Source organism: Dialister sp. (assembly GCF_047832375.1).
GTDB lineage: Bacteria > Bacillota > Negativicutes > Veillonellales > Dialisteraceae > Dialister.
Genome location: NZ_CP181256.1, coordinates 2,877,501 through 2,935,171 on the forward strand (window position 1 = coordinate 2,877,501; position 57,671 = coordinate 2,935,171).

At 51.9% G+C, this 57,671-nt stretch carries 42 protein-coding genes, 3 rRNA genes and 2 other annotated features (2 of these 47 cut by a window edge); of the genes, 26 read left to right on the forward strand and 19 right to left on the reverse strand.

Annotated elements, in window-relative coordinates; translation table 11 throughout:
* The 5 genes from ACFWUL_RS11340 to ACFWUL_RS11360 all read left to right on the forward strand — a co-directional run.
* Window positions 1–1,773: ribosomal RNA gene (locus tag ACFWUL_RS11340) — 23S ribosomal RNA — on the forward strand (it extends 1,154 nt beyond the left edge of the window).
* An 80-nt stretch (window positions 1,774–1,853) separates the two neighbouring features.
* Window positions 1,854–1,970: ribosomal RNA gene (gene rrf, locus ACFWUL_RS11345) — 5S ribosomal RNA — on the forward strand.
* An 835-nt stretch (window positions 1,971–2,805) separates the two neighbouring features.
* Window positions 2,806–7,128, forward strand: a complete 4,323-nt coding sequence (locus ACFWUL_RS11350) for an ESPR-type extended signal peptide-containing protein (RefSeq protein WP_416177371.1) — start codon at window positions 2,806–2,808, stop codon at window positions 7,126–7,128.
* A gap of 155 nt (window positions 7,129–7,283) precedes the next feature.
* Window positions 7,284–8,205 (forward strand) — a sequence feature (23S ribosomal RNA rRNA prediction is too short).
* A 77-nt stretch (window positions 8,206–8,282) separates the two neighbouring features.
* Window positions 8,283–8,397 (forward strand): 5S ribosomal RNA (gene rrf, locus ACFWUL_RS11355).
* A 914-nt stretch (window positions 8,398–9,311) separates the two neighbouring features.
* Window positions 9,312–10,958, forward strand: coding sequence for a YadA-like family protein (locus ACFWUL_RS11360; protein WP_416178127.1), 1,647 nt, complete (start codon window positions 9,312–9,314; stop codon window positions 10,956–10,958).
* A gap of 849 nt (window positions 10,959–11,807) precedes the next feature.
* On the opposite strand, the gene ACFWUL_RS11365 is transcribed toward ACFWUL_RS11360, so the two are convergent.
* From ACFWUL_RS11365 to ACFWUL_RS11415, 11 genes are all read right to left on the reverse strand, one after another.
* Window positions 11,808–13,259 carry a hypothetical protein gene (locus tag ACFWUL_RS11365; protein WP_416177372.1) on the reverse strand — a complete coding sequence of 484 codons (1,452 nt, stop codon included), beginning with the start codon at window positions 13,257–13,259 and terminating at the stop codon, window positions 11,808–11,810.
* A gap of 78 nt (window positions 13,260–13,337) precedes the next feature.
* Window positions 13,338–14,237 carry a M48 family metalloprotease gene (locus tag ACFWUL_RS11370; protein ID WP_416177373.1) on the reverse strand — a complete coding sequence of 300 codons (900 nt, stop codon included), beginning with the start codon at window positions 14,235–14,237 and terminating at the stop codon, window positions 13,338–13,340.
* 1,355 nt (window positions 14,238–15,592) lie between these two features.
* The gene (locus ACFWUL_RS11375; RefSeq protein WP_416177375.1) at window positions 15,593–16,873 is read right to left on the reverse strand and encodes a glutamate-5-semialdehyde dehydrogenase; all 1,281 of its coding nucleotides are present in this window, start codon (window positions 16,871–16,873) and stop codon (window positions 15,593–15,595) included.
* A 118-nt stretch (window positions 16,874–16,991) separates the two neighbouring features.
* Entirely contained in the window at window positions 16,992–17,687 is a 696-nt protein-coding gene (locus ACFWUL_RS11380; protein WP_297019674.1) for an amino acid ABC transporter permease, read from the reverse strand.
* 1 nt (window position 17,688) lies between these two features.
* Complete coding sequence (locus tag ACFWUL_RS11385) at window positions 17,689–18,384, reverse strand: amino acid ABC transporter permease (protein ID WP_416177376.1); 696 nt, start codon at window positions 18,382–18,384, stop codon at window positions 17,689–17,691.
* A 1-nt stretch (window position 18,385) separates the two neighbouring features.
* Window positions 18,386–19,141 (reverse strand): amino acid ABC transporter ATP-binding protein, encoded by a 756-nt coding sequence (locus ACFWUL_RS11390; protein WP_297019670.1) that lies wholly within the window; start codon window positions 19,139–19,141, stop codon window positions 18,386–18,388.
* A 48-nt stretch (window positions 19,142–19,189) separates the two neighbouring features.
* Window positions 19,190–19,416: a binding site (T-box leader), on the reverse strand.
* A 274-nt stretch (window positions 19,417–19,690) separates the two neighbouring features.
* Window positions 19,691–20,488: a helix-turn-helix domain-containing protein gene (locus ACFWUL_RS11395; RefSeq protein WP_297019668.1), complete on the reverse strand. Its 798-nt coding sequence runs from the start codon at window positions 20,486–20,488 to the stop codon at window positions 19,691–19,693.
* 354 nt (window positions 20,489–20,842) lie between these two features.
* Window positions 20,843–21,583, reverse strand: coding sequence for a hypothetical protein (locus tag ACFWUL_RS11400; RefSeq protein WP_416177377.1), 741 nt, complete (start codon window positions 21,581–21,583; stop codon window positions 20,843–20,845).
* Between the two features lie 44 nt (window positions 21,584–21,627).
* Entirely contained in the window at window positions 21,628–22,656 is a 1,029-nt protein-coding gene (locus tag ACFWUL_RS11405) for an NAD/NADP octopine/nopaline dehydrogenase family protein (protein ID WP_416177378.1), read from the reverse strand.
* A gap of 209 nt (window positions 22,657–22,865) precedes the next feature.
* Window positions 22,866–23,279 (reverse strand): peptide deformylase, encoded by a 414-nt coding sequence (locus tag ACFWUL_RS11410; RefSeq protein ID WP_297019658.1) that lies wholly within the window; start codon window positions 23,277–23,279, stop codon window positions 22,866–22,868.
* Window positions 23,280–23,774: 495 nt separating this feature from the next.
* Complete coding sequence (locus tag ACFWUL_RS11415; protein ID WP_416177379.1) at window positions 23,775–24,272, reverse strand: hypothetical protein; 498 nt, start codon at window positions 24,270–24,272, stop codon at window positions 23,775–23,777.
* A gap of 464 nt (window positions 24,273–24,736) precedes the next feature.
* On the opposite strand from ACFWUL_RS11415, the gene ACFWUL_RS11420 reads away from it, so the two are divergent.
* From ACFWUL_RS11420 to larC, 5 genes are all read left to right on the forward strand, one after another.
* On the forward strand, window positions 24,737–25,474 hold the full coding sequence (locus ACFWUL_RS11420; RefSeq protein ID WP_416177380.1) for a sulfite exporter TauE/SafE family protein: 738 nt from the start codon (window positions 24,737–24,739) through the stop codon (window positions 25,472–25,474).
* A 122-nt stretch (window positions 25,475–25,596) separates the two neighbouring features.
* The gene (locus ACFWUL_RS11425; RefSeq protein ID WP_416177381.1) at window positions 25,597–25,869 is read left to right on the forward strand and encodes a hypothetical protein; all 273 of its coding nucleotides are present in this window, start codon (window positions 25,597–25,599) and stop codon (window positions 25,867–25,869) included.
* Window positions 25,870–26,106: 237 nt separating this feature from the next.
* Window positions 26,107–26,922 (forward strand): ATP-dependent sacrificial sulfur transferase LarE, encoded by an 816-nt coding sequence (gene larE / locus ACFWUL_RS11430; RefSeq protein ID WP_416177382.1) that lies wholly within the window; start codon window positions 26,107–26,109, stop codon window positions 26,920–26,922.
* Window positions 26,923–27,235: 313 nt separating this feature from the next.
* Window positions 27,236–27,997 (forward strand): nickel pincer cofactor biosynthesis protein LarB, encoded by a 762-nt coding sequence (gene larB / locus ACFWUL_RS11435; protein WP_416177383.1) that lies wholly within the window; start codon window positions 27,236–27,238, stop codon window positions 27,995–27,997.
* Window positions 27,998–29,446 (forward strand): nickel pincer cofactor biosynthesis protein LarC, encoded by a 1,449-nt coding sequence (gene larC / locus ACFWUL_RS11440; protein WP_416177384.1) that lies wholly within the window; start codon window positions 27,998–28,000, stop codon window positions 29,444–29,446.
* 663 nt (window positions 29,447–30,109) lie between these two features.
* Here larC and ttdB read toward each other — a convergent pair.
* A complete protein-coding gene (ttdB, locus tag ACFWUL_RS11445) occupies window positions 30,110–30,739 on the reverse strand; it encodes a L(+)-tartrate dehydratase subunit beta (RefSeq protein WP_297019634.1) in 630 nt (209 codons plus the stop codon).
* A 35-nt stretch (window positions 30,740–30,774) separates the two neighbouring features.
* Complete coding sequence (ttdA, locus tag ACFWUL_RS11450; RefSeq protein WP_416177385.1) at window positions 30,775–31,680, reverse strand: L(+)-tartrate dehydratase subunit alpha; 906 nt, start codon at window positions 31,678–31,680, stop codon at window positions 30,775–30,777.
* A 939-nt stretch (window positions 31,681–32,619) separates the two neighbouring features.
* Here ttdA and ACFWUL_RS11455 point away from each other — a divergent pair.
* The gene (locus ACFWUL_RS11455) at window positions 32,620–33,510 is read left to right on the forward strand and encodes a LysR family transcriptional regulator (protein WP_416177386.1); all 891 of its coding nucleotides are present in this window, start codon (window positions 32,620–32,622) and stop codon (window positions 33,508–33,510) included.
* 29 nt (window positions 33,511–33,539) lie between these two features.
* The gene (locus tag ACFWUL_RS11460) at window positions 33,540–33,965 is read left to right on the forward strand and encodes a hypothetical protein (protein ID WP_416177387.1); all 426 of its coding nucleotides are present in this window, start codon (window positions 33,540–33,542) and stop codon (window positions 33,963–33,965) included.
* 64 nt (window positions 33,966–34,029) lie between these two features.
* Here ACFWUL_RS11460 and ACFWUL_RS11465 read toward each other — a convergent pair whose 3' ends face one another.
* Genes ACFWUL_RS11465 through ACFWUL_RS11475 form a run of 3 tightly spaced genes read right to left on the reverse strand, consistent with a single transcriptional unit; the run spans window position 34,030 to window position 36,425 of the window.
* The gene (locus ACFWUL_RS11465; RefSeq protein WP_416177388.1) at window positions 34,030–34,935 is read right to left on the reverse strand and encodes a metal ABC transporter solute-binding protein, Zn/Mn family; all 906 of its coding nucleotides are present in this window, start codon (window positions 34,933–34,935) and stop codon (window positions 34,030–34,032) included.
* Window positions 34,936–34,942: 7 nt separating this feature from the next.
* A complete protein-coding gene (locus tag ACFWUL_RS11470; protein WP_416177389.1) occupies window positions 34,943–35,731 on the reverse strand; it encodes a metal ABC transporter permease in 789 nt (262 codons plus the stop codon).
* On the reverse strand, window positions 35,718–36,425 hold the full coding sequence (locus ACFWUL_RS11475) for a metal ABC transporter ATP-binding protein (RefSeq protein WP_416177390.1): 708 nt from the start codon (window positions 36,423–36,425) through the stop codon (window positions 35,718–35,720). Before ACFWUL_RS11475 ends, ACFWUL_RS11470 begins: the two co-directional genes overlap by 14 nt.
* A gap of 734 nt (window positions 36,426–37,159) precedes the next feature.
* On the opposite strand from ACFWUL_RS11475, the gene ACFWUL_RS11480 reads away from it, so the two are divergent.
* The 4 genes from ACFWUL_RS11480 to bioB (ACFWUL_RS11495) all read left to right on the forward strand — a co-directional run bounded on the left by ACFWUL_RS11480 (window position 37,160) and on the right by bioB (ACFWUL_RS11495) (window position 41,225).
* Window positions 37,160–37,585 carry an Hsp20/alpha crystallin family protein gene (locus ACFWUL_RS11480; protein ID WP_297023812.1) on the forward strand — a complete coding sequence of 142 codons (426 nt, stop codon included), beginning with the start codon at window positions 37,160–37,162 and terminating at the stop codon, window positions 37,583–37,585.
* A 437-nt stretch (window positions 37,586–38,022) separates the two neighbouring features.
* Window positions 38,023–39,021: a biotin synthase BioB gene (gene bioB, locus ACFWUL_RS11485; protein WP_416178128.1), complete on the forward strand. Its 999-nt coding sequence runs from the start codon at window positions 38,023–38,025 to the stop codon at window positions 39,019–39,021.
* 147 nt (window positions 39,022–39,168) lie between these two features.
* A complete protein-coding gene (bioB, locus tag ACFWUL_RS11490; protein WP_416177391.1) occupies window positions 39,169–40,170 on the forward strand; it encodes a biotin synthase BioB in 1,002 nt (333 codons plus the stop codon).
* Window positions 40,171–40,241: 71 nt separating this feature from the next.
* A complete protein-coding gene (bioB, locus tag ACFWUL_RS11495; protein WP_416177392.1) occupies window positions 40,242–41,225 on the forward strand; it encodes a biotin synthase BioB in 984 nt (327 codons plus the stop codon).
* A gap of 245 nt (window positions 41,226–41,470) precedes the next feature.
* Here the strand turns inward: bioB (ACFWUL_RS11495) and ACFWUL_RS11500 are convergent, their stop codons facing one another.
* The 3 genes from ACFWUL_RS11500 to ACFWUL_RS11510 all read right to left on the reverse strand — a co-directional run bounded on the left by ACFWUL_RS11500 (window position 41,471) and on the right by ACFWUL_RS11510 (window position 44,462).
* Window positions 41,471–42,190, reverse strand: a complete 720-nt coding sequence (locus ACFWUL_RS11500) for a sodium/glutamate symporter (RefSeq protein WP_416177393.1) — start codon at window positions 42,188–42,190, stop codon at window positions 41,471–41,473.
* On the reverse strand, window positions 42,177–43,769 hold the full coding sequence (locus ACFWUL_RS11505) for an IS1634 family transposase (protein ID WP_416176808.1): 1,593 nt from the start codon (window positions 43,767–43,769) through the stop codon (window positions 42,177–42,179). The genes ACFWUL_RS11500 and ACFWUL_RS11505 overlap by 14 nt, the downstream gene beginning before the upstream one ends.
* Before the next feature lie 132 nt (window positions 43,770–43,901).
* Window positions 43,902–44,462, reverse strand: coding sequence for a sodium/glutamate symporter (locus ACFWUL_RS11510; RefSeq protein ID WP_416177394.1), 561 nt, complete (start codon window positions 44,460–44,462; stop codon window positions 43,902–43,904).
* A gap of 220 nt (window positions 44,463–44,682) precedes the next feature.
* Here ACFWUL_RS11510 and ACFWUL_RS11515 point away from each other — a divergent pair, with 220 nt between their 5' ends.
* The 10 genes from ACFWUL_RS11515 to aroC form a co-directional block, all read left to right on the forward strand.
* Window positions 44,683–45,312, forward strand: coding sequence for a site-2 protease family protein (locus ACFWUL_RS11515; protein ID WP_416177395.1), 630 nt, complete (start codon window positions 44,683–44,685; stop codon window positions 45,310–45,312).
* A 253-nt stretch (window positions 45,313–45,565) separates the two neighbouring features.
* Entirely contained in the window at window positions 45,566–46,210 is a 645-nt protein-coding gene (locus tag ACFWUL_RS11520; protein WP_416177396.1) for a trimeric intracellular cation channel family protein, read from the forward strand.
* Window positions 46,211–46,349: 139 nt separating this feature from the next.
* Window positions 46,350–48,983: a DEAD/DEAH box helicase gene (locus ACFWUL_RS11525; protein ID WP_416177397.1), complete on the forward strand. Its 2,634-nt coding sequence runs from the start codon at window positions 46,350–46,352 to the stop codon at window positions 48,981–48,983.
* Window positions 48,970–49,689 (forward strand): SWIM zinc finger family protein, encoded by a 720-nt coding sequence (locus tag ACFWUL_RS11530; protein WP_416177398.1) that lies wholly within the window; start codon window positions 48,970–48,972, stop codon window positions 49,687–49,689. The genes ACFWUL_RS11525 and ACFWUL_RS11530 overlap by 14 nt, the downstream gene beginning before the upstream one ends.
* 80 nt (window positions 49,690–49,769) lie before the next feature.
* Window positions 49,770–51,110, forward strand: coding sequence for an MATE family efflux transporter (locus ACFWUL_RS11535; RefSeq protein WP_416177399.1), 1,341 nt, complete (start codon window positions 49,770–49,772; stop codon window positions 51,108–51,110).
* A gap of 560 nt (window positions 51,111–51,670) precedes the next feature.
* Window positions 51,671–52,687, forward strand: coding sequence for a 3-deoxy-7-phosphoheptulonate synthase (gene aroF, locus ACFWUL_RS11540; RefSeq protein ID WP_416177400.1), 1,017 nt, complete (start codon window positions 51,671–51,673; stop codon window positions 52,685–52,687).
* Window positions 52,688–53,062: 375 nt separating this feature from the next.
* On the forward strand, window positions 53,063–53,923 hold the full coding sequence (locus tag ACFWUL_RS11545; protein WP_416177401.1) for a prephenate dehydrogenase: 861 nt from the start codon (window positions 53,063–53,065) through the stop codon (window positions 53,921–53,923).
* Window positions 53,910–54,977, forward strand: coding sequence for a 3-dehydroquinate synthase (gene aroB / locus ACFWUL_RS11550; RefSeq protein WP_297023476.1), 1,068 nt, complete (start codon window positions 53,910–53,912; stop codon window positions 54,975–54,977). Before ACFWUL_RS11545 ends, aroB begins: the two co-directional genes overlap by 14 nt.
* A 10-nt stretch (window positions 54,978–54,987) precedes the next feature.
* Window positions 54,988–56,262, forward strand: a complete 1,275-nt coding sequence (gene aroA / locus ACFWUL_RS11555; RefSeq protein WP_416177402.1) for a 3-phosphoshikimate 1-carboxyvinyltransferase — start codon at window positions 54,988–54,990, stop codon at window positions 56,260–56,262.
* 498 nt (window positions 56,263–56,760) lie between these two features.
* Window positions 56,761–57,671 carry the 5' portion of a chorismate synthase gene (gene aroC, locus ACFWUL_RS11560; RefSeq protein WP_416177403.1) on the forward strand. The gene runs 190 nt beyond the window's last position, so only the first 911 of its 1,101 coding nucleotides appear in the window; the start codon lies at window positions 56,761–56,763; the stop codon falls past the right edge of the window.

Sequence of the window (57,671 nt, forward strand, 5' to 3'; positions counted from 1 at the left end):
GAAAATGTCCGGGGCTCAAGCACGGAACCGAAGCTATGGCATGATAGCAATATCATGGGTAGGGGAGCGTTCTTATAAGGAAGAAGCATTACCGTAAGGAGATGTGGACATATAAGAAGTGAGAATGCCGGTATGAGTATCGAAAAGAAAGGTGAGAATCCTTTCCACCGAAAGCCCGAGGGTTCCTGAGCAACGATCGTCGACTCAGGGTAAGTCGGGACCTAAGCCGAGGCGGAGACGCATAGGCGATGGACAACAGGTTGAAATTCCTGTACCGGATGAAGTCGTTTGAGCGAAGGAGCGACGCAGGAGGGCACATGATCGCGCGGCTGGAAGAGCGCGTCCAAGTGCGTATGTTGGTAAGGAGGCAAATCCCCTTACCTGAAAGCAGAGACATGATGGGGAGTTAAAGGCGACTTTGACGAACTCATGGATCCCACACTGCCAAGAAAAACTTCTAGCGAGAATTCATCCGCCCGTACCGTAAACCGACACAGGTAGGCGGGGAGAGAATCCTAAGGTGCGCGGGAAAACCCTCGTTAAGGAACTCGGCAAATTGCATCCGTAACTTCGGGAGAAGGATGACCCTGAGTAGGCGAAAGGGAGAGACCCCCGGAACAGAAAAGGGTGGCAGAAAAGAGGCCCAAGCAACTGTTTACCAAAAACACAGGTGCCTGCGAAAGCGAAAGCTGAAGTATAGGTGCTGACGCCTGCCCGGTGCTGGAAGGTTAAGGAGAGAGGTCAGCTTAGGCGAAGCTTCGAACTGAAGCCCCAGTGAACGGCGGCCGTAACTATAACGGTCCTAAGGTAGCGAAATTCCTTGTCGGGTAAGTTCCGACCCGCATGAAAGGCGTAATGATTTGGGCACTGTCTCAACGAGGGGCCCGGTGAAATTGAAATACCTGTGAAGATGCAGGTTACCCGCGACTGGACAGAAAGACCCCATGGAGCTTCACTGCAGCTTGAGATTGAATCCCGGTGACATATGCACAGGATAGGTGGGAGGCGTTGAAGTAATGCCTTTGGGTGTTACAGAGCCGATGTTGGGATACCACCCTTATGTTGCTGAGATTCTAACACGGAGACTAACAACCTCGTGGACCATCTCAGGCAGGCGGTTTGACTGGGGCGGTCGCCTCCTAAAATGTAACGGAGGCGCCCAAAGGTTCCCTCAGGCCGGACAGAAACCGGCCGAAGAGTGCAAAGGCAGAAGGGAGCTTGACTGCGAGACAGACAAGTCGAGCAGAGACGAAAGTCGGGCTTAGTGATCCGGTGGTACTGAGTGGAAAGGCCATCGCTCAACGGATAAAAGCTACCCTGGGGATAACAGGCTAATCTCTCCCAAGAGTTCATATCGACGGGGAGGTTTGGCACCTCGATGTCGGCTCATCACATCCTGGAGCTGGAGTAGGTTCCAAGGGTTGGGCTGTTCGCCCATTAAAGTGGTACGCGAGCTGGGTTCAAAACGTCGTGAGACAGTTTGGTTCATATCCATCGCGGGCGCAAGAAGTTTGAGGGAGGCTGCTCCTAGTACGAGAGGACCGGAGTGGACGGATCAACGGTGTACCAGTTGTCACGCCAGTGGCACGGCTGGAAAGCCGCATCCGGAAAGGATAAACGCTGAAAGCATCTAAGCGTGAAGCCCGTCCCGAGATGAGACTTCTCATCAGCAATGAGTAAGACCCCTTAAAGACGATGAGGTTGATAGGCTGTGAGTGGAAGTGGCGCAAGTCATGGAGCGACGCAGTACTAATAGGTCGAGGTCTTAGCTTAGATTTCACGAAAAGCACGACCAGAGGCGAGAGCCTTCGGAACTTCTTCTATGCAGTTTTGAGAGAACAGACTCTCAAAGATTCAGTGGCGATAGCTGTGAGGATACACCCGTACCCATGCCGAACACGGTAGTTAAGCTCACAAACGCCGAAAGTACTTGGCTGGAAGCGGCCTGGGAGGATAGGAAGCTGCTGATTCAACGAAAAAGACGTACTGGAGATTTCCAGTGCGTCTTTTTTTGTGCTTTATTCCGGATATCTTGCCGTTCCTTCCATATTATGGTATAGTAAAATTATCATAAAACGTAAGTAGGTGAAAACCATGTATCCTGTCCAACTGATGATTTCTTACTTTACAACTAGTTTTACGGCCATCATGTATATCGGCAGAGAGGTGACGGCTAAACAATATACAGGAGAGGGGGATTTACAAGATAATAAAGATACATATATAAAAAAACAGGCCCAGGAATGGGTGCGCTTTGTTTCATATAGATATAAAGAAGGACAGTGTAGGCATATACTGTCCTTTTTGGCATGTTTGCATTCGTTTGTTATTTTCAATGATTGGTTACCACCTGTCTGCCATTCAGTATGGAATGACAGGAGCATGACCATGTTCGTATGAAATGTGCTGTTTGCGGCAAAGAATTTACCCCGACCCGTATTACCTAGCGATACTGCGGATATACCTGCAGGAGGTATGCCAATCACCATGGAATCAATGACAACCGTGTCGAAGGGGCTCTTTATGCTCCCGTTATACGGGAATTTACGTGTCTGCGGTGTGGTAAACACGTGCGGGTAACAGATGGCAGAGACTGCCGTACTAAATTCTGTTCACAGCATTGTGAAAAATTATATTGGAAACATTCCCAAAAAGTATCTTCGGTAGCAATGCATCGAGAATTTACCTGTCGGGAATGCGGTAAAGTCGTCATCGTGACAGAACCTAAAGACCGGCGTCGTTCTTTTTTTCGTATAACCGAAAATAGTGTGAGAAACGTATACCTACTGAAAGGAGATTATCTATATGAATAAAATATACAAAGTCGTGTGGAATAAAGCAAGAAATTGCTATGTTGTAGCTTCGGAATTTGCTAAAAATCATCAAACGGGTTCAAGCCGTATAAAAGCTGCATCTGTAGCGGCTGTTATGGCAGCAACTATGCTAACTATCGGGACAGGCGTTATATATGCTGCTGATGATGTAACAGATACAAGGGTAAAACCGATAAAAGAAACTATTTCATATGACAATACAACAGATAAAACCACGCAGTTAAATGATCCTAATTTAAAACATGTTAATCCTAATTATCCGGGTCATGGACATACAGATAAATGTGGTGAGTTGACGTATAATACAACATTGACCATTGGGGACATTAATAAAGTTGTCGATAGATTAGTTGAGAATGATAACGTGCTTTATGCTCAGGACATTAAAAATGTAACCATGGAGAATGGAAGCATTTCCTTGATACGTAATGATGGGAGTCCCGTTACAGATAAGATTGCTTTAACTGGAAACGATGGTACGAATGGTCAAGATACATCAGTAACTGTTAAAGTTGGAGACAAATCTCAAACATTTCAGACAGGCTCTGTTGTTACGGCAGAGACAGATGCTAACGGAAAAGCCACAGGATTAACTATTAATGGAACACCTTATGATATAAAAGATACTACATACAGTGCCGGAGATAATGTAACGATTGATAAAGATGGACATACCGATTATAAAGTCAATCTGAATAAGGATTTGACCGGTATTGAATCTATGACCAATGGTTCATCTTCTATCCGCATGGGAAATGGTGGCACTGTAACAATCAACAATAGGGTTACCATTGATCAGAGCGGCAAAATTAGCGGTGTAGCGGCAGGTCGAATTGCTGCCGACTCTACCGATGCCATCAATGGCAGCCAGTTAAAAGATGTAGAATCGGTCGCTAATAAGGGCTGGAACTTGTCAACTAACGGTAATGAAAAAGCTACGCAGGTCAAACCGGGAGATACGGTAGACTTTTCTGGCGATGATAATATTAGCGTTGCAAATGATGGTACTAAAGTCACGATGACCTTGAAGAAAGACTTGACAGGCTTGAATAGTGCGAAATTTGGAGATACGACCATCAATACTGACGGATTGACTGTTGGTAGTGGAACCAGTGTCTTAGCATTTAGTACAAAGAGAGTCAGTGTTGGCGGACAGCAAATTCATGATGTTGCAGACGGCGAAGCTGATATGGATGCAGTCAATATGAGACAGTTGAATAAACAGACGGCAGCATCCAAGACAACTGTTTCTGATGGGACCAATACCACTGTTACCTCTACGGCAGCGGAAGATGGACATACCGATTATAAAGTCAATCTGAATAAGGATTTGACCGGTATTGAATCTATGACCAATGGTTCATCTTCTATCCGCATGGGAAATGGTGGCACTGTAACAATCAACAAGGTTACCATTGATCAGAGCGGCAAAATTAGCGGTGTAGCGGCAGGTCGAATTGCTGCCGACTCTACCGATGCCATCAATGGCAGCCAGCTCCATGCGGTACAGCAGGAAGCCGGTAAACATACGAAAGTAGTCAAGGGCAGTAACATTACTGTAGAAGAAACCGATCAGGATGGTCAAAAGACATATAAAGTAGGCCTGAATAAGGATCTTCTTCTCGGCGATATCCCTGGCAAGAATGTTAGCATCAGCGGTACAAATGGCACCATCGAAACGACAGGATCTATTACCACAAAAGATAGAGTCTATGCCGATAAAGGCGCTAAATTAGCCGATGTAGACATTACAAAAGATACCCTGTCCAACGGTCCGTCCAAAGTTGTCCTGAATGAAGGCTATGCAGGTATGTCGTATGGAAATACGAATGTTGTATTAATGAATAATAGTGTATACTTGAACGGCAAAGTAAATGTTGATAAAGCCGGGCAGATTCATAATGTGACAGCAGGTACAGCCGATGAAGATGCAGTGAATGTCAGCCAGTTAAAAGGTGTAGAATCGGTCGCTAATAAGGGCTGGAACTTGTCAACTAACGGTAATGAAAAAGCTACGCAGGTCAAACCGGGAGATACGGTAGACTTTTCTGGCGATGATAATATTAGCGTTGCAAATGATGGTACTAAAGTCACGATGACCTTGAAGAAAGACTTGACAGGCTTGAATAGTGCGAAATTTGGAGATACGACCATCAATACTGACGGATTGACTGTTGGTAGTGGAACCAGTGTCTTAGCATTTAGTACAAAGAGAGTCAGTGTTGGCGGACAGCAAATTCATGATGTTGCAGACGGCGAAGCTGATATGGATGCAGTCAATATGAGACAGTTGAATAAACAGACGGCAGCATCCAAGACAACTGTTTCTGATGGGACCAATACCACTGTTACCTCTACGGCAGCGGAAGATGGACATACCGATTATAAAGTCAATCTGAATAAGGATTTGACCGGTATTGAATCTATGACCAATGGTTCATCTTCTATCCACATGGGAAATGGTGGCACTGTAACAATCAACAATAGGGTTACCATTGATCAGAGCGGCAAAATTAGCGGTGTAGCGGCAGGTCGAATTGCTGCCGACTCTACCGATGCCATCAATGGCAGCCAGCTCCATGCGGTACAGCAGGAAGCCGGTAAACATACGAAAGTAGTCAAGGGCAGTAACATTACTGTAGAAGAAACCGATCAGGATGGTCAAAAGACATATAAAGTAGGCCTGAATAAGGATCTTCTTCTCGGCGATATCCCTGGCAAGAATGTTAGCATCAGCGGTACAAATGGCACCATCGAAACGACAGGATCTATTACCACAAAAGATAGAGTCTATGCCGATAAAGGCGCTAAATTAGCCGATGTAGATATCACTGGAGATACTATTTCCAATGATAAATCTTCTGTGAAGTTGGATAAAGAAGGCACCGTTACTGTCAATAATAAAGTAACTATTGATGGAAACGGAAAAGTTAGCGGTGTAGCTGCTGGAGAAATTTCTGATACTTCTACGGATGCAGTGAACGGTAGTCAACTCAAAGCGACCAACGATCGCGTATCTAAAGTAGAAGGTGACATCACGAATATTAAGGGCGATATCACAACTATTAAGGGTGATGTAACGAAGTTGGGAGATCGTGTCACAAAAGTAGAACAGACAGCAGGTAAACATAGCAGTGTTTCTACAACAGATAGCAATTTGAGTATTGATTCAACAGGAACAAATGACGCAGGCGGTATTGATTACAAAGTCAGCCTGAAGAATGATTTGAAACTGGATAGTGTTACTACTGGCAATACAGTGATGAATAAGGATGGCGTCACAGTAGGAAAAGATATTTCTCTTACGAAAGACGGCTTGACGGCAGGAGATACCAAGGTTACGAATGCTGGTTTGTCTATCAGCGATAAGACGTATGTCAGCAAAGATGGCCTCAATGCGAATAATCAGACGATTACCAATGTAGCAAACGGCAAAGTGGAAAAAGGCTCTACCGAGGCCGTTAATGGCGGTCAGCTCTATAACGAAACGAGAGTTGCAAAAGACGGCAACTTCGTCAAAAAGTCTAACACGGCTGGTGAAAACTTGTCGGCTTTGGATAACCAGGTAACGGCCAACACGGAATCTATTTACCATATGAATGGTCGTATTTCTGACCTCGATAACCGTGTCAACAAAGTCGGTGCCGGTGCTGCGGCTTTGGCAGCATTACATCCATTGGATTTTGATCCGGATGCGAAGTGGGACTTTGCGGCAGGCTATGGCAACTACCGCGGCGCTAATGCAGCTGCTGTTGGGGCATACTATCGTCCGAATGAAGACACGATGTTCTCTGTAGGCGGTACCTTTGGTAATGGCGAAAACATGGTTAATGCCGGCGTAAGCTTCAAACTAGGTTCCGGAAGCAGTCATGTATCGACTTCTCGTGTAGCGATGGCGAAGGAAATAAAAGAACTGCGCGGTGAATTGGAAGCTATGAAGTCAGCCATGCTCGATGCCAATGCAGGTAAGAAGATAGATACATCCAAACTGCAGCTCTTCCCGGATGTACCGCAGAATCACTGGGCTTACGAATACGTAGCACAGCTGGCCGGCAACGGCATGATCGAAGGCTATCCGGATGGCAACTTTGCCGGAGACCGCCCGATGACGCGGTATGAATTTGCAGCTATCTTGTATCGTGCCATGACAAAAGGCGCAGTCTTGTCCGACAAGATCCTCAGCGAATTCTCGCATGAATTAGAATACTTCACTGTCGATACGATAGCAAAAGACAAAGCAGGCAATCCGACGATTCAGCGTGTTCGCACAGTCAAAGAAAACAAAAATAAATAAGCTCAACGAACCATTGAATAACGGATAGGAAAAAGAACGATGCAAAGAGAACATGTTTCTCGATGCATCGTTCTTTTTTTGTTGGTTGCTTGTTGCCTGATTCTAATCTTTGATACATAGGATATAATACCAAGAGAAATACGAATTAACATGGAAGTGTAAGTGATGAGGTATTCTATAGATTTACTTGTTTTTTTAACCTAATCCGCCAGAGATGCAGGTTACCCGCGACTGGACAGAAAGACCCCATGGAGCTTTACTGTAACCTGAGATTGGATTCCGGTAAGAGATGTACAGGATAGTTGGGAGGCTGAGAAGTGAGTACGCCAGTATTCACGGAGCCATTGGTGGGATACCAACCTTGTTTTATTGGAATTCTAACGCGGAGAGTAACGACCTCGCGGACCATCTCAGGCAGGCGGTTTGACTGGGGCGGTCGCCTCCGAAAGAGTAACGGAGGCGCCCAAAGGTTCCCTCAGGCCGGACAGAAACCGGCCGAAGAGTGCAAAGGCAGAAGGGAGCTTGACTGCGAGACCCACAAGTCGAGCAGAGACGAAAGTCGGGCTTAGTGATCCGGTGGTTCTGAGTGGAAAGGCCATCGCTCAACGGATAAAAGCTACCCTGGGGATAACAGGCTAATCTCTCCCAAGAGTTCATATCGACGGGGAGGTTTGGCACCTCGATGTCGGCTCATCACATCCTGGAGCTGGAGTAGGTTCCAAGGGTTGGGCTGTTCGCCCATTAAAGTGGTACGCGAGCTGGGTTCAAAACGTCGTGAGACAGTTTGGTTCATATCCATCGCGGGCGCAAGAAGTTTGAGGGAGGCTGCTCCTAGTACGAGAGGACCGGAGTGGACGGATCAACGGTGTACCAGTTGTCACGCCAGTGGCACGGCTGGAAAGCCGCATCCGGAAAGGATAAACGCTGAAAGCATCTAAGCGTGAAGCCCGTCCCGAGATGAGACTTCTCATCAGCAATGAGTAAGACCCCTTAAAGACGATGAGGTTGATAGGCTGTGAGTGGAAGTGCCGCAAGGCATGGAGCGACGCAGTACTAATAGGTCGAGGGCTTGACTTAGATTTCACGAAACGCGACCGTGGCGAAAGCCTTCGGAGTTTCTTCTGTGCAGTTTTGAGGGAACAGGCCCTCAGAGATTCAGTGGCGACAGCTGTGAGGATACACCCGTACCCATGCCGAACACGGTAGTTAAGCTCACAAACGCCGAAAGTACTTGGCTGGAAGCGGCCTGGGAGGAACAAGCTGCTGATTAAGATAAAAGCCCTAACCGAAAGGTTGGGGCTTTTTACTTTATCCTCATTCCGATGCTATTGGCTGGAATGGCTGGGAGGAACAAGCTGCTGATTAAGAGAAAAGCTCCAATCGTAGGATTGGGGCTTTTTTCATATGTGTGAAAGTGAGGAGTTAGGAGTGAGGAGTGAGGAGTGGAGGTGCGGCGCACGAATTATATAGCGCCGCTTTTTTATATGTTTGCCCAATAGGTTGTAGACCTCCCCTCTTTAGAGGGGAAAAGTAAGCGAACTGATTTCGTAGGGAACCGAAGGTGACTGAGAAATCAGTGAGACACTTTCCTCGTGTAGACGAGCGGAGGCCCCGTCAGCGGTGGTGGGGTGCCTGATCGTATGGATGGAGCTAAGGGTGATGGGCTCTTTCGCTTTGCCCGCCAACGGGGTTGTGGTTGCTTCGCACTGGGGGCATAAGGAAGTTCCCCGTTCTTGGCTGCGAACATAACATGTACTCATTACGCTATATAAAATGCTTATAATTATAGAAAGAAACGATTTATAACTTTTTCTTTATTTCCTATGATATTCTATGAATTATACGGTGTTTGTTTTTCCAGTATAAAATTTGGAGGAAGGGAGTATGGGATGATGAAGGGTCATAGGGAATTCTTGAAGGGAATGGGACAGAAAGGGCTTCTCGCAGGCCTCCTCCTGACACTGGCAGTGGGCACTCCGGCCTGGGCGGAAGGATCTATGGATGACTCAACCCTATTACATAACCTTGCGGAAAATAGTGATCCCAGAAATCCATCCATTGCTATCGGATCAAAGACCGGTGAAGAAAATTCGACTATTATTGGAGAAGGTATAAAATCCGGTAAGTCTGGTCATGCTGGTAATATCATTATTGGGAACGGTTCTTCTGATTATTACCAGGTAATGAAACAGAAAAGAGTCAATGATGGACAGAGAGTAACTTATTGGTTGCAGCTAGTGGATGCCGATGCATCCAGCGGGAATGTCATTGTTGGTTATCAGAGCAGGGGGCAGTCTTATGCTGTTTCAATCGGTTTTCAGAGTAATTCTGAAAGTGATGGAGTGGCTATTGGTGGTATTTCATCTGCACAGCATAATGGCGTAGCCATAGGACGATGGGCCAATGCTGGTACTGGATTGACTCACACTATTCAACTTACGGATGATGATGGTGATCCAGTCTATGAAGAAGGGCTCCCTGTTTATAAAACATATACAGATTACACTTCGGATGACACAGCTGTTGGTAATAGTGCTAAGGCCTATGGTGGTTATTCCAGTGCGTTTGGAAGTGGTTCCCAGGCGACCGGTTCTTATTCCACTGCATTAGGGGACAGTGCAAGAGCATTAAAATATGGAAGTACCGCTGTTGGAAATTCTGCTCAGGCTTCGGAATGGAATTCGACTGCAATGGGGAATAATGCATTGGCTGGGGGCTGGGGTTCCACTGCTATAGGATACGAAGCACAAGCAACAGGATCCGGTTCTATTGCTATTGGTTTTGGTATGCATGGGCCTGCAAATTCCTCAGGCGAAGACGCACTAGCATTAGGAAGCGGGGCGGCGGCCTCCATGGATAATAGTGTGGCCCTTGGAGCAGGCTCGACGACGATTTATGATTTTTCTGCTGCCCAGAAGACCACAATGACGTTGGATGGACAAACTTATAAATTCGCCGGTACTCCATTTGAAGACAATGGCATCGTCAGCGTCGGTTCTTCAGGTAAAGAAAGGGTCCTTACCAATGTGGCACCGGGACGGATTTCGGCGGACAGCACCGACGCTATCAATGGGAGCCAGCTCTATGGGACGAACCAGGCTTTAGAAGCGTTGAGCAAGAGGACAGTCAAGTATGATGTAAAGGATGGAAATGTAGATACTTCCAATATCACTCTGGCCGGAAATGGGGGTACAACCATTACCAATGTGGCGGACACTTCTATTACCGGGGATTCCACCAATGCCGTGAACAGCCGGACTGTATTTAATGAGACCCGGGTATCGAAGGACGGCACCTATATCCGGAAGGATAATAGTGCGGCCCGAAATATAGAGGCCCTGGACCACCAGGTGGCCCTGAACGGGGATTCCATTGTCTCCCTCCAGAGTGATATCCACAGCCTCGGTCATCGGGTGAACAAGGTGGGCGCCGGGGCAGCAGCACTGGCGGGGCTGCATCCCCTGGACTTTGATCCCGACGATAAATGGGACTTCGCCGCCTCCACCGGGAGTTACCGGAATGCCCACGCCTTTGCGGTTGGTGCTTTCTACCGGCCCAATGAGGGAACCATGTTTTCCCTGGGCGGCAGCTTCGGCAACGGGGAAAATATGTGGAACGCCGGGGTGAGCCTGAAGCTGGGTCGGGGCTCCGGAGATACGTCTTATTCCAAGACCGTCATGGCCCGGGAAATCGTATTCCTCCAGGATAAGGTAAAAGCGCAGGATGAAAAGATTTCCTCCTATGAAACCCGGCTGGCAGCGCAGGATAAGGAACTGGCGGAACTGAAGGACACGGTCAATCGCCTCTCCGCCGCCCTTGGGGTGAAGTGAGAGCCATTTGAAAAGCCTCCAATTCTATGGAATCGGAGGCTTTTTTCTTGAAAGAATTGAGATTTGAGGAAAGAGAATTGAAGGCCAGCGGCTTCGCCGCAGAAGATTGCATGGTGTTGGTTATCTTACACATTGAGGATAACGGAAAGCAAGTGCCCCCTTGGAGATGGAAGTGCTTCGGCCGGGCTCTAAGGTGCTCGCTTAATGTGCAGGCTAAGCTCGCAAATGGGCCCGGCTTGGGCATCCTCTGCAGGATGCCCACATAGGACTTCCAAGTTTGGCATAAATAAGGCGCCTGGCCTGCCCATTAAGGCGCCTTCCTTTTAAGCCAAACGGCGGCAGGTCGAAGGCCAGGGGATGGACCTGCCTCGAAGAGGCAGGTCCTGCGAGGCAGAGATGGGGGAAGAATATCAGGATCATCCCACATCCGTCTGCTTACGACTGCGTCAATCCATCCTGCGGCTATGCCGCGGCCTTTCTCCAAGGGCCTGCATGTTGTGGATTACCTCATACTGAGAATATTTGCCTTTGTGGGAATAACCATTAACCTGTGCCCCCTTAGAGAAGGGGGCAGGCCGAAGGCCAGGGGATGGATCTGCCTCGAAGAGGCAGAATCTGCGAAGCAGAGATAGAGGTAAGATGAATATCAGCAGCCTCTCACATCCATCTGCTTACGACTGCGGCGATCCATCCTGCGGCTATGCCGCGGCCCTTCTCCAAGGGCTTGCATGGGTACGGATATATAAATGTCGGCGCTATTTAATTTGATGCGCCGCCACCACTCCTAGGGCGAAGCCCGTTCCCCTTGAGCCACCTCGCCCGCAGGGCGTTACCCTTAAGCCACTTCCCTCACGGCTTCAGTGCCTTTGCCTGCTCTTTGATTTCTTTAATATTCTGTTGAATCTGCCTGATGGTCTTCATGGGGCCTTCCCGGTTCCTGGCGTCGGCGATGCTCATGGTTTTGCCTGTTTCCTTGTCCACCAGTTCTATGGTACCCAGATGGAGTTTGCCGTTGATGATGTGGAAGGCATCGGTGCGGATGAGGCCGAAGTTGGTGTCGATAGTGACATTGTAGAAGTCCAGGGCCCGGTACCGGTTGTTGAAGGTGCCGGAGATGCCATTGAAGGGGATGAGGCTGTAGAAGCCGCCGCCTGAAGAGAAGCTGCCGAAGGCTACGAGGTGTTTCACGTCGCCGTCGCAGTGGATTTCCCCATCCAGGGTGACGAGGCAGTAGAATTTGGGCTCATTTGTCGGAATGCGGCTGTCCAATCCCTCCCCGTGGAGGTAGATGTTGTAGGCCCGGCTGTCGATGTTGTAATCGCCCCGGGCGGTGACGGTGCCGCCGTAGACCCGGGCATTGACATCGGAGAAGGTCATTTCACCGTCGTCATAGTGGATGTCCCCTTTCACGTCGTAGAAGTCCAGGGCCGGCACGTGGAGCTCCGGTATGGTGACGGTGCCGTCGCCGATGGGATGGGCCAGGGGGCCGCTGCCGGAGGCGGTCAATGTCATCTTGTCATGGATATCATCCCCCAGTCCCATGGAGGAGGGGTCCACGCCTTCGGCAGTGACGGTGATGGTGGAGGGGAGTCCCTTTTCTTTGAAATTGATTTCGCAGTCCGCTTCCACGCCGTCCCCCACCATGGTGCCGCCGAATTCGCCGGTTTTTATATAGAGCCGGCTTATCCCTTTCGTATTGATGTGGCCGCTGATGGCCACGTGGTTCATGAGGTACCGACGCTGCCGGTAGAAGGCCTCCATCCGGGCATTGTGGACGGTGATGGTGAAGTTCAGGGGCTTTCCCTGGCGGTTGAAGTTGGAAATACGGTCTTCCAGGTTTTTATCGCTGCCTTTTTCTTTGTCCTGTTTGATTTCGCCCTGCTTCCGATTCACGAAGTCCACATTCATGTCTTCATCGAAGTGAACGGCAAAAACCGGGTTTTCCAGGGTGATTTCCCGGAGGGTGGTGGAGACAAAGCGCTTCTGGAGAATATCCCAGGGGTTGACTTTGAAGGATCCTGCGGGGACCCGAAGGATAGGATTGCCTTCCGGGTCGTCCCAGGCCAGGTTCTCGAAGGTCACGCCGCCATGGATATTGGCGGTGATGGATTCCACGGTAATGGTGCCCCGGAGCATGGTCTGCCGGGCAGCGGCGTAGTTGAAGAGCTCTGCAGCGCCGTAGCTCAGGATTTTTGCAAACAGGAGGAGCAGGCAGAACAGGGCAGCCACGAGTCCCAGAATGATGAGGATATACCGGGACCAGTGATTTTCTTTCCGAAGCTTTGTCAGTTTTTCCTTCATAGGGGCTCCTTGGGTTGAGACAGTGAGTTAGTGAGTTGGTGAGTTGGTGAATCAGGAACGTAGCCCTGCGCAGTATCTTCAATCCCATTCGTCTAAAGACTTTCTGCGTTCATCACCAATGATCTTCCGGATCCGTTCGATCCGCTTTGGTGTGTCCGGGTGGTCGTTCAGGAAACTCTGGAAGAAACCGGAGTTTCCCCCGCCGTAGATGGATTCGATACGGAGAAGGCCGCTGGCCAGTTCCCTGCCAAGTCCCAGGTGGCAGGCGTAGGCGTCTGCTTCGTATTCCTCTTTCCGGCTGCCGAAGCGGGAAATGAGGAGCATAGGAATCTGGAGGATGAAATAAAGGATATTGTACTGGAGGCTGATAAAGAGGGCAAAAAGGTTGATGACGATGCCCAGGAAGGGGATCCAGATGAGAAGGCGGCAGATGAAGAAGATGGTGTTGTACACCATGACGATGATCTGGCCGAACCATTCCATGCCTACGCAGAGGAGGTTTGCCCAGGTATGGCCATTTCTGATATGTCCCATTTCATGGGCCATGACGCCGATGACCTCGCCCTCCGGGAACTGCCGGAGCAGCGGCGCAAAGACAACGATGCTCTTTCCCAGGGAAAAGGCGTTGTACTCATTCCGCAGGCCCACGTAGAGGTGGTAGTCCGAGGGATCCAGGTCTCCCCGGCGGCAGATTTCATGGAGCCCCTCTTCCAGGAGCGCCGCATCTTCTCCATAGGCTTTCCGTCCGCCCTGGGAGAAGACGAAAATCCTTTCAAAGGGGCCAATTTCTGCCAGGATACCGGGGATGAGCACGGAGGCCAGGGAAAGCTTCACCAGCAGGTCCAGGTCATTCCCACTGCCGGCAGTGGACAGGCCGCCCATGTAAGCCAGGGACAGCATGATGGACCAGAAGGAAAAGTCCATGATGAAGTTTACGATGAAGGTGAGAATGATGAGGATAATGGGGGTAAGGGACATGGGGACTCCTTAAAAGAATAGAAATCTGAGATTTAAATTGAGGCGTGGCGGCTGCATGCTGGCAGATAGAGCCCGTCGCAGGGGGAAAAAATCTCCCCCAATGACGCTGATCCGTAAATTGTAAAATTTGGCCATCCAGGCATCTCCGTAAGGATCTATCAATTTTATTCTACTTTTAATCATAGCACGACGGGAGAGGAAAGGACAAAGGAGCTGTGAAAAATGTTTCCATTTTTCACAGCTCCTTTGGGTGGAGTCGTCTTTACTATAGAAGGGAAGAGAGCAGCTGCTGTGTAACCATTGGGACGCTTCAACCGTCAAAATTTTTCTGAAGTACCGTTACAGGCAATGATCCGTGAGATCTCTCGACTCTTCATCACATACTACTTTTACAGATAAGGGCACTACGGCGCTGCTACCGCTCGAGATGACGGAGGAGGAATGGCGCTATTCATGTTCCGTTATTCCTGAAGTACCGTCACAGGCAATTGTCCGTGAGATCTCTCGACTCTTCCTCACATACTACTTTTACAGATACGGACACTACGGCGCTGCCACCGCTCGAGATGACGGAGGAGGGATGGAGTCATTTTCATGAATAGGGTATACCACGAAGAATGGCATTATTCATGTTCCGCCATTCCTGAAGTACCGTCACAGGCAATGATCCGTGAGATCTCTCGACTCTTCATCACATACTACTTTTACAGATACGGACACTACGGTGCTGCCACCGCTCGAGATGACGGAGGAGGGATGGGGTCATTTTCATGAACAGGGTATACCATGAAGAATGGCACTATTCGTATTCCGTCATTTCGACCGGTGGCCGTATGCATAATGACGCTGCAGTTCAAAATCGCTACAGCTTCGAGGAGTGGAGAAATCTTTCTTGCGTTTGGAAATGCAGAACTATTCACCTTCTGCCATAGCGTTGTAAGAACGTCAGAGGCATAGTTCTCGGAGATCTCTCGACTCTTTCTCACACATTATTTTTACAGATACAGATACTTCGGCGCTGACATCGCTCGAGATGACGGAGGAGGGATGGAGTCAATTGTGTAAAAATGGTATACCACGAAGGATGGCTCTGTCCGTACTCCGTCATTTCGACCGGTGGTAGTATGCTTAATGACTCTGCAGTCAAGAATCGCTACAGCTTCAAGGAGTGGAGAAATCTTTCTTGGGATTGGGAATACAGGTCTTCCTTGAAACACCGTCACAGTCATTTATCAGGGAGATTTCTCGACTCTTTCTCACAACCTGCTTTAGCAGATACAGCCATCACGGCGCGTACCACCGCTCGAAATGACGATATGCGGCGGGAGTCAGCCGCGGGACCTCAACTCTCTGATTTACAGGTCTTTAAAGTGGAAGTGCTTTTTCCCGGAGGCGTAGTCTCCTACGATCTGGCCGTTTCCGATGAGCCGGTATTTGTAGGACACCAGCCCTTCCAGTCCCACGGGGCCCCGGGCGTGGATTTTGGAGGTGGAGATGCCCACTTCCGCACCGAAGCCGTAGCGGAAGCCGTCGGCAAAGCGGGTGGATACGTTCCGGTAGACGCCGGCGGAGTCCACGAGGGTGAGGAACCGCTCCGCAGTTTCATCATTTTCGGTGATAATGGAGTCTGTATGGTGGGATCCATAGGTATTGATGTGGCGGATGGCGTCGTCCACATTGTCCACGAGGCCGATGGATAGCATGAGGTCCAGGTATTCCTTGTGCCAGCCCGTTTCTTTATCCATGGGTTTGGCGGGAATGATTGCACTTACCCCTTCGCCGCCCCGGATGGCCACGTGATTTTCCCGGAGTGCCTCTGCCAGCTTCGGCAGGAAATCTCTGGCAATGGCCCGGTGGACCAGGATGGTTTCCACGGCGTTGCAGGCGGCGGTGTACTGGGTCTTGGCGTCGATGATGATGGGGATGGCCTTTTTGATATCGTAGTCCTTATCCACGTAAATGTGGCATACCCCGTCGGCGTGGCCCAGGACGGGAATGCTGGTGTGGTGCATAATGTATTGCACGAAGGCATTGGAGCCCCGGGGGATGAGGAGATCCACGGATCCCTGGCATTCCAGGAGTTCGTCGATTTCATTGTGCTGCTCTGCCTGGAGGAGGCATTTCTCCGGAAGGCCTGCCGCCATGGCAGCTTCATGGATAAGGGAGAAGAGGATGCGGTTTGTATAGGTGGTCTCTTTTCCGCCCTTCAGGATGGCGCAGTTGCCGCTCTTCAGGCAGAGGGAGGAAATCTGGACCAGCGCATCCGGCCGGGCTTCGAAGATGACGCCGATGACGCCGATGGGACAGGTGATGCGGGTGAGGATGAGTCCTTCATCCAGCTGCCGATGGAGGGTGACCTTCCCTATGGGATCCGGCAGGGCGAGGAGACTTGTGAGCTCCGCCGTCACGTCAGAGAGTTTTCCTTCATCGAATTTGAGCCGCTTCTTTACGGCCTGGGGAACCCCGTTTTCCTCGGCCAGGGCAAGATCTTTCCGGTTGGCCGCAAAGATTTCTTCTTTATGGGCGGTGAGGGTGTCCCGGATATTTTCCAGGGCCCGGTTCCTCTGGGCTAAGGGCGTGGCTGCCAGCAGGGGAGAGGCCTGTTTCATCTGCAGGGTTTCTTCTTTTATATTCATGGAAATCGCTCCTTCCGCGTTTTTTCTTACATTGTAGGGGAGAGGGGAAAATGAGTCAAGACAGTACCGGCGAAATCGAAGCCGCGGCCTGGGTCTTCAGGACCCTGTCCGGCTGGCATCACATCTTTTCCCGGAGTTTCTTTTCCCACCAGGCGAAGAAGAAGGTGAGGATAATGGATACGGTCCAGTAGGCAATGGCATCGGCAATGTAGGGCTCCGTGCGGCGGTTGTAGAGGGCGGAGAAAATGTCGGCCTCCGCGAACATGTCCACCACCTTCACCGTAAATACGAGGGCCAAAAGCTTGATGGTTTTCAGGTAGTAGGTGAAGAAGGCAGGCATGGCTACGAGAAAGGCCTGGGGAAAGACGATGCGGGTGAAGGCCCGGAAGGGGGTCATGCCCATGGATACGGCCGCCTCGTACTGCCCTTTGTCCACAGCCCGGAGGGCGCCCCGGATGTTCTCGGACTGGTAGGCGGTATTGTACAGGATGAACGTGGTGTACACGGTCCAGTAGGGGGACACGTCGAAAGGTTTCACCGTGTGGCCGACTACCGAGGAAATGAGAGGAGCCAGCAGGAAGGGCAGGGAATTGTAGACGATGAAAAGCTGCACAATAGCCGGCACGCCGCGGAGGAAGGAAACGAGTACGGCAAAGAGACCGTTTACTCCTTTGCCACAGCTTTCCCGGATTACTGCAATGACAGACCCTAAAATAATACCGAAAAACAGGCTTACAAAAGCCATGAACAGGGTATTGGGGATGGCCTTGGCGATGAAGAGGAGAGCCGTCGGTAGTATGGAAAAATCAATCATTTCAAGCCCTCCTTACTTCTTTAGCGTTATATTTCTGGAAAATATGGAAAGCCAGTTCCACGAGGATCACCAATGCCCAGTAAATGAGGGCCACGGCGCAATAGGTTTCCAGTTTTCCCTGGCCGTAGTTAGCGTTGATGATGAGTCCTGCCCGACCCATGAGGTCCACCACTCCGATGAAGAACATGACAGACGTGTCCTTCAGGATATTGATGGCTTCGCTCACAAGGCCCGGCAGTGCCACCGGCAGGGCCTGGGGCGCGATGATGTGGACCACTCTATGGAAAGGGGACAGGCCGAAAACCATGGCTGCTTCTGTCTGGCCTTTGTCCACGGACAGGTAGGCAGGACGAATGATTTCGGAAATCACCGGGGTATAGTGGAAGGAAAGGGCAATGAGCACGTAGGCTGTGAGGGGCCATCCGTCAGGGCTGATATGGAGGGCCCGGACGATGACCGGCAGCACGAAGTACACCAGGTACAGGTCCAGGATGAAGGGCATGGACCGGTTATAGGACAGCCATACTTCGCAAATCTGGTGAAGCACGGGAATCTTTGCGATACGGATTACCGCCACCAGGGTACCGAAGAAGAGGCAGAGGAAAATGGAAGCAACGATGACTTCTATGGTAAAGGGCAGGGCCGTGGAGAGCCTGGGAAAGAGACCCAGAAAATAGGAAACATTAAAGGTCAGCATATTATCCCTCTTCCCGTTTCAACATACGCTGCAGGAACTGCCGGGTCTTTTCTTCCTTCGGATGGGTAAAGATGTCATCAGGAGTCCCTTCTTCCACGATATGGCCGTCTGCCATGAAGACCACCTTCGAAGACACTTCTTTGGCAAAGTGCATTTCATGGGTGACGATGATCATGGTAATGCCCAGGGTAGCCACGGCAGCGATGGTGTCCAGCACTTCCCCCACCAGTTCCGGATCCAGGGCGGATGTGGGCTCATCGAAGAGGATCACATCGGGCCTTGGCGCCAGGGCCCGGGCAATGCCTACCCGCTGCTGCATGCCTCCGGAGAGGGCGGAGGGGTACATTTTCGCATAGTCCGCCATGTGGACCCGTTCCAGCTCTTTCATGGCGATTTCATTGGCTTCTTTCTTCGTTTTGCCATAGCCGTAGATGAGACCTTCCGTCACGTTCTCCAGGACCGTCTTGTTCTTGAAGAGGTTGAAGGACTGGAAAACCATGGTGGATTTCCGGCGGAGCTGCTGCACTTCTTTCTTCGTGATATGGGAAAAATCGACGGAAACGTCGCTGATGGTCAGCTTTCCGGCGTCCGGCTTTTCCAGATAATTGAGGCAGCGGAGGAAGGTAGTTTTCCCGGTGCCCGAGGGGCCCAGAATGGAGACCACACTGCCCTTCTCTACGGAGAGGCTGACATCTTTTAGCACTTCGTGGCTGCCAAAGGATTTGCGGATGTGCTCCGCCTGTAATACAAGAGACATAAAAGGCCTTCTTTCTTTTCAATCAAAGCAATATAAAAAATCTCCATCCCATGGGACGGAGATTTCCGTGTTCCACCCAAATTCATTTTCCCGTCACCGGGAAAACCTTGGTTAGTCCATATGACTACGAGCTGTAACGGGCACCCCGGGCGGCCTACATTCCTTCAGCCCGCCTGCTCGAAGAGGCACTTCCATGCAATTCCCATGCCCCTTTCCACCGCCGGGGCTCTCTGGTATGGTTCCATCCATGTACTCTCTCTTGTCCTTGCACTGCTATGGATAACATATCAATTATGTTCAATATAACACAGATGCAGGAGAAAATGCAAGGGGAAGGGATGATGGCAGGGGTATGATAGATACATCGGTTAAGAAAAGGGAAAAGTGAGGAGTGAGGAGTGAGGAGTGAGGAGTGATGGTGCGGCGCACAAAATTAGAAGCGCCGCAATGATATATGCCGGTTCAGCGGCTTCGCCGCATCCATCCGGCGGCGAAGCCGCGGAACCTCAACTCTCAAATCCCAATTCTGCCGCGAAGCGGCGAAGCCCATCACATCCACTTCATGGCTTCTTTCATGGGCCCCGGCAGGGCCTGGCCGAAGAGGCGGTCCATGGCATCCCTGGTGACGAGCCAGGTGCGGCCCGATTTCCGCCGGTCGCCCTCATGCATACGGGCGGCAGCGTGGCCGGCTCCGGCGGCGGCACTGCGTACGACGCCGCTGTCCCGGTTCCAGATATGGGCGGCCTCTATGGTAGAGAAGACGAGAAGCAGGGGATTCAAAGGAAGTTTCTCTGCTTCCTCATTCTTATATACCCTCCTGGCAGCGGTCTTCAGGATGAGCCAGGTATTTCCGGATTTCCGTACTTCCGAAAGGGAAAAGAGGTTTCCTTCTCCCGCCCGTTCGCAGTCCGACTGGACCCGCTTCGCATCAATGCTGTAGAGCTTTGCGATTTCCTGGGGTGTCAGTACTTCTTCCAGCGGGTCAAAGGGAAGATGGTATATATCCATGGTCCCCAGGTCCGGTTCCCAGGCATCCGATGGGAAGGCAAGGACTTTCCCTTCACCGGCGGCCAGGGCACTTCCGGCGGGAAGCCGGCGGCCGGTAAGAAAAGCGGTATAGGCGGCCCGGGCCTTTTCTTCGGGAAGGGAAGAAAAAATCCAGTCCACCGGACCGGCAGTTACCGGCAGGGCTTCTCCCTCCGGGATAAAAGGCTTCTCGTGGAAGAGGTACAGGTGCGGCCCTTCTACGAGGATCCATCCTTCCGTCGGAATGGTCCCTTTCAGGAAGGCACCGTAGCAGGACTGGGATTCTATTTCATTTTTTGTATGTGTGTAGATTCGTATCATGGTTTATAATTGTGTGTTGACCGGTAGAGTCAGCTGGCGTGGGGCTTTTAGCTTCTAGGGAAGCACTGATTAAATCGTTGTCAGATTTCATTCTTGGGTTTTTATGCAATGCGAGGAATAACTCGACGCGAATAGCGAGCTATTTAAGGAGAGTTATGACGAAGCAGTGCATAAAAACCCTTATGAAATCTGACTCTGCGAATTAATCAGCGCTTCCCTGGCTGTTAGCTTTTAGGAAAACTGATTAGCCTTCGGCGCTTGGCCCATTCTTCGGTTGCCTTTCATGACGTAGGCGAGACAGCTTCCCTGGAAGCTCTCATGCCAGTGACACTGACCGCCAGTACCAGAAATGCCTCACAGCGACGACAGCATGCGGATGTGGCCGGCCAGGAGTTCTTTGTTGATGTAATCATGGATTTTCTCCATAGGGGAATCAGGGGCGATGGCTTCCCGGTCTGCAGTGCCGGCGCCGTGGCTCTGGATTTTTCCATCGTAACCGTAGCGGGTCATGGACAGAGTCTGGATCCGTTTATGGGGCACATCCATTTTCACGTGGTAAATGACGGAAGAAAAATTCTGGTCCTTCCAGGGATAGGAAATGCGGACCCAGAATGTGGCGTATCCATCTTTATAGGTAATCGTATTTTTCTCCACATCGTAGGTACTGCCGTGGAAACGGACGCCCTGCTCCTTATACACAAGAAGCCACTGGGGTTTCACGAACCGGGGAAGCGGGTTGGCCACGTAGTGGGTATAGAGGTTCATGCCGAAGGAGTGGGGCACGAGGCGGCTCCAGTTCTGGGGGTCATCGCTGTACTTGAATTCGTGGGTTTCTTTCCCGGAGGAATCAAAGGTCTTCATTTCCGCTACCCGGTAGGCCCGCTGATCCTTGTCAAATTCAATGGTAGAAATGGTGGTGCCGTCTTTCCCAAGGGACTTGATATTCAGGGAAGAACGGAGGCCGCTGTCCACGTAGGAATCAGTATCGACCTGGGTGGTGGTGGAATCCTGGAAGGAAATCCAATTCTCCGCTATTGCCTGGGTTCCGCCCATGAGCAGGCAGGCAGCCAGAAAGGGAACCAGCAGTTTCTTCATAAAAATCCTCCTTTGGAAACGAATGGCTTTTCGGACAGCCTGTTTTATTTCAGGCTTTTAATGACCCGCAGGTCCTGGGGAGTCAGGAAGGGGGTATAGGGCTTTCCCAGGTACAGGGACAGGGTATCCACGAGACTGCGGATATGAGGGGCATCCACGTGCATCATATCCGCCAGGTCCCGGAGGCTTCCCATACCGCAGGGCAGGTCTTCCGAAAGGTACCGGCCCTTGAGGTCCGCAGGGCCCATGACGGTTTTATAGGATTCATTCTCCGTGAGGGCCTCATAGAGAGTCCCCTTTTTCTCTCCCCAGGATGCATTGAGCACATCCAGCAGGGAGGAAAGGGACAGGCCCAGGGCTTTTCCGATGGCAATTCGTTCATTATCGCAGGCTTCCATGTAGTCCGCTACCCGTTTTGTCAGGGGAGCCCCAAAGAAATGGAAGGATTCCCCGTTTTCAATGCGGGTGATATTGAAGAGACACTGGGTGACGTGGATGATGGGGTTCGTGGCGGATAGGGAAGTGGACGCAGGCGATGCGACCCGGCTCACCTTGGACGCCATGAGGTGGAAGAGATTGCTGAGTTCTCCTTCCTCTCCCAGGCAGGAATAGCCGATTTCCTCTTTCATGGCCTTGAAATCGAGGCATTTATAGTCCTGGGAAAGCCGGGAAATAAAAGGCATGTTGGCGGTTTCTGCAATAGTGATATCCGGCACCCCCTGCTTCTTTGAAAGGACCCGGCAGGCCTTGATGGCCCCCCAGCAGCCGTTCATGAAAAGAAGGCACTGTCCTTTGTGAAGGTAAGGTGCCACCTCTTCCACCACCGCTTCGTGGTCCGTGGCGTGGGTGCAGACCATGAGAATGTCTGCCTCCTCGCAGGCCTCTTTCAGATCCGTCACCACAGGCACGAAGAAAGAAGCATCCATCTTTCCCCGGACCGTAAGGGGCGTCCGGTTCCAGAAAGCCGCTTTCAGTCGGTTCCGTACGAATACTTTGCAGGGAATATTTTTCAGGTTAAAAAATGCGGCGCCGGCCAGGGCCGTACTGCCGGCACCGATGATGGTGATATTCATTCGTTCCTCCTACAGAATCCGGCAGAATAAAAACACCGGACCGAGATCCTTATTATTATAACCTATTTATTGTTTTATGAACATGAAGAAGGAATGGGAATTTTATTGGGATAGGAAAACAGGAATTCCCCCTGGCCTCGGAAGGGACATTGGGACAATAAAAAGACCTCACGCCCAAGGGTGAGGCCAGGAGAATCAGCGATGCTTTCTTAAATCAGTATACCTTCCAGATGGTCCATTTCATGCTGGATGATTTCGGCAGTGAAATCCTGGAACCGTTTTCTCTTTTTATGGAACGCTTCATCCTCGTATTTCACCTCCACCCAGTCATACCGCCGGCAGGGGCGCCGTCCGGCAAGGGAGAGGCAGCCCTCTTCCGTATCGTAGGAAGTGGGCGAGTGGTTTGTGATGACCGGGTTGTAGAGAAGAAGAGGGCGGTCTCCGTCCCGGATGGCGATGATGGCCTTCGTGCTGCCGATCATATTGGCAGCCAGCCCTACGCAGTCTTCAAAGTGGGCTTCCAGGGTATCCAGCAGATCCTGGCCATCCTTCCGGTCCTTGAAGGATGCTTTCTCCGCTTTCCGGGAAAGAAAGAGAATATCTTTGACAATCGGACGAATCATGGGAGGAACCTCTTTTCTGGTAGAGTTGTGAGAATGGATTTGAACTTTGAACAGACGGGAGCTGGCAGTTAGGAGCGAGGAGTTAGGAGTGGAGGTGGCGGCGCGCAATTCATAGAGCACCGCCAATTTTGGACCTTCCCTCCAATCGTATGAAAGAATGCAGAACAGTTTGTGGGGAGTGAAGATGTGGCGGTTCAATAATAAAAATACCGTAAATTGCAAGGAAACCCAGCACTGCTCAAGCAACCCGAATCAGCTGTGGCTTGTCAGTCAGGGCAGTATCTCGGCGGCATGAGATTCTGCGGGAGAGAAAGTAGATTATATATTTCGCAGCGCTATATAATTTGTGCGCTGCACCGCCACTCCTCACTCCTCACTCCTCACTCCTCACTCCTCACTCCTCACTCCTCACTCCTCACTCCTCACTCCTCACTCCTAACTAATACCTGCATCGCTTTCCTAAGGAATGAGGAATGCTATTTTACGACCTGTTTCTTACAGGCTGAATCCGTCAGTCTGGTCTCCCGGTTTGTCCAGACGGCGGGCGATGTCATCGTATACTTCCCCCAGATGGTAGATGATCATATCCAGGGTTACCCGGACCACTTCGGGATCAAATTTCTCCGCCTTCGTAGTGGTAGTGACATCGAGGAACACGTTGTCATCGAAACCTACGGTGTATTTCATGATGGCATGGTGGGCATTCAGGTCGTTGAGGAACGCCATGAATGTCTTCCGGGCAGGTCCCTTCGGCGCCGTGCCCAGATGGATCCGGAGGAGAATGTACATGCTGTTGTCCGTAATCACCGCAGCTACCAGCTTATGATGCTTTCCGGCGGGGATGGCGGTCATGAAGACGGAGGTGTCATAGGAATCATGGATATCCCGGCGCTTGAAGAAATTCAGGCCCTTTGACTTTGTATAATTCTCAAAAATATCAGCTTTCAGATTCTTTTTATGGTTTCCCTGGGGAAATGGAATTGTTTCTGCCATGGTTAGACCTTTCTGCACAGTGGCACTTTTCAGGAAATATCTTTTCCTATTATACAGGATACCGGAGGAATTTGAAAACCTGTCAAGGGGTACCAATGGGTAGATAGGTGCACATAGAAGGATTCTATAGCGCCACCTTTCGGAGGCGGGGAGAATGTAGGAATCGGGCGGTTTCTATGAATTAATGAGACTGTACTTTTTAAAAAAGTTCGATTCTATCGATGATGATATTAAATCATATTGGCCATCTATTATGACTTTAAATCATCATAATATTGTTTCACAACTATTCATAAATAAGATTGGTAGCAGGAAAATCGATAACATAATTAGATTAACCTATACAGAATGGAGAAATGGCCTTTTTCCGTAAAAACCGGGGTTATAATAGGTCCATCAAGACTTATATCGGCGGATATCGATGCTGTCTGCCCCTGAAAATAGATAGGAATAAGGTGACTCTTATGGACTTAATGATGCTTCCTGAATTTATCAAATTGGCCCTTTTTATGGCAGCCGTATTTATTTCCAATATCGTGCAGGCCCTGACCGGTTTCGCGGGGGTCATGATTTCTATTCCCCCTACGATCCTGCTTTATGGTCCGGACATGGCAAAGGCTGTGATTAATGCCATCTGCTGGCTCGTGTGTGCTTACCTGATGTTCAGGAACCGGAGCTTCATCAATAGAAAGGAACTTCTTCGGATTGTGGTTTTCATGCTGGTGGGCATGGCCATCGGCATCCACCTGTACAATGTGGTGAATCAGCAGATCCTGGTTCCCCTCTATGGTGCCATTATCGTAGGAGTGGCGCTGAAGAATATGATTTTCAAGCAGGGCACATCTCCCCTGCCCGCATGGATTGCGATTCCCGTGCTGCTGGGAGCCGGCATCATCCACGGTATGTTCGCTTCCGGCGGCGCCCTGCTGGTGGTGTACCTGGTGGCGACCTTCCGGGATAAGGATTCCTTCCGGGCCAATGTGGCTTCTGTTTGGACAATCCTGAACCTGGTGCTCATGTTCAACGATTACCAGAAGGGCCTCTATACTCCGGAATTCTTTGAACTCCTGGCGCTCGGCGTGATTCCCCTGGCCGCTGCGGTGTACCTGGGAAATAAAATCCATGATATGATCAACCAGAAAATGTTCAATCGTCTCACCTTTGGACTCCTTCTGGCAGCGGGGAGCATGATTCTCATCTGACCCGGAATAAAAGAAAGAATGTATCCTGCACAAGGGATGCATTCTTTTTTATTGTGGCGCACCTAAAATGGTGATATAATGTGATTGAGAAAAGTTATCATTTTCTCGGGAAAGGAGGACCCATGATGGGTACATTTTTGACAGGACTCATTATCTGTGCCATTGCGGCATGGTTTGGATACTGCATTTACCGCATGTGGCGGGGCGCCAGCGGAAGAGACTGCGCCAGCTGCGCCCTGGGCGGTGATTTTGACTATGCCCGGTATGGCGCACAGAAGATTGTGCCGAAACGGGAGGAATTCGTTACGGCATCGGGCCACCATATCATCGTAGATGAAGAGGCAGCCCGGAGACGGCGGGAACGGATCCGGAAAATGATGGAAGGTAGAACCTGAAGAAAGCGGCGCCATGGGCGCCGCTTTTATAGTGCGCCAGTGACTCTGCCCATAAGTATGTTAACCCACTTGACACATGCCCCTATAATACAGCCTATTCCATTAAACCCTGCTTCATATGCTATAATAAAATCATATCCTGCGGCCCATGGACGGGCCGTATTTTCCGCTCTTCCATCCTCCCGGCAGGCGCCCGGAGTCAGGGCGGTATACTCAAGTAAAGAATGGAGAATCATCATGGTGAGTGAAGAACTTTTACAGAAACAGGAAGCCCTGGAGTCCTACCTGAAGGAGCTGGGCAGCGTGGTACTGGCTTTTTCCGGCGGCGTGGATTCCACCTATCTCATGCATGAGGCGGGGAAGGTACTGGGGGATAAGGCCATGGCGGTGACCATGAACCTGGCTTCCGTGCCGGAGCGGGAAGTGGCGGATGCCATAGAGTACTGCAAAGCCGAAGGAATCCGGCAGGAAGTGGTGAAAATGGACCAGTTCAAAATCGAGGGATTTGCAGAAAATCCGTCTAACCGCTGCTATCTGTGCAAACATTTCCTCTTCAGCTCCCTGAAAAAAATGGCAGAGGATGAAGGCTTTGCCTATGTCATTGACGGGACGAACATGAACGATGCCTCCCAGTACCGGCCGGGGCTGAAGGCACTGGCTGAGCTTTCCATCAAGAGCCCCCTGCGCCACGCCGGACTTTACAAGGCAGATATCCGGGCCCTTTCGAAGGAAGCGGGGCTCCCCACCTGGAGCAAACCCTCCTTTGCCTGTATGGCCACCCGTTTCCCCTACGGGGAAACCATTACGGCGGATAAGCTGTCCATGGTGGAAAGGGCAGAGGATTTCCTGTTCGCCAAGGGATTCAAGCAGCTGCGGGTGCGGTTCCATGAAGGAAATATGGCTCGTATAGAGGTACTGCCGGAAGACCTCTGGCATCTGTATAAGATCCACGAAGAAGTGGTTTCTGCCTTCCGTTCCTTTGGGTTTACTTACGTCACCATGGACCTCATGGGCTACCGCATGGGCAGTATGGATGAAGTGTTGAAAGAGTAGGCTGTCAGCACATTTTGTGTTGTGGGGTGTGGGTAGTGAGGAGTTAGGAGTGAGGAGTGAGGAGTGGTGGTGCGGCGCACAATTCATATAGCGCCGTAAATTTATATTTTGAGCATTAAGCGTGTTACACTTGATTCTAATTGCAAACATGCCAGGCCGTTATTTAACTGTGTACAGTCATTTGAATGACGTACCCAAATAATCAAACTCTGCGGCGCTTTATAATTTGTGCGCCGCCACATTCACTCCTAACTCCTAACTCCTCACTCCTAACTAACTCATCAGTCATTGTATGAACAGCAATAGGAGTCATATGGACATTAAAAGTATTCTGGAACAGGTAAAGCAGGGAGAACTGGATATTGACGAGGCGGAGAGTCTTCTTCGGGAGAACCCGGCAGACCGGTCCTACGAGGAAATGGGATTTGCGAAGCTGGATACGGACAGGAAGGCCCGGAGCGGCTTTGCGGAAGTGGTATACTGCCAGGGAAAGTCTGATGCCTTCCTGGGGCAGATTTTCAAAAAACTCTACGACTGCGACGGCGAAGTCTTCGGCACCCGGGCCAGCGCCCACCAGTATGAGCTGGTGAAGAAGGTGCTGCCCGGTATTTCCTATGACCCCGTGTCCCATATCCTGAAGCAGGAAAAGGAGAAGGACCACATCGGCTGCATCGCTGTCTGTACCGGCGGCACGGCGGATATTTCCGTGGCCGAGGAAGCGGCCCAGACGGCGGAATACTTCGGCAGCCATGTGGAGCGGATTTACGACGTAGGGGTGAGCGGCATCCACCGGCTTCTGTCCAAGGAGACCCTGGTGCGGCAGGCGAACTGTGTCATTGCAGTCGCCGGTATGGAAGGGGCCCTGGCCTCTGTCATCGGAGGACTTGTCCGGAACCCGGTGATTGCGGTACCCACGTCCGTAGGGTACGGCGCCAGTTTCCACGGCCTTGCAGCCCTCCTCACCATGATCAATTCCTGTGCCAATGGCATAGTAACCGTGAATATTGATAACGGCTTTGGCGCCGGTTATGTGGCTACCCAGATCAACCGGCTTGCAGAAAGGGGAAAGATTTAAATGGGAAAATCCTTATACTTGGAAGCGTCTTCCGGCATTGCGGGAGATATGTTTGTGGCATCTCTCCTGGACCTGGGAGCGGATCGTAAGGTATTGGAGAAGGCACTGGACTCCATCCCGGCCAAAGGATTCAAGGTGGAAATTTCCAGGGTCCAGAAGGCGGGCATCGACTGCTGTGATTTCAATGTGATCCTGGATAAAGAACACGAAAACCATGACCATGACATGGCCTATCTCTATGGTCCCCTGCCGGTGGCGGAAGCCCATCTCCATGGAGATGAGAACCACGAACATCACTGTCACTGCCATGAGGGGGAAGAGGACCACGACCATGAGCACCACTGCCACTGCCATGAGGGGGAAGAGGACCATGACCACGAGCACCACTGCCACTGCCACGACGGAGACGAGAACCATGACCATGAACACCACTGCCACTGCCATGGCGGAGAGGGGCACCATCATGACCACGACCATCACCACCATCATGAACACCGGCATCTGGCGGATGTGGAAGCGGTAATTGATGGTACGGATATGACGGAGCCGGCCCGGAAACTGGCAAAGAAGATTTTCCGCATTGTGGCGGAGGCGGAATCGAAGGCCCACAACCTGCCCATTGAAGAGGTCCATTTCCATGAAGTGGGAGCGATTGATTCCATTGTAGATATCATCGCGGCAGCTGTATGCTTCGATAATCTCGGTATTTCCGATGTCATTGTGCCGAAGCTCTGTGAAGGCACCGGCTCCGTCCGCTGCCAGCACGGCGTGCTTCCGGTACCTGTGCCGGCGACTTTGAATATTGTGACGGCTTACCATATGCCTCTGGAAATCATGGAGGCCAAAGGAGAATATGTGACCCCAACAGGGGCGGCTATCGCAGCGGCCCTCTGCACGTCCCACAGCCTGCCGGCATCGTTTACCATTGTGAAGACGGGCCTTGGCGCAGGAAAGAGAGACTATAAAGAACGGACAAATATCTTCCGGGCCATTCTTATCGATACCGGCGAAGGACCGGGGGACAAGGACGAAGTGGTGAAGCTGGAAAGCGATATCGACGATGCCAGCGGCGAAGTGCTGGGGTATACCATGAAGCGCCTCATGGAGGCAGGGGCCCTGGACGTCCACTACAGTCCCATTTATATGAAAAAGAACCGCCCCGCCTGGGAGCTCACGGTGATCTGCAAAGAGGAAACGAAGGATGTCCTGGAGGATATCATCTTCAGCGAAACCACTACCATCGGTATCCGGGAATTCACCTCTGTCATGCGGTCCATCCTCCGGCGGGAGGAAAAGGAAGTGGATACGGCCTATGGAAAAGTGAAGGTTAAGGAAGTGACCATCCACGGAGAGAAAAGGCGGTATCCGGAGTATGAATCGGTGAAGGCACTGGCCGAAGAAAAGGGCGTGCCCTTCCAGACGGTGTTTGACCTGGTGAAAAAGGGATAAGAAGCATTACAAAAGGGAGCAGGAAATGTCCTGCTCCCTTTTCTGACAGCATGCTTATGGATAGAGTCATTAGCATGAGTCTGCTAGCTGTTAGCTTCTAGTGATGCGTTTCAATCACATTTGGGATAATGGTTAATATTTGACTCGAGTGGAACCACTACTGCCGCATGCCGATTCTAAATGCCATAGACTCTGCACCTAACTCGTCATCTCGAGCGGTGGTAAGCGCAGTAATGACGTAAAATATAAAAATCGAATGTACGAGAGAGTCGAGAGATCTCTCAGATAAATGTCTCTGACGGTCCTAAAACGCTGGCAACGGCCGAAAAACTATGATTCCAAACGCAAGAAAGATTTCTCGACTCATCGTAGCTGTAGCGATTTTTATATGCACAGTCACTTTGCATGCTGCCACCGCTCGAAATGACGGTATAGGGGTAGTTTCACTTGCTATGCTATCATAAAATTGCCGTACGATTAATCTATGATTAGCACAAATGTGATTGAAACGTATCACTAGCTGCTAGGAAAGCTGCTCAGCCTGCGGCGCTTCCTACATGATGAGCCTTACTTATTCATGCCGTCGGCTGCTGAGCTTTCCTGGCAGCTAACAGCTAGAAGCTAGCAGCCCCATGGGGGTGGCTATAGCAGTTTTTATGACGTTTACTTAATGAACCCTACCTGGGCGCTGATCCGTTTGATCTGCTCCTCTTTCCGCTTGTTGTATTCCACCTTTTTCTCTTCGAAGTAGTTCTTCCCGTAGGAATCGATGGAAACGATGAGGGGACCGAAATTCTTTACATGGCAGTGCCAGAGGGTTTCCGGCATGCCCAGTTCCTTCCAGTGGGCATCTACCACTTCTTCCACTTCCTGGGCGGCTACCACCGCATTTCCGGCGGGGAATACGCAGTGGATGGCGCCGAACTCCCGGCAGGCCCGTTCCGTATTTTCTTTCATGCCCCCTTTGCCTACAATGACCCGGACCCCCGTTTTCTTTACGAATTCGTATTCGAATTTTTCCATGCGCATGGATGTGGTGGGGCCTACGGAAACCATTTCATAGGACTCTTCTCCGTGGGGGCGGATGATGGGGCCTGCGTGGAGGATGGCTTTATCCTTAATATCCACAGGCAGGTCCCGGCCTTCTTCCACCACCCGGCGGTGGGCCACATCACGGCAGGTGGTGAGGTCGCCGGTGAGGTAAATAATATCTCCGATGTGGATATCCTTTAAATCTTCCCGGGAAATGGGGGTGGTGAGTACTTTATTTCCATCAACAATTGAAACAGCCATTTTCTTCTCCTTTTCTGTAAAATATCTGTATCGAATCAGCCGTTATAGGTGAAATGGCTGTGGGTATCGGTCTTGAAATTGAGATCTTTATCGAAAACAATATGTCCTCTCCGGTGGCTCCAGCATCCTACGCACACGGCGCAGCCGATGACGGAAGGATGGCGGGCGGTGTTTTCAATATTTACGCCCATGACGGAGTAGTGGCCGCCCATGCCCTGGGGTCCAAGGCCCAGGGCGTTAATACCGTCTTCCAGGAGGTGCTCCATCTTTTCGGCATTGGGGTTGTCATTGTGGCTTCCGATGGGACGGAAGAGGGCCTTTTTGGAATTCAGGGCTGCCGTCTCCACGGAGGTGCCGATGCCTACGCCCACGAGAAGCGGCGGGCAGGCATTGAGTCCGTAGCTTGTCATGCGGTCCAGTACGAATTTCGTGACCCCCTCATATCCTTCGCCAGGCATGAGCACCGTGGCACAGCCAGGGAGAGAGCATCCGCCACCGGAAAGGTAGGTGTAGATTTCACATTTATCCGAATGGGGAACCATGTCCCACCAGATGGTGGGGGTGCCTTTGCCTACGTTCTTGCCGGTATTGTATTCGCTGAAGGTCTCTACGGAATTCAGGCGCAGCGGCGTTTCAAATGATGTCTTCACTACGGAATCCCGGAGCAGCTTTTCCAAATCATCTATGAGCGGGAACTTCGTGCCGCAGCGGATCCAGAACTGGGGCACTCCGGTGTCCTGGCAGGACGGGCGCTGCAGTTTTTCCGCCAGCATCTGGTTGCGGAACATGGTGCGGTAAATGACCTTCGCCGGGGGCGTGTCTTCCTTGTCCCGGAGTTCCTCCAGCTTTTCAATCACGTCGTCCGGAAGGCGGATGGCGGTGTGGCCAAGGAATTTGGCCATAATATCTTTCATTTTTTCAACCTGTTCTTCGTGGTTCATTGGTTCCTCCTATATGACAAGCAATCCTTTTCTTTTGGGAAGCACTCGGTGTTTCCTTCACTCTGCCGTTATTATAGGTCTCTTCCAGACATATGTACATTTGAAACTATTGATTTGAGCATAGGAAAAAGCTATACTGAATTCAATGGATATGCATGCTTATGAATAGAGTCAATAGCATGGGGCTGCTAGCCTCTGGCTTTTAGCTTCCAGGAAAGCTCCACGGCCTACGGCATGATATTTCCTGTCGAAAGCAATCGATGGGAGCACCGCAGGCTGGCCAAATCTCCTGGTGACTCATCTCCAGGGAAGCGCTGATTAATTCGCAGAGTCAGATTTCATAAGGATTTTTATGCACTGCTTCGTCATAGCTCGGCCAAGGATAAAAGGAAGGCGCTTTTATGTGCAGAGAAAGCGCCAACTTACCTTGGCTCAGCAGTCCTATGCAGGACTGCTGCCTTAAATAGCTCGCTATTCGCGTCGAGCTATTCCTCGCATTGCATAAAAATCCAAGAATGAAATCCGACAACGATTTAATCAGTGCTTCCCTAGCATATTTGGGTTAATAACCAATATTGACCCAAGTAGAGTCACTACTGCTGTGTAACGGTAGTACACCCCCCTCTCGCTTCGCTCCTCCAAATTGTGTTCGCTGCCACCTCAAGGGACCATGGGGTCTATCAGCGGCTTCGCCGCTATAGGAAGCCTTCCCCTTGAGGGGAAGGTTTGGTTAGGGTGGTTGACTATACACGCGGTCTTGCTATGTGAGACCAACAGGTATCCAGCCCGCGGCGATAGCCGCTATCAGGTTTCATAAGGCGGCGCTATATAATTTGTGCGCCGCCACCACCACTCCTCACTCCTCACTCCTCACTCCTAACTACCCCGCTATTTCCTTATTTGTTACTTCTTCACCGTTTATCCCCAAAGGAGACCCTTATGACTCTTACCCAACTTTCCTATTTCTGCGCTGTCTGTCGGACCCACAGCATTACCCGGGCGGCGGAGACGCTCTTTGTATCGCAGCCCACGATTTCCACAGCCCTCCGGGACCTGGAAAAGGAATTTCACTGCCGCCTTTTCATCCATGGAAAAAACCGGATTTCCCTCACCGATGAGGGCGCTGATTTCTATGACGAAGCCCTGCGAATCCTGAAAGAAACGGAAAAGCTGAAGATCCGGTTCGACAGGAGGGAATCAGAAAGGCCCCTCCGTATCGGTATACCGCCCATTCTTTCCACCATATGTATCCCGGAGCTTACGGATCGTTTCGAGGAGGAGACCGGGGTGCCGGTACAGCTCTTCGAATACGGGTCCATCCGGGCGGGGGAACTGGTAGAAAAGGAAGACCTGGACGTGGCCCTGGGAAATCTGGACATGGTGAACCTGGATACCTATAATTATTTCCGGATTATGGAAGATTCCTATGTATTCTGCCTGTCGAAGGACCATCCCCTGGTGAGAAGCGGGGCGGTAAACCTGGAGAGCCTTTCCAAGCTGCCACTGCTCCTCTTCAATACGGATTCCATGTCCACGGAGACCGTGATTTCCTACTTCCAGTCCCGGAACATGGAAATCCGGGTCAAAATGTACTGCAGCCAGCTCATGACCCTGCTTCGGGTCCTGGAAAGCGGCCAGTGCGGGGCTGTCCTCTATCGGTCTATTCCTGTGGATGAAACAAGGTTTGTGAAAATTCCGCTTCCCGGCATTACCTGCAAAGTGGGCATCCTGTGGAAAAAGGGGGTCTTCGTGCAGGAAAACCTGCAGAAATTCATTGATTTTGTGAAAAAGAGTACACGCAAAGGAAAAAAGAGCCTCTCCATGGAATAAGAGGCCCTTCGTTCAGGAGGTTTTATTATATGAGAAAAACAATATGGATAGCGGCACTGGCCCTGGCAGGGGCTCTTTCTTTCCCCATTGCAGCCGATGTCCACGGACCCTATGACTGCTGGGGGTATTCAGGAATCCAGCAGGAGAAATCCCATGGATTTTCCTGCTTCATCCCCGGGCCCCACGGGGAGCGGCCGGGGAGGGATAATGTGTCCTCTTCTGTCATTCTGGTCTCCGTGGATGGAGATCGGAAAAAGGCGGGGATGGAAGACCTATGCCGGAAATACCATTTGTCCCTGGTCTATGATTATAAGAATTTCAATATGTATGCCCTGAAAACCGAAAATCCTTTGCCGGACAGGGATATGGAAGCATTGATTCGCAGCCTTTCCAAAGAAAAAGGCATCCTCTCCGTAGAACGGGACAGGGTGGTAACGGTGGACCAAATCAAATGAGGGTATTCCCTTATACCCATATAAAACCGGGAAGGGGCTGTGAGCTATGCTTTGAAGCCCTTCCTTATTCGTTCATGGCACGATCCAGTTTGGTGAGGTTTTCCTCCATCACCTGAAGGTAGCTTTCATCGCTGGACTCTTCCATGGTGGAAAGGGTTTCGGCTTTGGCGCCGGCCTCGGTGGCCAGAGTCCTTGCCAGGGCGGGGTCCATGGTTTCTTCGGTGAAGATGGTTTTCACATGGTGGGCCCTGCAGAATTCGATGAGTTCAATGAGTTTTTTCGCCGGCGGCTCACCGGTGGCAAAGGCGTCTTCCACGCTTTCCTGGGTGAGGCCGAAGTCCCTGGCCAGGTATCCAAAGGCGGCGTGGCCGGTGACGAGCTCATGGCGGGGCGCTTTTTCCAGCCGGTCCTGGTATTCTGCCTGCAGCCGGTCCAGACTTTCTGCAAAGGATTCATAATTTTTCATAAAGAGGTCCCTGTCCTTCGGGGAGGCGGCAATGAGCCCGTCCCGGATGGCCCGGGCCTCTTCTTTTGCTTCTCTAAGGCCCAGCCAGGTATGGGGGTCATAGGCGCCGTGCTCTTCCCGTTCTTCCTCATCGGTGAGGAGAAGAGGCGGTACATGGGCCGAAGCATCGACAGTGATGAGATCCGGAGAACCGGCGCCCCTGATGGCTTTTTCTGCCCAGTGCTCCATGCCCATGCCGTTATAGACGAAGAGGCGGGAATGGGAAAGCTTCACCATGTCCTCCGCCCGGGGTTCGAAATCGTGGGGCTCCGTACCGTCAGGCACCATGACCGTAATGGATACGGCGTCACCGCCGATGGCTTTCGTGAGCTTCTCCATGGCTCCGAAGGATACGGTGACCGGAATGGTTCCTTCCGGCACTTTCGGCGCTTCCCGGCCGCAGGCGGAAAGGGACAGCACCAGTCCTGCCAGCAGGAACAGGACGATTTTTCTTAGAAGATTCATAGGCGCCTCAGAGCACGTGCTTTACAAAGAGGGTAAGAAGGAGGAGAAAGGCCGCCGTCAGGGCGGTCACGCCGCCGGGGGCGGCACCGATGTAGTAGGACAGGAAGAATCCTCCCAAAATGGAAAGAAAGCTGTAGGCCAGGGATGCCAGGAAGGTAGCCCGGAACCCCTTCTGCAGCTGCAGGGCACTGGCTACGGGAAGGGTGATCATGGATGTGATTACCAGGATGCCCACGGACCGGATGGATACGGAAATGGCGGCGGCCACGAGGAAGGCGAAGAGGTAATTCAGCCGCTTCACATGGACTTTGGCAATGCGGGATGCCTCTTCATCGTAGGTGATGTAGAGGAGCTGGTGGTAATTGAAAGCGATGAGCAGCACCGCCAAAAGGCTCAGGATGGCGGTGGCCGCCATGTCCATGGGAGATACGGTGAGCATGGAACCGAAGAGGTAGGCATCGGCATTGGCGTGAAGGTGGCCGCTGCTGATGAGGGTGATGGCGATGCCTACAGAAATGGAAAGGACAATGGACAGGATAAGATCTGTATATTTCTTGAAGTACTGCCGGAGAAATTCGATGGCAAGCCCTGCGAAGGCAGTGAAGACGAAGGAGGTGAGTACCGGACTGTCCCGGAAGAGGAGGCCCAGGGTGACGCCGGCCAAAGACGAATGGGCCAGGGTATCGCCAATCATGGAGTACCGCTTCAGCACGAGAAAAATACCGATGCAGGGGCAGAGGATGGCGATGCAGAGAGAAATGAAAAGGGCATTCTGCATGAAACTATAACTGAACATGGCCGCCCTCCTTTTCGATGTACTCTTCAATATAATGGGAAACGCTGCACAGGTGGCCGTGGCCCTGGTCCACATGGTACAGGCTGGTGGATACCTTACCTGCCTCTTCCATGTTGTGCTCCACCGCCAGCACCGTGAGATGGTGCTCCCGATTCAGTCTTGAAAGTTCCCGGTAGATTTCCTTCTGGTTCATGAGGTCCACCCCTGTGGATGGTTCGTCCAGGATGAGAAGGTCCGGATTTCCCATGAGGGCCCGGGCGATGAGCACTCGCTGGTGCTGCCCCCCTGACAGGCGGCCCATGAGCTCGTTTTCATAATCCTCCATGCCCGTGGCGGAAAGAATTTCCTTCACGGAAAAGGACTTCAAGCGGAGGAGTTTCCCATAGGAATGGATGACCTCTCTCACGGTGATGGGGAAGGCCTGGTCCCGCCCCGGCATCTGGGGCACGTAGCCGATACGCCGGGCCTGGCATCGGATGGACCCTTTCGTGGGATGGAGAAAACCAAGGATGAGCTTCAGCAGGGTGCTCTTGCCGCTCCCGTTGTTTCCTACGATGGAAATATAGGAACCCTTCGGCACATGGAGGGAAATATCCTCCAGAAGCCAGGGCTCCTTCCCGGTGTAGGAGAAATAAAGATGGTCTATGGTCAGCATGATGGCTCCTTTATAAATGTAGAAATCTCTTTTCATCATAGCATACATGGACAAGGGAAAATGGGTGAGAAGTGAGAAGTGGGAGGTGAGGAGTGAGGAGTTAGGAGTTAGGAGTGAGGAGTGGTGGTGCGGCGCACAATTCATATAGCGCCGCCTTTTATATTTCAGCGCTTACCGCGGTCCGACAACCGTTTACCGATTTCGTGAATGAGTTGATCGGATGTGTTGCAAGCACTCAACTGTAAGCGGCTAGCCAATACCCTGGCTTCACCAATATTCAAAATGATCCCTCTATATACTGCTTTTATCGGTACTCGTCATTCTGACCGGTGGTAAGCGTTGGAGTGATGATTCATGCAAGAATCGCTACAGCTTTGATGAGTGGAGGAGTCTTTCTCTGCAAATGGCTATGACAGTCCTATAACACCGATAGGAAGGGTTGAACTGTAAGCTGTAAGCGGATAGCGGTAAGCCTTGAAATATAAAAGCGGCGCTATTCAATTTATGCGCCGCACCACCACTCCTAACCCCTCACTCCTCACTTATAAATAAGTCAATTGAATCAACTCATAACCTGCGGATAATCACGAAAATTCCTAATTGGTCAAATAAATAAAATAAAAAGTCAAAAATATTTTAGCACTCTCTTGACTTGAGTGCTAAAAGTGCTATACTATAGTTGTCAGGAGGAAAGGGAACCGGAAAGGGAGACCTGGAAGGTGCCCGGACACCTGAACATGAGAATAATAAACAAAGGAAAGAGGTCTTTGATTATGGGTAGCTTGATTCCATTTGATGGATTATTCGGTGACACTGTTCTGGATCATTTCTTTGATGATATTCCGACAGTTTATAAAGATTACGTGGCAGTTCCGAAAGTAGACATTGAGGATCTGAAAGATCATTATGAAATCACCTGCGATATGCCGGGATTCACGAAAGACCAGATCCATGTGAATTATGAAAACGGCGTTCTCTCCATTGCCGCTAAGAGAGAAGACAAGAAAGAAACCAAGGACGAAGAGAAACATTACCTCCGTCATGAACGGGGCGCCGTTGGATTCCAGCGTCAGTTCTCTGTAAGCGGTATCAAGGAAGACGGCATCACGGCAAGCCTGAAAGATGGTGTGCTGAAGATCGAACTTCCTAAAGAGGACCAGAAGAAAGTAGAAGAATCCCATCGGATCCAGATTGGATGAGATCCGTTGTTTCAGAGAATCCTGGTGATGCGAATGGATAGTAGCGATTCGCAGGAAAGGAGCTGCCGACGGAAGCACGGTCCATCGGCAGCACCGATTCCTTGTTTTCCATATGTTGCTTATCTTACATCTTTTATTTATCTCCCCCAAAAAATAAAGTAAGTTGTTAGTTCATGCAATTACCCTCCCTGTGAAGGCCTCCGGAAAGATCAGTTCCCTTTCCGGAGGCCTTTTTGCGTGAATTTGTACTGATGGGTAGGACCATTCGTATAGGGGCTTCCAGCTGCTGGATCCAACCGCAAGCAAGATAGTCCGTTAACATATTGTCAACGTGTGAAAATAAACTGATTGACAGAATCCATTGTTTATTTTATACTTGTCTACAAGGTAACAATTTGAAACGGCAGGTGCTCCGTAGTGGAAAGGAAGTTTTCATGATGGACAGTGCTTGCAAAGAAATTATCAGATTGGCCGAAAAGGTTATGGATGGTGGTGAGATTACAGAGGAAGAAGCAAAGAAATTAATCCGTACCAAAGATGAGGATACCATGCTGCTTCTGGCCATGGCGGACAAGATCCGCCAGAAGTTCAACGGCAACGCCGTTGATTTCTGTGCCATCATCAATGCAAGAAGCGGCCACTGCCAGGAAAACTGCAAGTTCTGTGCCCAGTCCGGCTGGTATAATACGGGAGCCAAAGTATACCGTCTCCTGCCGGAGGATGAGATCCTGGCAGCCGCCAGGAAGGCAAAGGAAGCCGGCGCTGTCCGGTTCTCCCTGGTCACCAGCGGCAGGAACCAGGACAACCCCAATGAGTTTGAGGAAATCATCGATATTGTGAAAAAGATCCGTGAGCAGGTGGGCATCGAAGTCTGCTGCTCCCTGGGTCTCATCACAAAGGAACAGGCCCTTCGGCTGAAGGAAGCGGGAATCACGAGAATTCACTGCAATATCGAAACCGCGCCTTCCTATTTCCCGGAAGTCTGCTCCACCCATACCATGGGGGATAAGGAAGAAATCATCCGCACCGCCCAGGAGGCAGGCATCCGCGTGTGCTCCGGCGGCATCATCGGTCTTGGGGAATCCCTGGACCAGCGGGTGGAGATGGCTTTCAAACTGAAATCCATGCACATCGACTCCGTCCCCATGAATATCCTGAATCCCGTGAAGGGCACCCCCTTCTACACGAATAAACGGCTTCCGCCGCTGGAAGTTCTCCGCACATTTGCCATGTTCCGCTTCGTCCTGCCAAAGGCGCTGATCCGCACTGCCGGCGGACGGGAAGTGAACCTCCGGAGCCTGCAGGCCTATGCACTGACCGGCGGCCTGAACGGCATCATGGTGGGCGGTTACCTCACCACCGGCGGCAGGGATCCGAAAGAGGATATCCGGATGACCGAAGACCTCGGCCGGTCCATGACCCAGCCCCAGCTTTGATACGGTTTCAAATACAACTTCATAGGATAGAAATATTCCGCACCATTGCGAAACACGAATATTTCTATTACGTATGCACGTAAGGTTTTACAAAGGCATTACCCTGTCATTGGACGGCAGGCGATTTTACAAAAGGAGTGGTTTGCGATGGAAAGCAGCTGTGAACAGATTTTGAAGTGGACAGAAAAGGTTTTGAACGGCGGAGAGCTGACGGAGGAGGAAGCAAAGGCCCTCATCCGTACGAAGGATGAAGACACCATGCTTCTTCTGGCCTGCGCCGACAAGATCCGCCAGAAATTCTCCGGCCGGAGCGTGGACCTCTGTGCCATCATCAATGCACGGAGCGGCTCCTGCCAGGAGGACTGCAAATTCTGTGCACAGTCTGCCCGTTATCATACAGGTGTAAAAACCTATAAATTCCTTCCGGAAGATGAGGTCATTGAAGCGGCTAAGAGAGCGAAAAAAGCCGGAGCAGCCCGTTTCGATATTGTTACTGCAGGCCGTGACCAGAGAAATCCGAAGGACTTTGCGGAAATTCTCGACCTGATCCGTCGTATCCGCAAGGAAGTGGGCATCGAAGTATGCTGCTCCCTCGGATTCCTCACACAGGAGCAGGCATACCAGCTGAAAGAAGCCGGTATCAGCCGCCTGCACTGCAATATCGAATCGGCACCTTCCTTCTTCAAGGAAGTCTGCACGACCCATACAGCCGAAGAAAAGGCAGAAAACGTGGCCCGCGCCCAGAAGGCGGGCATCCGTGTCTGCTGCGGAGGCATTATTGGACTTGGAGAATCGCTGGACCAGAGAGTGGAAATGGCGTTCCACCTGAAGGAAATGCACATCGATGCAGTACCGCTCAATGTGCTGAACCCCATTAAGGGAACTCCTTTTGAACACAATAAGCGCCTGTCCCCTCTCGAAATCCTGCGATCCTTTGCCATGTTCCGCTTTGTCCTGCCGAAGGCCCAGATCCGTACGGCCGGGGGACGTCAGATCAATCTCCGGAGCCTCCAGTCCATGGCCCTGGCCGGCGGCATGAATGGCGTCATGATCGGCAATTACCTCACCAGTAAGGGCTCCGACTCCGCCGATGATATCGCCATGCTCCATGACCTGGGCCGTACCCAGACTGCACCGAACCTGAACTGAGACGGCAGTCTGCATACTATTTCTGGCAGTTCGCTGCCAGTATCTTATTCTTGATATCGGGAAGTAATCATATGGACGAAAATGTAAAGTATATAGAAGACTGTATGGACAAAGTCCTGGGCGGAGAAGAAATCACCCGGGAGGAAGCGGGAAAGCTTTACGAAGCGGGGAAGGCGGAACCCCTTTTCCTCATGGCGGCAGCCGATAAGATCCGGAAGACCTTCTGCGGCGATAAGATGCGTTTCTGCAGCGACGTGAATGCCAGGAGCGGCCGGTGCACGGAGAACTGCAAATTCTGTGCCCAGTCAGGCTGGTATCACACGGGGGTGAAGGAATATCCCCTCCGGAGCCCGGAGGACCTGCTCCATGAAGCTAAGCAGGCAGAGGCCTACGGGGCAGAGCGGTTCGGCATCGTCACCAGTGGGAGAGGACAGAGCGATCCGGTGCAGTTTGCCTCCATCGTGAAAGCGGTAAAGATGATTACGAAGGAGACGAAGCTTTCCGTATGCTGCTCCCTGGGCCTTCTGACGGACGACCAGCTTTTGCAGCTGAAGGAAGCGGGATGCCAGCGGATTCACTGCAACCTGGAGACTGCACAGCGCTATTTCCCCCATATCTGCACTACCCATACCTATGAAGAGAAGGAAGACCATATCCGCCGTATCCAGAAGGCGGGACTGGAAGTGTGCTCCGGCGGTATCATGGGTCTTGGGGAGACGGAGGATGACCGCATCGACATGGCCTTCGCCCTTCGGAGCCACCGCGTGACCAGTGTGCCCCTCAATATTTTCAGCCCCATCCCCGGGACTCCCTTTGGAAAGAACCATCCGCCAAAGCCGGGGGAGGTGCTCCGCATGTTTGCACTGTACCGGTTCATCCTGCCCCACGCCATCATGCGGGTCTGCGCAGGGCGGGAAAATGCGCTCCGGGATCTCCAGGCCTTCGCCCTGGCGGCGGGCCTCAATGGCGCCATGATCGGCGGATACCTCACCATCGCTGGCAGGCCTCCGGAAAAGGACAGGCAGATGGCGGTAGATATGGGACGGACGGTCTGAATGGACATAGAAAAAGCATGGAAAGAAATTTCCATGCTTTTTTTACGCGTTGGTGGGTAGAGCCAAATGCGTGGGGGCTTTTAGCTTCTATCAGCCAGGAAGGACTGGTCAGCTTACGGCACGTCTAACTATTAGAAAAACAATTGAGAAAGCGCCGCAGGCGAATCAGTTTTCCTGAAAGCTGGAAGCTAAGAGCTGGAAGCCCCGCGACAGTGACGCTATCCGTAAGCATCTCAAATCGCTCCTTATTTCAGCAGGTTCATGAAGACCATCAATATGGAGGCATTCAGGAAGTCCACCACGAAAGCGCCAATGAGGGGGATGACGAAGTAAGCCGTGTGGGCCGGACCGAACCGTTCGCACATGGCATTCATATTGGCGATGGCATTCGGTGTGGCACCCATGCCGAATCCGCAGGTGCCGGAAGCCATGACGGCGGCTTCATAATTTCCGCCCATGACACGGAAAATGACGAAGTATGCAAAGAGGGCCATCACCACGGTCTGGATGAGGAGGGTGACGATGAGAGGCACCGCCAGGTCCGCCAGCTGCCAGAGCTTCAGGCTCATGAGGGCGCAGGAGAGGAAGATATTGAGGCACATGCCCCCCAGGACTTCGCTTTCCTTCTGGTATATGCCGAAAAGCTTTGTCCCCTCCGCCACGTTCCGGATCACCGCCGCCACAATCATGGCGCCGATGTAGCCGGGGAATACGAGGCCGATGTCCACGAAGAACTGGCTCACGTAGGTGCCGAGGCCCATGGCCAGGAGGAGCTGGCCGAAGGCGTACATGAAGTTATCCATGTTCAGGTAGTTCGCCGCTGCATCTTCATCGTCTTCGGTCTCCGGATGCTTATTGATCTTTCCCCTGTCCAAAGTGGAGGAAGATTCATCGGTTTCCGTGGAAAACAGGTGGAAATGGCGGATAACCTGAAGTCCTGTCATTTTATATCTAGGTTGGTACATCCACACCCATCATCTCATACAGCTTGCGCTGTTTCTCTGTAATTTCGGACAGATGGTGAGCCCTGCCGGGTTGCTGGTAATACTCGATGGTATCCAGTTCATCCAAGAATTCCTGCATGGTGTAATTCCTGTAGAGGTCATGGATTTCCATTTGGCGTTTGATGTAAGACATCAGCTCCAGTGCAAGGAATTGTACAAACAGCTTGCCTTCGAGATTTTCCTCTGACGATACGGACATTCTCCGCATATCTAAACGCTCTTTAAGGTTTCCAAAGGACTTTTCTATCAGATCCCGCATGCGGTAAATACGGATTGCCTCGACCGGATCCTTAATGGAGTTGGTCAGGAGGGCAAAATAGCCAAAGTCTTTTTCGGCTTCGCGGATAGCTTTGTCATTATATGCGATGGCTATGCCTCTTGCCGGTGTTTCGTGGACAATGAAATACTTGGCATAGGCACCCTCATGTTCCCGTTTGCGTTTTCCGGTCTGCAGCTCTTCTTCATACCGGTCAAGCATATGGTTAAAACGGTTACGGTCATCTGTACAGTGCTGATCATTATAGTAAATATGCAGGTATACCCGACGCTTTCCCGTTTTAATTGTTCCAAGACGCGGCTTCTCTTCTTCATAATCCCACTGTTCTGTGAATGTGCATACATACAGCTGCAATGCAGGATTGTAGTTTGACCGTGTGACAAAGCTGTCACGGATATCGTCCAGGTGTGTTTTTACCAGTTTCAAGCCGGTTCTGGCTCCAATGAGAAACTTATGGTGGTGCTTCATCAGCTCGTTGATGTTCTTCTGGCTAAAGAACCCTCGGTCCATGCAGAGCTGCAGTTTTACGAGGTCGAGAAAATCCACGTCCTTGATCAGGTTGTCAATGGTTTTTACATCCGCAATATTGCCCGGCAGTTTTCGGTAATACACCGGCAGCATGGAAACTTCGCCAAAGAGGAGTGCCAGATTGATTTGGGGAAGGTCATCTCCTTCTTTGTTCTTGCCATATTTCACTTGCTTCAGCAACTCCGAAAATGAGGAAATAGACGTTGTGTCAAAAGCCAGATATTCCGTTTCACAGCGCCTCTTGGCCTGCCTTTTGAAATAGGCCATCTTCGCATCCTCCGTAATCATCCCAAAGAGCCTGCTGATGCGTTGGGACGGAATATCCGCTCCAAATGGGTGCACATGGGTGTGTCCCCATTTCTTGAATCGATACATCGCCTGACCCTCCTCCAGTACGAGATAGAAGGCAAGCGACATAAGTTCTTTGTAAATATCACCAAAGCAGGCTTTCAGGTCATCACGAAGCCCGATCTTCTCGGCAATGCAGGAAAGCAGATAAACAGCGCCGTAGAAAGACCGTTTGCACGAAGTAACCGGAACCGGCCCAGGCTTTGATGTTTTCTGCGTTTCCAGTTGCTTTTCCAAGAGATACTTCTTATTGAAGACCAGTTTGCCTTCAATTACCTTGCCGATGTACTTGCGTTTATGCTCACCGCGTTTTTTCTCTGAATTCCAGTGTGATTTATCTATGAAAGCATATGTTGTGCCATTAATGACTTGTGTTTTATAGTCCATAGCTGTCCACCTCTAGACATATTTTATATCTAGAGCATAAGGCAGTCAAGTGCTATAGAAGATAGAAAAGGCAGTATTTATCGAATCAATTAAGCTTGTCCTGCCGCAGCATAGATATAAAATGTGCGGACTTCAGGGGATAAGCAGCTCTCCGATAGGACCGCCGATGAAGGAGCCCGCCACCAGGCCGAAGGTGGCTGCCGCAAAGGCGATGGTGGTGGCATCGGGGAGCCCCAGTTTTTCCAGTACCGGGCCGAAGGAACCGGAGGTGCCGTGGCCGCCGACGAGAGGAATGGACCCGTCGGCCAGGCCCATGAGGGGATTTTCATGGAACACATGGGTCAGGGAGATGCCGATGCAGTTCTGGATAATAATCAGTATACCCACAAGCACTGCCATTTTAATGACGAGGATGCCTCCCTTTTTGATGAGCTTCACGCTGGCCATGTAGCCGATACTGGTGAAAAAGAGCATCATGCACCAGTTCTGCATGACCGTGTCCTGGGTATAGGTCCACATCCCTTTCGTGTAGAGGATGCAATTGATAATGGAGAAAATCGTGCCCCCGATAACCGGCGCCGGAATGCAGTATTTCCGGAGAAATTTGATTTTTGTCTTTAAAAAACCGCCCAAAAAGAAGACAGCCACCGCGGCTGCCAGGGTCTGGTACATATTCAGGTTAATATCTATCATAGTGGCTCCCATTTTTCCTTTTCCCACAGGAGAAGGTTATTTTTATCATACAATAACAAGTATAAGGGAATTGCATAGAAGAATCAAGAAACAATTACTTGCACTCATAGGAATGAATGCTGTGGGCCCTTTCGCTATCCCCTCTCTATGAGAGACCCCATAAACCATGTATAATATTATTGATAAATATTTCTATTATTTACTGCATAAGGAGTATGTTATGTTTGATTTTCTCGATATAGGTACGCTCCTGTACCGGGTGCCGGCGCTGCTCATTGCCCTTTCTTTCCATGAATATGCCCATGCCGCTGTGTCAGACTCCCTGGGAGATCCCACGCCCCGGGCTATGGGACGGCTCACGGTGAATCCTATGGCCCATCTCGATGTACTGGGGACCATTCTTCTGGTGCTCTGTGGATTTGGCTGGGCCAAACCGGTGATGATCAATCCCCGGTACTACGATGACTATAAATCGGGGGTATTGAAGGTGTCCTTTGCAGGCCCCGGCATGAACCTGTTCCTTGGATTCCTGTCTATCCTTCTTTCTGCCATTCTCTACCGCCTGGGTATGCTGTCCATGGAAAGTGCCCGCTTTTTGAACTGGATCATGCTGTACAATGTATGGTTTGCTTTCTTTAATCTCATTCCTGTGCCACCGCTGGATGGGTCCAAGATCCTTTCCATGTTCCTCCCCGGGGAGCTTTCCTTCAAATACGAGAACTTTAATGCCCGGTATGGCTTCCTCCTCCTCATGGTGGTGGTATTCAGCGGATTCATTAACCGCATCATCAATCCATTGGCCAACGGATTCATTTCCCTCTGCACCTGGCTGGTGTACCTGGTGTTTTGAGGATGGATACTGCGCTTATGGTTAAAATCACTGGCACGGGGCTGCTGGGTTTCAGGAAAACTGAACAGCCTGCGGCGCTTTTACATCCGTTTATTCTGATCATTGCTCACGCCGCAGGCAATAGGGTTTTCCTGAAAGCTGGAAGCCCCCGTGCTAATGGTTTCCGCCGTTATCCCGCTAATCCAACAACCCACCAACCCACCAAACCACTAACCCACTCACTTACTCACTCACTTGTAAAGAGGTGAACCTTATGTCCATCACCTGGATGATTTTTGAAATACTGGGCACCGTGGCCTTTGCCTTTTCCGGCGCCGTGGTGGGCCTGTACCGCCGGATGGACATATTCGGCATTACGGTGCTGGCTGTCATGACCGGCGTAGGGGGCGGCATGATCCGGGATGTGCTCTGCGGCATCACGCCGCCTACGGCACTGACCCATCCGGACAGCCTTCTCGTATCCATCGGGACTGCCCTGGTAGTAAGTTTCCTCTATCCCTTTTTCCGCATCCCCAGGAGAGGAAAGATCCTGATTTCCTTCCTTTACCACATATCCGATACCATCGGGTTGGCGGCGTTCACGGTGACCGGGGTGCTCACGGCCTTTTATACCTGGCCGGCCTACCATTATGTGCTTCCCACCATGCTGGGACTCATTACGGCTGTAGGAGGGGGCATTATCCGGGACATGATGGCCCGCCGGATGCCGGTGGTTCTCTATATGGATGTGTATGCCATTGCTTCCGTGGCGGGGGGCCTTCTCATGTGCGCTCTCCATGGAAAGCTTTCGCTATCCCTGGTTTCCTGGATAGCTTTTTCCTTTGTCCTGCTCCTTCGGGTGGCCGCCATCCGCTATGGCTGGCAGCTGTACCATCCCCACAGGAGACTGAGAAGGTAAGCTCATGAATCGGACAGGGTGATGGGAAGTGCCGGAATGGCATGGCGCCGCAGTGCCTGCCCGCAGCGAGGACGCTATGGGGTCTGGCATGCCGGACCTTCGGGTCCAGGGGCCGGATGTATTTCTATCAGGAGTTCCAATGATGACAACAGCCAAAAGACAGTTATCCTTTATATTCACGGCCCACGGCTTTTCCACCGATGAAGCGGGGAAGGCAGAACTTTCGCCGGAGGACAGGAAATGGAAAAAGCAATTTGATGAAGATCGGTGGAAGGCTTTATATTTCCTGGGATTCGAGAAAATTTCCACCGGCAGTCCTTCCTTCCTGTTCCTTCATCGCCTGGCAGCAGCCTTTGTGAATGTACTCCTGACGTCTCCTTTGTTCCCCTTCCTGAAGGGGAAGATGGACGTATCCATTCCGGAGGAGGATGTGAAAAAAATCCTGCAGGCCCTGCCCTATGGTCCTGGCGTGGAATTGGTGGACGAACCATGGATACGGCGCAGCGTAGAGGAATTGAACCGGGTTTTTCACAGGGATTTTAATGAGTCCGGCCAAAGTCCGGCGGACTATCTCAGGAGCCGTCGGAAGGATGCGAGGATTCCGGACCGTATCTATTTCCACCTGGTGGAGGATACAAAGAATGGGGCCTATCCCTTCGCTTTCCTTGCTACCTATGCCACATTTGACGAAAAGGGGAAAGCACGGCAGATGCCGCTCAGCTACGCCCTGAAGGAATATAAAGGGGACAGGGACAAGCTGCTCCGCCTTTTTTCTTCGCTGGACAAAGCGGCTTCCGTGCTGCCGCCTTTGGGAAAATTTGTGGAAGACGGAACCATGCTTCATCCCTTTGGCGTCACGGCGGATGAGGCCTATGACTTTCTGAAGACCGTACCGGCGCTGGAGGAGAAGGGCATCTACTGCCGTATCCCGAACTGGTGGAAAAGCGGCAGGCGCCGGCCATCGGTTACGATTTCCATGGGCGTTGGAAAGCCGGAGGGGCTGGGGCTCGATGCTATCCTGTCCCTGCGGCCTGAGCTTACCGTGGACGGTGTAAAACTGACTAAAAAGGAAATTCGGGAACTCCTCGCCCAATCGGAGGGCCTGGCCTTCCTGAAGGGCAAATGGATTGAAGTAGACCATGACAGGCTTACGAAACTCCTGCAGTTCATGGAGAAGGGCGGCGGCAAGGTATCTTTCCGGGAGGCCCTGAAACTATCCGCATCTTCGGAGAACGGGGAATTGACCTACCGGCCGGGAGCCTGGATGAAGAAAATCCTTCATTACATGAAGGACCCCGCTTCTATCCGAGCTGTGGTGGTGCCGAAAACACTGAAAGCGGCCCTTCGTCCCTACCAGAATGTAGGATTCCGCTGGCTCTATACGCTGGCCTCCCTGGGCTTTGGCATGTGCCTGGCCGATGATATGGGTCTTGGTAAGACCATAGAAGTGCTGGCGTATCTGGAAAAGGTGCGGGAGAAACGTCCGGAGGCCCGGGCGCTCCTGGTGGTACCGGCGTCGCTTCTTGGAAACTGGGAAAGAGAAATCCGGAAATTCGCACCGTCCCTGCCTTTTACCCTTCTCCACGGACAGAAGAAAGAGGCCATGGAAGAGATGGCTTCCCAGCCTTCCACATTTCTCACCATCACCACCTATGGTATGGCTCTCCGGCTGGAAGGACTGAAGAGAAGAACCTGGGATATGGAAATTCTCGATGAAGCCCAGGCTATTAAAAATCCCGGTACCAGGCAGACCCGGGCGGTGAAGGCCATCCCGGCACGAAACCGCCTGGCCATGACCGGTACCCCTGTGGAGAACAGCCTGTCCAACCTGTGGTCCCTTTTCGATTTCCTGAATCCCGGCCTCCTGGGGAGCCGCCTCCATTTTGCCGGCTTCGTGCGGGAACTGGCGGATCGGGAGTCCGGCTATGAACCGCTGAAAAGGATGATAGCGCCCTTCATTCTCCGCCGCTTGAAGACAGATAAATCCATTATCAATGATCTTCCGGAGAAGACGGAAATCGTGGAATACGTCCCCCTTTCTGCCCGGCAGGCTGCCCTTTACGGGAAGGAGCTGGACCTCCTGGCCCACGCCCTCAAAGAGGCAAAGCCCGATGGACTGCAGCGCAAGGGGCTCGTACTCACGGCCATTTCCAAACTGAAGCAGATCTGCAACCATCCCGATGAATTTCTGGGATCCTCCCGGTTCAAGCCGGAGGACAGCGGGAAGTTTGTCAGACTTCGGGAAATCTGCGAGGCCCTCTATGAGAAGAGGGAGCCGGTCCTTGTATTCACCCAGTACCGGGAAATGGTGGGGCCCCTTTGTGATTTTCTTACATCTGTCTTTGGCATGCCGGGACTTTCCATTCACGGTGGGACGCCGGTGAAAAAACGGATGGAACTGGTGGATCAGTTCAACGGTGAAAAGTACATCCCCTTCATGGTGCTTTCCCTGAAAGCGGCCGGCACGGGACTGAACCTGACAAAGGCAGGAACGGTGATCCATTTTGACCGCTGGTGGAATCCGGCCGTAGAAAACCAGGCCACCGACCGGGCTTACCGCATTGGACAGAAGCAGCATGTGATGGTCTACAAATTCGTTTCCCAGGGAACCATCGAAGAGAAAATTAACGATATGATAGAAGATAAAAAACAGCTGGCTGAGGAGGCCATAGGCGGCGGTGCATCCTGGATTACGGACCTTTCGGACAAGGAGCTGCTGGACCTTCTGAAGCTGGATGGGGAAGAGGGGGCTGATTCCCATGACCTGGTATAAGGATATGTATCCTTCCATGAGTGTGGAGGAACTCAAAGCGAAAGCGCAGCAGTCCCTGGCCGATGCAGAGCGGTCCGGCAGGCACCTGAACCCTGTAACCGTTACCAGCCGCACTATCTGCAAGAGCTGGTGGGGAAAGGCCTGGTGCCGGAACATGGAGACCTATCTGGATTATACAAACCGCCTCCCCCGGGGCCGGTCCTACGTCAGGAATGGTGCCGTCATTGACCTTTCCATCGGGGAAGGCAAGGCGGAAGCCCTGGTGCAGGGAAGTGAATGGCGGCCCTATAAAGTGACGATCCTGGTGGATCCCCTTTCTGAAGGGCAGATGGAAAAAATTTCCCGCCTCTGCAGCCGGGAACTTGGCAGCATGGAAGAACTGATTGCCGGCCATTTTCCCAAATCCCTGGAATCCCTGCTTACGGAAAAGGGGGCCCTGTTTCCCACGGCCCGGGAAATTGAGTTTTACTGTACCTGTCCTGACAGTGCCCACATGTGCAAGCACGTGGCTGCCGCCATGTACGGTATCGGTGTGAGACTTGATGAAAATCCATTTTATTTCTTTATCCTCCGGGGGATAGACGTGGAGCGGCTCGTCAAAAAGACACTGGACAGTCGGGTGGAGTCCATGCTGGCCCATGGGGATGTGAAGAATGACAGGATTATCGATGACCGGGAGATGGAGGACCTCTTCCATCTGGAATGATGGGCCGTCCCCGGTCAGCGAAGAAGTGACGGCACAGGGCTTCTCCGTTTGTTTTATGTAAGTACATGGAAGTGATTCTTATGAAAGGTTCCGTGGACATGACCCATGGGCCCATAGCAGGTAAAACCATGAAATTTGCCCTGTTCCTGGCAGCTACCGGCATGATGCAGCAGCTCTTCAATGCCATCGATGCGGTCATTATGGGGCAGTTCGTGGGGAAAGAAGCCATGGCGGCCGTGGGGAGCAGTGTACCCCTGGTGGCTTTCATCATTACTTTCTTCATCGGCATTTCCCTGGGGGCCAACGTGGTGATTGCCCGGCTCACGGGGGCAGGGAATCGGGAAAAGATTACCGACGCTGTCCATACATCCCTCCTGTTTGCCCTGCTGGCAGGCCTTTCCATGCTGGTGGTGGGGGAAATCCTGGCAGAACCCATACTGGGCCTTCTCATGGTGCCGGAAGAACTGATGCCCCTGTCCCTCCTGTACCTGCGCATTATTTTCCTGGCCCTGCCGGGGGTGCTGCTGTACAATTTCGCATCGGCCATATTCCGGAGCCAGGGGGACACCCGGACGCCCATGGTGTGTCTTGGCATTGCAGGCATCCTGAAGGTCATCGTAAGCTTCAGCCTGGTGGTATTCTTCCATTTCGGCGTGGCGGCAGTGGCCATTTCCACCACCTGTGCCACCCTTCTGTCTTCGGGGCTCCTGGTCAGTCTTTTATCCCATACGAAGATGGCGGTGAGGGTCAGCCCGGGCCATATGAAGATCCATGGGGCCCTGCTGGAGGAAATTCTTCGCATCGGCGTGCCGGCAGGCATGCAGGGAGCCGTATTTTCCCTGTCCAACATCGTCATCCAGGCTGCTATCAACAGTCTTGGTGCCGATGTGATGGCGGCATCGGCAGCGGCATTCAACCTGGAAATCCTGGCTTACATCTTTGTGAACGCCTTCGGCCAGGCCTGCACCACCTTTGTGGGCCAGAACTATGGCGCCGGGAACAGGGCCCGCTGCTTCCGGGTGGCGAAGATTACGACAATACAGAATCTGGTATTTACGATCTTCCTGGGCGGGCTCATCATTTATTTCGGCCGCCCCCTGATGCATCTCTTTACAGCGGATGAGTCGGTTGTTTCTTATGGAATTATCCGCATCCGGTATATTCTCCTGGCGGAACCCTTAAACCTTATGATTGAAATGATTTCCGGCTTTCTCCGGGGATTTGGCATATCCTTTGCACCGGCGGCCATCGTGGTTACTGGCATATGCGGATCCCGGGTGCTCTATGTGGCCACCGTGTTTTCCCGGTTTTCCACCTTCCCCGTACTCATGGCGGTATATCCCCTCTCCTGGGCCATTACGGCGGCGGGACTTCTCATCCTTCTATGGTGGGAATGGAAGAAAATAAAGGGAAACCGGTGAAGATGGATGAAAGGAAGTGCCATCTGGGCGGAAATGGTACAGCACGAAAAAAGAGGAAAGAATGAGTGATGCATTCAGTGGGAAGCGCCGCGGAATATATCATTCTTCCCTGGGCCCAGGCGAAAGCCTTCGCCCTGACGAAGTTACAACCCTGTCCGCAGGACAGGGCCCCGAACGTCATATCGCAGTCAGAATCCCTGCTCTACACCATTTCTTCCCTTGACAAAATCGGGGCGGTGAGCCTATACTAAGCTAACTTCTAACGAAAGGAGAGAGCACGATGGCACAGCATATCATGAATCGGGATTACGGCTTTATGGGCTGGGGCTATTATTATGGCTTCGGCTATTTTTGCCATGCATCCCGTCATGAGTCCCGTGCCCTCTCCAAGTAAAAGGATTTCCGGAAAAGAAGGACAGACTCATGGGAGCCTGTCCTTTTCTTTTTAGAAAATAACGGAGTTATTTTCTCGGGAGCATAGGAGAATGGAAGTTAGAAGATATGGGAAATGCAGTTTTCCGGAAGGATTGTAGAAGCTCGAAAGGGCAGAGGAGGAAATTATGATTATTGTAATGAAACAGAACGCACCGCTTACCGCTATTGAAACACTGGAGGCAGAACTCCGGGACAAGGGATTCCAGGTAGACCGGAGCCGGGGCTCCAGCAAAGTGGTCCTTGGCCTCGTTGGCGATACATCGGCCCTGGATGAAAGAGATTTCCTTTCTAATCCCTGGGTGGACAAGGTCATGCGGGTACAGGAGCCCTACAAACGGGCCAGCCGCGCATTCCATCCGGCGGACACGGTGGTAGAAGCGGGGGGCGTGAAGATTGGCGGAAAGAAACTGGTGGTCATGGCCGGTCCCTGCTCCATCGAAACACCGGACCAGATCGGCGGCATTGCCAGGGCCGTAAAAGCATCGGGGGCTGCCGTGCTCCGGGGCGGCGCGTTCAAGCCGAGAACTTCGCCCTACTCTTTCCAGGGGCTTGGGGAAAAGGGACTGGACATGCTCGTTTCCGCAGCCCGGACAAACCACATGCCCGTGGTGACGGAGCTCATGAGCGCTGACAAAATCGGCATGTTCCTGGAGAAAGGCGTGGATATCATACAGATCGGCGCCCGGAACATGCAGAATTTCGACCTCCTAAAGGCCGTAGGCCGGCTCAATGTACCGGTGCTCCTGAAACGGGGCATGTCCGCCACCATCGAAGAATGGCTCATGAGCGCGGAGTACATCATGTCTGAGGGCAACCACAATGTGATTCTCTGCGAACGGGGCATCCGAACCTTCGAAAAGGCCACCAGGAATACACTGGACCTGTCGGCGGTGGAGGTGATTAAAGAGAAGAGCCACCTCCCCATCATCGTGGATCCAAGCCACGCTACGGGGCACAGGGAAATGGTACCGGCCATGGCCATGGCAGCTATCGCTGCCGGGGCCGATGGTATTATGTGTGAAGTTCATAATGATCCGGAACATGCATGGTGTGATGGAGCGGAGTCCATTACGCCGGAAACCTTTGACAGTCTCATGGGACGGCTGAAAAAGCTGGCACCCATTGTGGGACGGGAATTGTAAGTGAGGGAAGCACTGATTAAATCGTTGTCGGATTTCATTCTTGGATTTTTATGCAATGCGAGGAATAACTCGATGCGAATAGCGAGCTATTTAAGGCAGCAGTCCTGCATAGGACTGCTGAGCCAAGGTAAGTTGGCGCTTTCTCTGCACATAAAAGCGCCTTCCTTTTATCCTTGGCCGAGTTATGACGAAGCAGCGCATAAAAATCCTTATGAAATCTGACTCTGCGAATTAATCAGCGCTTCCCTGGGTTTCCGGGCGTCGCTGCACCGTGGAGGCCATCCTCCCGGCTGCCGTTGCCCTGCCTGTTTCTTTACCATGGGCGGGGCAGGAATCATTCCTGCCCCTTTGCTTATCATAAAAAAGGAAATCATTATGAACAGTGACTTTAGCAGGATTCCTGTGGCCGTCATTGGCCTGGGCCTCATGGGGGGCTCCTTCGCCAAACGGCTCAAAGAACTGGGACACCCGGTGATCGGCATTAACCGGACGGAAAGTGTGGCCAGGGAGGCCCTCTCCATGGGAATCGTAGATACGATGGACCCAAAGGATCTGAAAAAGGCGGAAATCGTCATTTTCTGCACTCCTGAAAAGGGGACACTGGCCTTTATCAAAGAGCACCTGTCACTCCTTCGGAAGGGGGCAGTGCTCACAGATATTGCGGGGGTTAAAAACGGGTTTGCCAAAGAACTCAGGACCCTGCTCCCGGAGGATGTGGACTTTATTTCCGGCCATCCCATGTGCGGCCGGGAGGGGGCAGGCCTTTCCCAGGCGGACGGCCATATTTTTGAGGGCTCCAATTACATCATTATTCCGGAACCCTGGAACCGGAAAGAAAATCTGGAAACCGTGAAGCAGCTGGCCCTGGAGCTGGGCTGTGCCCATGTGCCGGTGGTGACGGCAGAGGACCATGACCGGGCTATCGCCTATACCAGCGACCTCCCCCACGTGGTGGCCACATCTCTTATGAACAGCCGGTCCTACTCGGAAGAGACGAAATATTTCATCGGCGGCTCCTTCCGCGATGAAACGAGGGTAGCCGATATCAATGAAGACCTGTGGACATCACTCTTCCTGTCCAACCGGGATAAGCTGGTGGAAGAGATTGACCGGTTCCGCACTTCCCTGGACAGGATCCGGGAGGCCATAGCCGCAGGAAATGAAGAAGAAATCAGGAAATTTTTAACAGAAGCAGGTAGAAGAAGAAGGGAAATGATACATCGTGGCATCCATTAATGTGGACTTAGGGAAAGACTCCTATACCATTGAGATTGAAAGGGGCCTCATCCACCGGGTGGGAGAAAAAATCCGGGCCCTTACGAAGGCAGAAAAAATTGCTGTCATCACCGACGACCATGTGGAGCCGCTCTATGGGAATACAATCCGGGAGGTCCTCACAAAGGCGGGATTTGATGTGCGGGTCATCGCCATTCCGGCAGGGGAGACGAGCAAGAATCTCCAGGTCCTCTCCGATGTATACGATGCGCTCTCGGAATTCGACATGTCCCGGAGCGACGCCATCGTTACCCTTTCCGGCGGCGTGCCGGGGGATCTCGGCGGATTTGCGGCGGCCACCTATATGCGGGGCATCCCTTTCTTCCAGATACCCACCACCATACTGGCCCAGATCGACAGCTCCGTAGGGGGCAAGGTGGCAGTGGACCTGCCAAGCGGGAAGAACCTGGCCGGTGCTTTCTACCAGCCAAAGGGGGTCTTCATTGATCCGGACCTGTTAAAGACCCTGCCGCCCCGCTATATCCATGACGGCCTGGCGGAAGCGGTAAAGTACGGATGTATCGGGGACCCGGAACTCTTTGAAATCTTCGAATCCCTGGAGACAGAGGAGGACCTGGACAGGCATATGGAAGAAATCATCCTTCACAGCGTGCTCCAGAAAACGAAGGTGGTGGAGGAAGATGAATTTGATACGGGAAAACGGCAGGTCCTGAACTTCGGGCATACCATCGGCCATGCAGTGGAACGGTATTTCCATTACTCCACCTTTACCCATGGCGAAGGGGTGGCTATGGGTATGTGCCTCATGACGGAACAGACGGAAAAGATGGGTATCACGGAAAAAGGAACGGCAGACCGCATTATCCGGGTGCTCCATAAGCTGTCCCTGCCTACATCCATCGCCGTTCCGGCGGAGGAGCTGATTCCCCAGATCATGCATGACAAAAAGCGGCGGGGAAAGAAAATTACACTGGTGGTGCTGGAACGCATCGGGAAAGCGCAGCTCCTGACCATCGATACGTCGGAGCTTCCGAAGTATATTGTGACAGGCTGAGGAGAAGTCTATGAATATCACCATTACGCCAAGGCCCCTTACGGGGACGCTCCGGGTGCCATCTTCCAAGAGTATGACCCACCGGGAAATCATTGCGTCCGCACTGGCCAAAGGGAGAACAGAGGTTACCGGCATTACCTGGTCCCAGGATATTGAAGCCACCTGCCGGATTCTTACTCTCCTGGGGGTATCGATGAAGAAATCGGAGGGAGAAAAGGGGATTACCCTCATTATTGAGGGAGGGCTCCAAAAACAGGAAGGCCTCCTTACGGCGGATGCCGGGGAATCGGGGTCTACGCTCCGTTTTCTTATTCCCCTGGCCATCCTTTCCGGAAGCCATGTGGTTTTTACTGGCCACGGCCGGCTTTCCGAGAGACCCCTTACGCCCTATTACCGGATATTTGATGAAAAGGGGATTTCCTATACCACAAAAGGAGGTCTTCCCCTGGAAGTGGAAGGGAAGCTTCCCGGCGGCCGTTATGAACTTCCGGGAAATGTAAGTTCCCAGTTCTTTACGGGGCTCCTCTTTGCCCTGCCCCTGGCGGAAAAGGATTCCCTGCTGGTAAGTACGACGCCCCTGGAGTCAAAGAGCTATGTGGATATGACCGTAGATACCCTGGCCCGCCATGGCATTACCATCTATGACAGGGGAGAGGGGATTTATGAAATACCGGGGGGCCAGCACTATGAGAGGGGTACCTTCTCCGTGGAAGGGGACTACTCCCAGGCCGCCTTCTGGCTGACCGCTGCCCTTTCCGGCGGCCATATCACACTGACCGGCCTTTCTGATACCTCCCTGCAGGGGGACAGGGCTATCGTCTCCCTGTACCGGGACATGGGTGGAACCATAGAAAAGGGACCGGAGGGACTGATGGCAGGAACGGGAAGCCTTCACGGCATTACCATGGATGCGGAAAATGTGCCGGACCTGGTACCCGCCTTTGCTGCCATGGCGGCCGTGAGCGAAGGGACCACGGAAATTATCCACGCCGGCAGGGTGCGGCTCAAAGAATGTGACCGCCTCCATGCCATGGCCGTGGAGCTTACGAAACTGGGGGCAGAGATCACGGAAAAGCCGGAGGGCCTTGTGATTCACGGGAAACCTGCTCTTTCCGGCGGCACCGTGTCCTCCGGGAACGACCACCGCATCGCCATGGCCCTGGCCTCCATTACCCCCAAGCTCACCGGTCCCCTCACCATCGAGGGCGCAGAAAGCGTAAGAAAATCGTATCCCCGGTTCTGGGAAGATTTCCGGAAACTGGGAGGAAAGGTGGAAGAAAGATAACGTCGTGGGCAAAGCAGCTGTGGGGGAACGCCTTCGGCGAAGTGGCGCAAGGGGAATGGCCTGCGGCCAAGGGGAAGGTGCGGCGCACAATTCATGAAGCGCCGCAGAATATGTATACCCTGGAAAAGCGTATGTTCCGGACGAGTCGAGTGTTCATAAGGCTCCAGGGAAGCGCTGATTCATTTGCAGAGTCAGATTTCATAAGGATTTTTATGCACTGCTTCGTCATAACTCGGCCAAGAATGAAATCTGACAACGATTCCTTAGCTTTCAAGTCACAAAGCATGGTCACACCGGTCGAAATGACGGGGCTGGTTGGGAAGCCAAAAGGCGGCGCTATATAATTTGTGCGCCGCCACCACCACTCCTCACTCCTCACTCCTCACTCCTCACTCCTCACTCCTCACTCCTAATTCCTCACTCCTAACTAATAGGAATACAGTTATCCGGGACAATGGGTCAATTCATTCCTTGTTTTATATTCATCAGGAGCATCTTATGAGCAATACATTTGGAAAAACAGTACAGGTTACCATTTTTGGTGAATCCCATGGCACCGCCATCGGCGCCGTCATCGATGGACTTCCGCCGGGCCTTTCGTTTGACTGGGACCTGGTACGCCGGGAAATGGCACGCCGGGCGCCGGGAAGTTCGAACCTGGCTACACCCCGGAAGGAAAAAGACAGCTTTGAAATTCTTTCGGGCTATTTCAATGGCCACACCACCGGTACGCCGCTGGCCATGGAAATCCGGAATACAAACCAGCATTCCAAAGACTATGATATTCTCAAAGACCACATGCGTCCGGGCCATGCCGATTATACGGGGCATGTAAAGTACGGCGGGTTCAATGATTACCGTGGCGGCGGCCATTTTTCCGGCCGCATTACGGCGCCCCTCACCTTTGCCGGCACACTGGCAAGGCAGGTACTGGAGAAGGAGAGTATCTCCATCGGTGCCCATGCCCTGGAAATTCATGGCATCCGGGACCGTGCCTTTAACCCCCTTGGGGAAGAAGAAGAACTTTTCAGCTACCTGGACACCATGAAGCTTCCGGTGATAGAAGAAGAAAAAAGAAAGGCCATGGAGGACGCCATCCTCTCTGCCCAGAAGGTGGGGGACTCGGTGGGAGGCATCGTAGAATGTATGGTGACCGGTCTTCCGGTGGGACTGGGGGATCCTTTCTTCGATTCCCTGGAAAGCGAGATGGCCCATATGATGTTTTCCGTACCGGCGGTGAAGGCCATCGAATTTGGGGAGGGCTTTGGATTTGCTTCTCTCTTTGGTGCGGAGGCCAATGACAGCCTCCACTATGAAGGGGACCGTCCGGTAGCACTGACGAACCATAATGGCGGCGTATTGGGCGGTATTTCCAGCGGCAGTCCCCTGCTCTTCCGGCTGGCCGTAAA

Coding starts and splice junctions, on each gene's coding strand:
- ACFWUL_RS11350 (WP_416177371.1), top strand. CDS start 2,806: ATGAATAAAATATACAAAGTCGTGTGGAATAAAGCAAGAAATTGCTAT.
- ACFWUL_RS11360 (WP_416178127.1), top strand. CDS start 9,312: ATGAAACAGAAAAGAGTCAATGATGGACAGAGAGTAACTTATTGGTTG.
- ACFWUL_RS11365 (WP_416177372.1), bottom strand. CDS start 13,259: ATGAAGGAAAAACTGACAAAGCTTCGGAAAGAAAATCACTGGTCCCGG.
- ACFWUL_RS11370 (WP_416177373.1), bottom strand. CDS start 14,237: ATGTCCCTTACCCCCATTATCCTCATCATTCTCACCTTCATCGTAAAC.
- ACFWUL_RS11375 (WP_416177375.1), bottom strand. CDS start 16,873: ATGAATATAAAAGAAGAAACCCTGCAGATGAAACAGGCCTCTCCCCTG.
- ACFWUL_RS11380 (WP_297019674.1), bottom strand. CDS start 17,687: ATGATTGATTTTTCCATACTACCGACGGCTCTCCTCTTCATCGCCAAG.
- ACFWUL_RS11385 (WP_416177376.1), bottom strand. CDS start 18,384: ATGCTGACCTTTAATGTTTCCTATTTTCTGGGTCTCTTTCCCAGGCTC.
- ACFWUL_RS11390 (WP_297019670.1), bottom strand. CDS start 19,141: ATGTCTCTTGTATTACAGGCGGAGCACATCCGCAAATCCTTTGGCAGC.
- ACFWUL_RS11395 (WP_297019668.1), bottom strand. CDS start 20,488: ATGATACGAATCTACACACATACAAAAAATGAAATAGAATCCCAGTCC.
- ACFWUL_RS11400 (WP_416177377.1), bottom strand. CDS start 21,583: ATGAAGAAACTGCTGGTTCCCTTTCTGGCTGCCTGCCTGCTCATGGGC.
- ACFWUL_RS11405 (WP_416177378.1), bottom strand. CDS start 22,656: ATGAATATCACCATCATCGGTGCCGGCAGTACGGCCCTGGCCGGCGCC.
- ACFWUL_RS11410 (WP_297019658.1), bottom strand. CDS start 23,279: ATGATTCGTCCGATTGTCAAAGATATTCTCTTTCTTTCCCGGAAAGCG.
- ACFWUL_RS11415 (WP_416177379.1), bottom strand. CDS start 24,272: ATGGCAGAAACAATTCCATTTCCCCAGGGAAACCATAAAAAGAATCTG.
- ACFWUL_RS11420 (WP_416177380.1), top strand. CDS start 24,737: ATGGACTTAATGATGCTTCCTGAATTTATCAAATTGGCCCTTTTTATG.
- ACFWUL_RS11425 (WP_416177381.1), top strand. CDS start 25,597: ATGATGGGTACATTTTTGACAGGACTCATTATCTGTGCCATTGCGGCA.
- larE (WP_416177382.1), top strand. CDS start 26,107: ATGGTGAGTGAAGAACTTTTACAGAAACAGGAAGCCCTGGAGTCCTAC.
- larB (WP_416177383.1), top strand. CDS start 27,236: ATGGACATTAAAAGTATTCTGGAACAGGTAAAGCAGGGAGAACTGGAT.
- larC (WP_416177384.1), top strand. CDS start 27,998: ATGGGAAAATCCTTATACTTGGAAGCGTCTTCCGGCATTGCGGGAGAT.
- ttdB (WP_297019634.1), bottom strand. CDS start 30,739: ATGGCTGTTTCAATTGTTGATGGAAATAAAGTACTCACCACCCCCATT.
- ttdA (WP_416177385.1), bottom strand. CDS start 31,680: ATGAACCACGAAGAACAGGTTGAAAAAATGAAAGATATTATGGCCAAA.
- ACFWUL_RS11455 (WP_416177386.1), top strand. CDS start 32,620: ATGACTCTTACCCAACTTTCCTATTTCTGCGCTGTCTGTCGGACCCAC.
- ACFWUL_RS11460 (WP_416177387.1), top strand. CDS start 33,540: ATGAGAAAAACAATATGGATAGCGGCACTGGCCCTGGCAGGGGCTCTT.
- ACFWUL_RS11465 (WP_416177388.1), bottom strand. CDS start 34,935: ATGAATCTTCTAAGAAAAATCGTCCTGTTCCTGCTGGCAGGACTGGTG.
- ACFWUL_RS11470 (WP_416177389.1), bottom strand. CDS start 35,731: ATGTTCAGTTATAGTTTCATGCAGAATGCCCTTTTCATTTCTCTCTGC.
- ACFWUL_RS11475 (WP_416177390.1), bottom strand. CDS start 36,425: ATGATGAAAAGAGATTTCTACATTTATAAAGGAGCCATCATGCTGACC.
- ACFWUL_RS11480 (WP_297023812.1), top strand. CDS start 37,160: ATGGGTAGCTTGATTCCATTTGATGGATTATTCGGTGACACTGTTCTG.
- bioB (WP_416178128.1), top strand. CDS start 38,023: ATGGACAGTGCTTGCAAAGAAATTATCAGATTGGCCGAAAAGGTTATG.
- bioB (WP_416177391.1), top strand. CDS start 39,169: ATGGAAAGCAGCTGTGAACAGATTTTGAAGTGGACAGAAAAGGTTTTG.
- bioB (WP_416177392.1), top strand. CDS start 40,242: ATGGACGAAAATGTAAAGTATATAGAAGACTGTATGGACAAAGTCCTG.
- ACFWUL_RS11500 (WP_416177393.1), bottom strand. CDS start 42,190: ATGTACCAACCTAGATATAAAATGACAGGACTTCAGGTTATCCGCCAT.
- ACFWUL_RS11505 (WP_416176808.1), bottom strand. CDS start 43,769: ATGGACTATAAAACACAAGTCATTAATGGCACAACATATGCTTTCATA.
- ACFWUL_RS11510 (WP_416177394.1), bottom strand. CDS start 44,462: ATGATAGATATTAACCTGAATATGTACCAGACCCTGGCAGCCGCGGTG.
- ACFWUL_RS11515 (WP_416177395.1), top strand. CDS start 44,683: ATGTTTGATTTTCTCGATATAGGTACGCTCCTGTACCGGGTGCCGGCG.
- ACFWUL_RS11520 (WP_416177396.1), top strand. CDS start 45,566: ATGTCCATCACCTGGATGATTTTTGAAATACTGGGCACCGTGGCCTTT.
- ACFWUL_RS11525 (WP_416177397.1), top strand. CDS start 46,350: ATGATGACAACAGCCAAAAGACAGTTATCCTTTATATTCACGGCCCAC.
- ACFWUL_RS11530 (WP_416177398.1), top strand. CDS start 48,970: ATGACCTGGTATAAGGATATGTATCCTTCCATGAGTGTGGAGGAACTC.
- ACFWUL_RS11535 (WP_416177399.1), top strand. CDS start 49,770: ATGAAAGGTTCCGTGGACATGACCCATGGGCCCATAGCAGGTAAAACC.
- aroF (WP_416177400.1), top strand. CDS start 51,671: ATGATTATTGTAATGAAACAGAACGCACCGCTTACCGCTATTGAAACA.
- ACFWUL_RS11545 (WP_416177401.1), top strand. CDS start 53,063: ATGAACAGTGACTTTAGCAGGATTCCTGTGGCCGTCATTGGCCTGGGC.
- aroA (WP_416177402.1), top strand. CDS start 54,988: ATGAATATCACCATTACGCCAAGGCCCCTTACGGGGACGCTCCGGGTG.